Raw genomic sequence first — 56,903 nt, 5'->3', positions numbered from 1 at the left:
TCACCTCGGTGAGGAACCAGAGCAGGAACTCGAGGATCAGCTCGACCAGCAGGTTGAACGCGTCGACTGCGGCGTTGGCGGCGTCGACGAGCACCTCCTTGGTGCCGTCCAACCCCTTCGCCAGTTCCTCGATGGCCTCCTCCACCGACTCCATCGAGGCGTGGAAGCTCTCGGCGGCGTCGCCCGACCAGGCTCCCCGGAGGCGGGCCCGGTGCTGGACCTGCTCACCGGCGATCTCGCGGACCGCCGCGCCGGTGTCGAGGCAGAGCTGAGCGGCGCGCATCAAGTCGTCCGGCTCGCCCGCGACGAGTTCGAGGAGTTGCTCGAAGGGCCAGAGCACCGCGTTGGACAGCGGCTTGAACGGGTCGGGAGTGCCGGACACGATCTGCTCGAAGTAGGTCTTGTTGCGCGTCAACGCCTCGGTGCTCATGCCGGCACCGGCCCGGTCGTGCCGCCGGGGGACGAGGTGCCCGGCGACCGGGGGCCGGGTGCGATGACGTCGGGAGCAGCCGGGCGGCCGGGCACGAACATGTCGGTGTTGGCCACGTCGGTGCCGGTGTAGGCGCCAGCGGTGTCGTCGAGCCCTTCGGCGATGTCCGCCATCACCTCGGCGCCGTCGGCCAGCCCCTGCAGGCATGCCTCGAACTGCTCGGCGTACGCCGCCGCGAGGCTGAACGACGCCGGCATCACCCCGAACGCGTGTCGCGGCACGTGCCCTTCACCGAACGAGCGGTGCAGCTCGCGAAAGCGCGCCGCCCGGTCGGTGGACGCCTTGGCGAACGCCGTCAGCGCCTCCGGCTGGACCTCCAGCTCTCTGCTCGGGCTCGACACGGACCCTCCCCTGTGTCCTGTGCGACGGATCAGCCGCTACGACTTCCCACCATAGGCACTGCTCGCCGCAATCGGTGACCCGGCCGCGATGACGGGGCAACCCGCCTTGACTTTGTTCCGTAAAGTAGTTTGCGTGGACCCAGACGATGACCTTCCGCCCACCGACGCCGCAGCCGCGCTCCGACTCATCCAGGACGAGCGGTCCGCGACAGCGCGTCGAATCGATCCCGATGCCCGGCTGCTCTACTGGCCGTGGGGGATCGCCTGGCTGGTCGGCTTCGGGCTCTTCTTCCTGCGGTTCCCCCCGGGCGAGGAGGAGCTGCTCCGACTGCCGAGTTGGCTGCCGCTGACCGTCCTCTTCGCGCTGCTCCTGGCTGCAGCCACGGTCCAGGCGGTGGCCAGCGTCCGGGCCTACGGCCAGGTGAGCGGCGACTCCGCGCGGCGTGGTCGCTGGTATGGGTGCGCCTGGGCCCTCGGCCCGGTGAGCGTCTACGCGGGGCTCGGCCGGATCTCCGAACACCTGCCCCACGACCTGGCGGCGCTGCTCTGGTCGGCGACGGCCGTCGGGCTGACCGGCGCGTTGCACATGGCCGGCGGGGCGATCTGGCTGGACCGGGACCTGTTCCGGTTGGGTGTCTGGATCAGTGTGATCAACCTTGCCGGCGTGTTCGCCGGGCCGGGCTGGCACGCACTTGCCGTGTCGGTGGCCGGCGGCGGCGGAATGCTGGTGGCCGGCGCGGTCGCCCGGCGGCAACAGCGACAGCGACAGCAGCCGTGACCGAACTGGATCCGGTCATCCACGCCCAGGCCCGGCTGCGGGTGGTGGCCAGCCTCTCCGCTCTCAATGTGGGCGACAAGATCGCGTTCCCCCGTCTGCAGGAGCTGCTCGGGATGACCGCCGGCAACCTCTCGGTGCACCTGCGCAAGCTTGAGGACGCCGGCTATGTGGAGATCACCAAGACCCATCGTGGACGCACCCCGGCAACTCTGGTCGGGCTCAGCCGACGAGGCCGGCTGGCGTTCGAGGAGTACACCGAAACGATCCGCGCCCTGCTCGACCCCAGTCCGTCGAAGGAGCAGCCATGACCCTCGCCCGCGCCGACCAGGCCAGCCGCCGGTACGGCGACGTCCTCGCCCTCGACCGCGTCGACCTCGACGTCCGGGCCGGTGAGCTGGTCGGCCTCCTCGGGCCGAACGGCGCCGGCAAGAGCACCCTGATGAACCTGCTTGTCGGCCTGCGTCGCCCCAGCTCGGGGCGGGTCGAACTGTTCGGTGGCGACCCCCGCGACCCGGCGAGCCGGCGACAGATCGGGGTCACCCCGCAGGAGACCGGCCTGCCGGGCACGCTGCGGGTCGGCGAGGTCGTCGACTTCGTCTCCGCGCACTACCCGGACCCCGTGCCCCGCGGCGAACTGCTCGACCGGTTCGGCCTGGGCGACCTCCTCCGACGGCAGACCGGTGGGCTCTCCGGGGGGCAGCGCCGTCGACTCGCGGTGGCGTTGGCGTTCGTCGGCCGACCCCGGTTGGTGCTTCTCGACGAGCCGACCACCGGCCTGGACGTGGCCGCCCGGCACACCCTGTGGGAGGCGATCCGCGCGTTCCACGAGGACGGCGGCACCGTGCTGCTGAGCAGCCACTACCTGGAGGAGGTGGAGGCGCTGGCCCACCGGGTGGTGGTGATCGGGCAGGGCCGGGTGCTCGCCGACGACACGGTGGACGCGGTGCGGGGCATCGTCGGCGTACGCCGGGTCAGCCTCGTCGCCGACCACCTGCCCGACCTGCCCGGGGTGGTGCGCACCGAGCGGATCGACGGCCGGCTGCACCTGCTCACCACCGACGCCGACGAACTGGTCCGAGCGCTGGTCACGGCCGGAACGGCCTTCACCGACCTGGAGGTAAGACCGACGTCGCTGGAGGAGGCGTTCCTTGCCATCACCAGCGGGGACAGGTCCGCCCCGGGCCAGAGCACCGCCGAGGACCGACCCGCCACCGCCGTTCCCGGCGGCCGACCCACCACCGTCTGAGGAGGCCGCCGTGCAGCTCGCTCTGGTCCACGCCCGATACCAACTCCTGGAGATCATCCGGATTCCGGTGGCGATCGTCGGGAGCGCCTTCTTCCCGGCCGCCGCCATGATCTTCTTCGTGGTGCCGTTCGCCGGTGACGACTCGGTCGGCGCCACCCTCGCCACCGCGTCGATGGTCACCTTCTCGGTGATGAGCGCCAACATCTTCCAGTACGGCGTCGGCGTCGCCGAGGACCGCGACCAGCCGTGGAACCCGTACACCCGGACCCTGCCGGCCGGCCCGGCACCCCGGTTCGCGGGCCGGGTGCTGGCCGGCCTGGCACTGACGTACCTCTCGCTGATCCCGGTCGTCGTGATCGGCGCGACGCTGACCGCGGCCGAGGTCACCCCGACGGCGTTTCTGCTGGCCATGGGCACCGTGGCCGTGATCTCGGTGCCGTTCACGCTGATGGGCCTGGCCATCGGCTACTCGCTGCCGAGCAAGGCGGCGATCGTCGTCGCGCAGATCGTCTTCCTGCCGCTCGCGTTCGGCGGCGGGCTGCTGTCCGCGCCGGGCGACGCGCCCGGGTTCATCGAGACGATCGCCCCGTTCCTGCCCACCCGGGGCGCGGCAGAGCTGATGTGGGCGGCGGTCAGTGACTACCGCGCTCAACCGCTGGCGCTGATCATGCTCGGTGTCTGGGTGGTGCTGCTCGCCACGCTCGCCGGCTGGGCGTACCGACGGGACGAGGGTCGCCGGTTCAGCTGACGATTCGTCCGTTTCCGCCCCGAGCCGCGGCGGGACGGTGCCAGGATTCCGGCAGGGGGCCGCCGTGGTCGCCCCGGCCGAGAGGGGTTCTGACGTGAGCACCGTCCCGCCGGGTACGCCCTGCTGGGCCGACCTGGCCACCCCGGACCTGGACGACGCGCGGCGCTTCTACCCGGAGCTGTTCGGTTGGACCGGCCGGGTGACACCGGAACCCGAGGCGGGTGGCTACACGGTCTTCCTGCTCGACGGCAAGCCGGTCGCCGGAGCCGGGCCGCCGGCGATCCCCGACCAGGTGCCGATCTGGTCGACGTACGTCGCCACCGACGACGCGGAGCTGGTCGCCGGCCGGGTCGAACGGGCCGGCGGGCAGGTCGTCGTGCCGCCGTTCGAGGTGTTCGACCGCGGCTGGATGGCCGTCTTCGCCGATCCGTCCGGTGCCACCTTCAGCGTCTGGCAGCCGCTGACGATGAGCGGTGCCGAGGTGTTCAACGTGCCGGGCGCGATGAGCTGGAACGAACTGGTCACTCCCGACCCGGAGGGCGCGAAGGTCTTCTACGAGTTGGTGTTCGGCTGGCAGCCGGACGACCAGGCGGTGGGTCCCATGACGTACACCGGCTGGCGGCTCGGGACCCAGATCGTCGCCGGGATGATGCCGCCGCTGGCCGACGACTTCCCGGCCGACCTACCCGCGTACTGGACCGTGTACTTCGCGGTGACCGACGCGGACGCCGCCGCGGCCCGCGCCGCCGAGCTGGGCGGGACGATCCTGGTCCCGCCCCGCGACATCCCGGCGGGCCGGTTCGCCGCCCTACGCGACCCCCAGGGTGCCCTCTTCTCCGTCATCGACCTGGGCCCCTGACCCGCGAGCCCCGAGGGGGTTGGGGCGGGTGGGACGGACGGGGACCACCAGGGGGCCGTGGGTGCCGGGGACCACCCGGACGCTGGCCCGGTAGTGGGTGGCGAGCAGGTGCTCGGTCAGCACCTCGGCGGGGGTCCCGGCGGCCACCACCTGACCGCTGGCGAGCATCACCATCCGGTCGGCGTACTCGCCGGCCAGGGAGAGGTCGTGCATCGTGCCGAGGACCGTCAGGCCGTGCTCACGACGTAGCTGGTCGACGACTTCCAGGACCTCCTGCTGGTGACCGATGTCGAGTGCGCTGGTCGGCTCGTCGAGCAGCAGCAGTGTCGCGCCCTGGGCGAGCGCCCGGGCGAGGAACACCCGCTGCCGTTCGCCGCCGGAGAGGGTGGCCAGCTCGCGATGGTGGAAGCCGGTGAGGTCCAGACGCCCGAGCACCTCGTGGACGGCGTCCAGGTCGGTGGTCGACTCCCGGCCGAGGGTCGGGATGTACGGGGTCCGACCGAGCAGCACGTAGTCCAGCACCGACATACCGGCCGGCACCACCGGGGACTGTGCCACGGTGGCCACCACCCGGGCGCGGTCCCGGCGGCGCAGCGCCGTGCTCGGCGTACCGAAGAGGGTGATCGCCCCCGGCGCGGGCAGCAGGCCGCCGACGGCGCGCAACAGGGTCGACTTGCCGGCGCCGTTCGGACCGATCACCGTGACCCACTCGCCGGCGGCGACGGTGAGGTCGACGCCGGTCAGGATCGGTGTGCCGCCGAGGTCGACGTGCAGGCCACGCACCTCGACGGCCGGCACGTCGCCGGCAGAACCGGCAGCGGACGAGCCGGCAACAGACGGGCCGGCAGCGGGCTCGCGGCTCACGTGAGCACCCGCCGGGCGGTGCGCAGCACGATCACGAAGAACGGGCCGCCCAGCAGGGCGGTCACCACCCCGATCGGCACCTCGGCCGGAGCGGCGGCGGTGCGGGCCACCACGTCGGTCAGGGCCAGGAACGCACCGCCGAACAGCAGTGACAACGGCAGGATCACCCGGTAGCTCGACCCGGCGAGCAGCCGGACGGTGTGCGGCACGATGATGCCGACGAAGCCGATCAGGCCGGTAGCGGAGACCGCCGCCGCGGTGCCCAGGGACGCGGCGGCGATCAACAGGTAGCGGGTGCGCTGCGGGTGCAGGCCCAGACTCTTCGCCTCGTCGTCACCCACCGCGAGGACGTCCAGCTCGCGGCGGTGCAGCAGCACCACAACCGTGGTCAGCGCGGCGTACGGCAGCACCAGCAGCACGTCGTGCCAACCGGCGGTGGCGAGCCGACCCAGCAGCCAGGAGTAGACCGGCTGGATGCTGTCGGCGTGCTTCTGCAGCAGGTACGTCTGCCCGGCGGAGAGGAACGCGGAGACGGCCACCCCGGCGAGGATCAGCATCGCCGGTGACTGGCTGCGCCCGCCGCCCGCGCCGAGCGCGTAGGTCATCGCCACGGCGAGCAGCGAACCGGCGAACGCGGCCAACGGAATGGTCATCGGCAGCCCGGAGATCGCGCCCTCCCGGCCGGCGCCGCCGAGGGCGATCACCGCGGTGACCGCGAGGCCGGCGCCGGCGGCCACCCCCAGGAGGTACGGGTCGGCGAGCGGGTTGCGGAAGACGCCCTGGTAGCAGCCGCCGGCGAGGGCGAGCAGACCCCCGACGAGCAGGGCCAGCACCACTCGGGGCAGCCGCAACTCGGTGACGATGGCGATTTCCCGCTCGGAGAGCCCGCTGTCGAGGTGCACACCCGGGATCAGGTTGAGCAGCTCGGCGGCGACGCTGCCGGCGGGCAGGCTGACCGGGCCGAGCGACACCCCGGCGACGAGCGCGACGAGCACCGCGAGCACCCCGGCGAGCAGCCACCGCTTGCGCAGCCCGGCGGGCCGGGCCACCGGAGGTGACCCGACGGACCGGGCCGCCGACAGCGGCCCGGTCACCGACGGATCGGGGTCACGCGGGCACCTTGGCGACCGCGTCGATGATGACCCGGAGAAGGTCGACGACGCGCGGGCCCCAGCGGGAGGCGATGTCGTCGTCCAGCGCGATCACCTGGTTGTTCTTGACCGCGGTGAGCCCGGCCCAGCCGCTACGTGCCTTGACCGCATCGGCGTTCTGCTGGCAGCACTTGGAGTCGGCAAGGAAGACGAAGTCCGGGTCGGCCTTGACGATGAACTCCTGGGACAGCTGCGGGTAGCCGCCGTTCTTGCTGTCCGCGTCGGCCGGGTCGGCGATGTTGGTGAGCCCGACCTGGTTGTAGAGCGAGCCGATGAAGGTCTTGCTGGTGGCGCTGTACAGCTCGGGACCCAGCTCGTGGAAGTAGGTGAGCTTCTCGGTGCGCTGCGGCAGGTCCTTGACCAGCTTGGCGATGTCGTCCTTCATCCGGGTGGCGACGTCGGTGGCCTGGTCGGCGTGCCCGGTGAGCGTGCCCAGCTCGGTGATCTGCCGGTACGAGTCGTCGAGCGTGGTCGCCGCCGGAGTCTGGTAGACCGGGATCTTCAGCTTGGTGAGCTGGTCGACGATCTTGTTGCGGTCGTCGGAGAGCACCACGAGGTCGGGGTTCTTGCCGGCGATCGCCTCGGCGTTCGGCTGGTAGGCGGAGAGGTCGGTCTTGGGCGCGTCGGCCGGGTAGTTCGACTGGTCGTCGACGGCGGTCACCTGCGGGCCGGCACCGATGGCGAAGAGCATCTCGGTGGCGGTGGGCGACAGCACGACGATCTTCTCGGGACGCTTGTCGAGGGTGAGCGCGCCGACCGTGACCGGGTAGGCGGCGGCTGCGGTGCCGGCGCTCGGCTTGTCGTCGGCCTTCTCGGCGCAGGCGCCGAGGGCGAGCGCGGCGACCGCGAGGGTCGCGGCGAAGAGCCGAGGGGTACGTCTGAACATGGGGGCCTCCTGTCGGTCGAGGAGTGTGGTGCTTCGCCGACAGGGACTTTCGTACGCCCGCCCACGAGGCGCCCTTCCTCGAGAGCGCGTATCGCGACCGATCCGTAGGCGACCTGGCTCGTCCCCACCGGGGTGGGGCATCACAGTTGCGGGACAGCGCCGGATTTAGCACCGGCTTCGCTGCGGACTGGTCGCTAAGACGGTAGCGCACCGCCACGACGTGCCGGATCGATCAAGGATCGATCAGCGCCGGTCGATCGCCGAAACCATGGCGCACGAGGGATATGTCCCGGATATGGAGGCTCGGGAGCGGGTGGTGGGGCCCCGCCGGGCGGAGCGGGGCCCCACCCGATCAGGAGGACGTGATGGTGACGTTGTCCACAGCCGCCTCTACCAGACTGGCGCCGGAGGCGTCCGCCGCCTCAACGAGGATGCGCACCGACTGGCCGGCGTACGGGCTGAGGTTGAGGCTGGCCACCGCCCAGCTCCCGTTGCGGTTGGTGGCCGCGCCGGCCTGGGTGAGCAGCGCTGTGGTGCCGCCGTTGTGCACCACGCTCACCCGCAGGTAGTCCGCCGACGAGGCGTTCGAGCCGTGCGCCAGGTACCAGGCCAGCGAGAGCGTCAGCGTGCCCGACGACGGCAGGGTCACCGCCGGGGACCGGGCGCTGGTCACACCGCCGTCGACGTCGTAGTCACCGGCGGCCGATCCGGCGAGCCGGCCGGTGACCAGGTCGTTGGAGCCGGCGTACGGGGTGAGCTGCTTGGCGCCGGAGGACGTGGTCGCCTGGGCGGCACCCCGTTCGAAAGCGCCCGCCGTGGCGGTGTCGGTGCCGGACGGGTTGATGGTCCAGCCGGTGGCCGTCTCGAAGGTGTCCGACCAGACAGTGGTGCCACCACCGCCGCCGCAGTACTGCGCCTGCTTGCCGATCGCCCGGTACGGGCAGTCGGCGTACTCGCTGAGCATCAGCACCGCCTCCCGGTTGCGCGAGGTCTGCGCGGGGATCACCTCGTCGGGCGGGTAGAAGCCACCGCCGCCGGACGAGCCCGGGTACATCTCGAAGGTGTACGCCCAGATGTTGTGGGTGGCCCACATCCAGTCGATGCTGTCCCCGTCGGTGATGTAGAGGTCGCTGGACTGCTGCGGTGTGTAGCTGTTGGTGGCCGCCATCTGCTGCCCGATGGTGGCGAAGGTGTTGTACTGGTCCGCGCTCATCCCGGTCGCGGTGTTCGCCGTGGTGTAGCCGTACGGCCAGAGCACCAGCTGCGAGTACGTGTGGAAGTCGATGTTGGCCTTGATCTGCTGCACACCACCGACGACCCGGCCGTTGACGAAGTTGCGCAGCGCCTGCGTCTCCGGGGCGGAGAACGCCGACGGGCCCCGGTAGGTCTCCGACGAGGTGCTGCCGGACGAGCCGCCGCAGCAACCCCAGTTGTAGGACCAGTTGCGGTTCAGGTCGGTGCCCACGTTGGACGAACCGCTGTTGGGCTGCCGGTTCTTGCGCCAGGACCGGTACGACCCGGTGGCGATGTCGTACTCGCTGCCGTCCGGGTTGACCGTCGGCACGATCCAGATCTCCCGGCTGTTGACGATGTTGGTGATCCGGGAGTCGCCGCCGTAGCTGTCGGTGAAGAGGTTGAGCAGGTAGATCGCCATCTCGACGGTCAGGTGCTCCCGAGCGTGCTGCTGGGAGTTGAACAGGATCTCCGGCTCGTTCTCGTCGGTGCCGACGTTGTCGGAGATCTTCACGGCCATCAGGTCGCGGCCCTCGTACGACGAACCGATGCTGATCTTGCGGGCGATCGCCGGGTGGTCGGCGACGACCTGGTTCACGACGGCGGTCAGTTCCGCGTAGTCGTGGTAGTTCGAGTCGGCCGGCGGGAAGGCCAGCGCGCCGAAGTCGTCGGCGCCTCGTTCGGCGTTGGGTGGCGGGGCGAGCGGTTCCAACCGGAAGCCGAGCTTGCCGATCGCGGCGGCCTCGGCCGCGGTGGCCGAGATGTGCAGCACGCCGTGCTCGGAGTAGTCGATGGCGGCTCCGGTGCGGGCCACCGCGTTGCGGTCGGCGAGGGTCCGGGGCCCGAGCACCCGGTAGCCGGCGGCGGCCGACTCGGCGGTGCGGTCCGGTGCCGGCCGGGCGGCGACCGGGCCGGCGGCGACGGTGACGATGCCCAGCCCGGTGACGACAGCGAGCACCAGGACACGGCGGAGAGAAATGGGCGTGCGGAGGGCCATGGACTACCTCCTCGATGGGCGGGAGATCCCGCTCGGTGAAGGACACTTCACCACCTGTCACATGGTCATATCAATATCGATCGCTGCCTTATGCATCCCGAGCCGATCATCCCGGCGGCAATGATTTTCCAGCGACGAACATCTGGCGAAACTTCTCTCCAAGCGGAAAACTGACCAGCGACGATGCCCCTCTCGACACCGCGGAGCACCCATGGCCAGACCCCGCCTGTACGCGGCCGCCCTCGCCGGCGTCACCGCGCTCACAGTGCTCGCCACCGTCGCGCCCGCGACGGCGGCCCGCCCACCCGCCGTCAGCCACGACGAGCAGATCACCTTCCAGGACTGGTCCGGGCCCGCCGACTGGCACCGAGGCGACCGGTCCGGCACCCGCGTGGTGCCCGGCGCCCGAGCGGGCCTCACCCTGGCCCGCCCTGCCGGCACGACGGACTACGCCGACCCGCACACCGGCGTCACCCGAACCTGGGAGTACGGCACCTGGACCTCACCGGTGACCCGGATCGGGTTCGACGCCACCGAGCTGATCGCCTCCTGGAACGCGGAAACCCCCGCCGGCACCTGGATCCAGGTGGAGATGCAGGGCAGCTACACCAGCGGTGACCAGACCCCGTGGTACGTCATGGGTCGCTGGGCGTCCGGCGACACCGACATCAGGCGGACCAGTGTCAACCGGCAGGGCGACCCCTGGTCGACGATCTGGACCGACACCTTCAGCATCGACGACGCCACCGCCGGGGTGCTGCTGCGGTCGTACCAGTTGCGGCTGACCCTCTACCGGGCACCCGGGCAGACCGCCGCGCCGGTGGTCCGGATGCTCGGCGCGATGAGCTCCACTGTGCCGGACCGGTTCACCGTGACGCCGAGCGCCGGGCACATCGCCTGGGGCGTCGAGCTGCCGGTGCCGCGCTACTCGCAGAACGTGCACGCCGGGCACTACCCCGAGTACGACGGCGGCGGCGAGGCGTGGTGCTCACCGACCTCCACCGAGATGGTGGTCGAGTACTGGGGTCGTAGGCCGTCGGCGGCCGACACCTCCTGGGTGGACCCGACCTACCCCGACCCGACGGTCAACCACGCGGCCCGGATGACCTTCGACTACGCGTACGACGGCGCTGGCAACTGGCCGTTCAACACCGCGTACGCGGCCAGCTTCCCCGGCCTGGAGGGTCGCGTGACCCGACTGCACTCGCTGGACGAGCTGGAGCGGTTCATCGCCGCCGGCATCCCCGTCGTGACCAGCCAGTCCTTCCTCGCCAGCGAGCTGGACGGCGCGAACTACGGAACCTCCGGGCACCTCTTCGTGGTGGTCGGCTTCACCGCCGAGGGCGACGTGATCGTCAACGACCCCGCCTCGTCCAGCAACGACGTGGTGCGCAACGTCTACAAGCGCGCGCAGTTCGAACAGATCTGGCTGCGGACCAAGCGCACCAACGCCAGCGGGGGCACCTCCGGCGGCTCCGGCGGCATCGCGTACCTGATCAAGCCAACGTCCAAGCCCTGGCCCAAGGTCCAAGGCTCCACCAACTGGTAGATCCACCCCCACATCCCCGCGCGGGTGATCAAGAGGTTTGCGTCACGGATTCAGTCTCCGGTGACGCAAACCTCTTGATCAACGTGAAGAGTCGGCGGGCGGGTCGGCGGGGTTCTGGTCTTCGCCGGCCAGGGCCGAGCGGAGGCGTTCCTTCTCCGCGCGGCGGCGCTCGGTCGCGTCGGCCATCTCACCGGCCATCTCGTCCCGCCAGCCGCGCAGCAGGAAGAAGGAGAGCGCGGCGGAGAAGACCAACGCCAGCATCAGCTTCAGGAACACGTTCATGTCGATCAGCCAGAGACCCGCCAGCACGGCGACGAACAGCCCGATCCGGCCCAGCGTGTACTTGAGCGCGGCGCTCACCCGCACCACTCCGTTCTCTCCGTCGCCCGCCGATGCCGGCGGAAGGTTCGATCCGCCCGGTGGGCGGTAGCGGTCAGCCGGTCCGGCGGGCCAGCCAGCGGACGCCCGGGAACCAGACCACCGCGTACGCCACTGTGAACGCCGCCGCCGCCAACACCCCGGAGAGCAGCGGCGGCAACCCCGCGCCCAACCCGGCGATCAGCAGCCCGGCGAACACACCCACGGCCGCGGCGACCACCGCCGCCAACACCCGGGCCGCACCGAACTCCCACGCCCGGAAGTCGTCCCAGAACAGCCACGCCGGCAGGATCACCGCGAGCCAGCCGTTGGTGTGCCCGAAGTCACCGGCGCCGATCGAGGCGAACGCCCAGTCGAACAACACCAACGCCAACGCGCCGATGACGACCCCGGCGAGGCACACCCCGAGCAGATCGCCCAGGGTACGGACCCGCCCCTCGGCGTCCCGGCGGGGAAACCCGCTCTGCTGCTCGGAACCGCTCTTCTCGGTCATCGACTGCGAGGGTACGTGGTGACTCAGGCCCAGACCTGCTGCGGCTCGGCGCGCCGCTGCGCCAGCGACGGGGCCCTGTCGTACTCCCGGACCACGTTGTAACGGGTGTCCCGCTCGACCGGCTGGAAACCGGCGTCCCAGATCAGGTGCAGCAGGTCCTCGCGGTGCATGGTGTTCGGGGTGCCGTACGAGTCGGCGTCGTGCGTGATCTTGTATTCGACGACCGAGCCGTCCAGGTCGTCCACGCCGAAGTTCAGCGAGAGCTGAGCGACCGACAGCCCGTGCATCACCCAGAAGTTCTTCACGTGCGGCACGTTGTCGAAGAGCAACCGGGAGACGGCGAACGTCTTCAGCGACTCGGCCGGCGACGCCATCGTGGTGCGCGCCTGGATCCGGTTACGGATCTTGCCGTCCGCCGAGTCGACGAAGTCGTGCTGGTAGCGCAGCGGGATGAAGACGGCGAAGCCACCGGTCTCATCCTGCAGCTCACGCAGCCGCAGCACGTGGTCGACCCGGTGCCGGGGCTCCTCGATGTGGCCGTACAGCATCGTCGCCGGGGTCTTCATGCCCTTGCTGTGCGCCAGGGCGTGGATGCGCGACCAGTCCTCCCAGTGGCAGGCGTGGTCGACGATGTGCTGCCGGACCTCCCAGTCGAAGATCTCCGCGCCACCACCGGTCAGCGACTCCAGGCCGGCGTCCATCAACTCGTCGAGGATCTCGTCGGCGCTCAGACCGCTGATCTTCTCGAACCACTGCACCTCGGTCGCCGTGAAGCACTTGAGCTTGACGTTCGGCAGCGCCGCCTTCAGCTCGCGCAGCACCTTCGGGTAGTAGCGCCAGGGCAGCGTCGGGTGCAGGCCGTTGACGATGTGCAACTCGGTGAGCTGCTCGTCCTCCATCTCCTTGGCCTTGCGGACCGCCTCGTCGATGCGCATCGTGTACGCGTCCTTCTCGCCCGGCTTGCGCTGGAACGAGCAGTACGCGCAGGACGCCGAGCAGACGTTGGTCAGGTTGAGGTGCCGGTTGACGTTGAACATCACCCGCTCACCGTTCAGCTCGGTGCGCTTGTGGTGCGCCAGCCGCCCCAACCAGGTCAGGTCGTCGCTCTCGTAGAGGGCGACCCCGTCCTCCCGGGTCAGCCGCTCACCGGCGTACACCTTCGCTTCGAGCTCACGCTTGAGTCCGGCGTCCATGGCACGTCCCTTCCACCTGCGGTCCCGGTCGAGCGTACGTCGGGACGCCGACAGCCCCGGCGGCACGGTCGCCGGCAGCGACCCACTTCACCGAACTCTCAGCCTCCCGTAACCCGCCCACGCATCGACAAGGTTGGCGAGGTGCGGTAGTAACAAGGTGGGGCGGAACACACACACTGGTACCGTCCCGGCGGTCGCGCCCACCGTGCGCGGCGAGGAGCAGCGGGACGAGGAGCGGCATGATCTACAGCGGGCGCGGGCGACGGCAGCGACGACGGAGCCCGGTGATCTCGCCGGTGCTGCGTCCGAAGCTCTGGGCCGCCCTGCTCGGCGCGATCGCCGCAGCTGTGATGGCCACCCCCGCGTACGCCGAGCCCGGACTGCCCACGACGGTGCCCGACACCGGTGCCCGGCCGCCGGCGATCGGCACGGTCCAACTGCCCGGCGGCCCACCCGTCGCCGGCGTCCCGGCGCCGCCGGTGGCCACCATCGGCACCAGCCCGCTGGCCGCGCAGATCTATGCCGGCGAAGCCCAGGTCGGCACACTCGGCGAAGCGCTCCTGACGATCAAGCAGAAGCAGTCCGCCGCGAAAGCCCAGGTGGAGTCTGCCGCCAAGGTGCTCGCGAGCGCGCAGGACGCCCTGCTCCGGGCTCAGCAGGAAGCCGACGCGGCCGCCGCCGACGCCGTCAAGGCAGCCGCCGCGCTGCCGCCCGGCGACCTCGCTCAGGACATCCGGGAGCTGAGCCGCCTCCAACAGATCACCAGGGGCGAGAAGGTCGACGGCGGCACCACAGGCGTGGCCGGCGGGCTGTCCCGGGCCCGCGCGGGTGAGCAGGAGGCGTACCAGAAGCACGCCGAAGCCAAGAACCAGCTCGCCGCCGCCGACGCGGAGTTCACCGCTGGCGAGGGAGCGCTGCGCACGGCCGAGGCGAGCCTGCTCAAGCTGCGCCGCGACAACGCGACCCAACTGATCGAGATCGAACGTCAGCAGGAGGCCGCCGAGCAGCAGTACGGCAGCGGCTACGTCGCCAACCAGAGCATCAGCGGCATGGCCGCGCACCCCCGGGCCCTGGCCGCGGTCCGCTACGCGCTCGCCCAGCTCGGCGACCCGTACAAGTGGTCCGAGGAGGGGCCGGACCAGTTCGACTGCTCCGGCCTGATGTGGGCTGCGTACCGGTCGCCCGGCGCCGACTACTTCGACCTGCCCCGGGTCTCCCGCGACCAGTACGCCGCCACCCGGGCCCGGACCGTGCCGCAGGGCGCGCTGCTCCCCGGCGACCTGCTCTTCTTCGCTTCCGGCAGCAGTTGGACGACCATCCACCACGTCGGCATGTACATCGGCAACGGCAAGATGGTGCAGGCACCCACCACCGGCGACGTCGTCAAGATCTCGGCCGTCCGCTGGACCCGGCTGTACGCCGCGACCCGGGTGATCGGCGCGGTGCCGGCACCGATCGTGTCCGTGCCGACCCCGCCGGTCCCGACGCCGACGCCGACGCCGACGAAGTCCGCCACCCCGACGCCGACGCCCACCAAGTCCGCCACCCCGACGCCCACGCCGACCGGCTCGGCCACGCCGACGCCGACCCCGACCGGCAGCGCGACGCCGAAACCGACCGAGACCACCTCGCCGACCACCCCGCCGACGACCCCGCCGACGCTGCCCTCGGCGCCCACCAGCGCGCCGAACACGACGCCTCCGCCGACCACGCCGCCGGCCACGACGAGCGCGACGGGCGGCGACAGCCCGTCGAGCAGCGCCAGCAACGCTGGTTGATCCGCCACGACCCGCTCCGGCTGTCCGCTCGGGGAGATCTGTGGCACGGTGACAACCAGGCACATCCGGCTCGACGTCACGGGTCCGGGTGCGAGCATGGCGCGGAGGGCGGAGATGGCCGAGCAGAGAGATCCGGCGGAGACTGTCGACCCCGTGGTCGACCGAGCCGACCCGGCACGGCTCGGCACCGCCGACCCGGTGTCCGGCCCGGTGTCGACCACCGAGGCCGACCCGGCCGCCCTGGGCGCTGACCCGGGCTCCAGCGGCACGGCCCCGTCCGCGTCCGACGGGACCGCGGCCTCGGACAACGGCGCGGCCTCGGACAACGGCGCGCCCTCTGACGGCGACTCCGCGGCCTCCGACGGCGGCTCCGCTGACGTCGGTGCCGCCGCCGACACCGACCGCACGGACATGCCCACGGCCGGCGCGGACGCTTCCGCCGCCGACACTGGCGCTCCCGCCGCCGACGCGGACCCCCTCGCCGGCAAGGACGCTCCCGCCGTTGCCGTCGGGAAGGCCACGGCGGCCGTTGCCGTCGGGCACACCACGCCGGCCAGCGCCCTCCCGGAGCAGCCAGCTGCGCCGGTACGGGCCCGCGCCAGCGTCTCGACCGCCGGGGCGTCCCGCAGCGACCTGCCGGCCAGCGCCCCGGTCACCGCTACCACCTACCGCGCGACCGGCTCGGCCGACGTTCCGGTGCCCGGGCAGCGCAACGACTCGACCGCTCCGGCGCGGGCCAGCGCCACCGTTCCCACCGGCAGCCGGGTCACGGCCGGTGCGATCGGCACGCCGGGCCCTCGGGGCAGCACGCCAACCGTCTACGGAGCCGGGCCGGTGAGCACCGAGCCGCCCGAGCCGGCGCAACCGCCGCAGCCCGCCCAGCCTCCGGAGCCGTCGACTCCGGAGCCGAGGCCGGAGCCCACGCCGCCCGGCCCTGGGCCGGCCCAGCCCGCACCACCCGAGCCGGAACCCGCGCCGGCCCCGGGTCCGTACCCACCCGGCCCGATGCCGACGCCACAGCCCCGACCCACGCCGCCGCCCGGCCCGGTACCGCCCGTTCCACCACCCGTGCCGCCGGTGCCCGCCCCGCCCGGTCCGATGCCGGCACCGCCGTTTCCACCGCCGCCGGCGGTGATCGACACGCCCGGTGTACGCGCCACCGCACCGGTCTCCGCACCGCCGGCCGGATGGCCGGCCGCCGCCGGGACGACCCGCTCGGCGTCGACCGGCGGGTGGGCCGAGGCACCCGTCTCCGCGCCGCCGGTGGTGCCCGCTCCCGCGCTGCCCAGTTGGCCGCCGTCCAGCGTCGGCTCTCCCCAATCGCCGGCGAGCAGCTCCGGAAACTCCCGGCCGACGGGACCGACCGCCAGGTCGGCGGTCAACTCCGGACCGGCTGCGGCTGGCGCTCATGATGGGCGACGCGGCGGTGGCTCCGACCTGGCCGGCACCGTTTACGGCAGCGGTGAGGGGCCGGGTTTCACCACGATCGCGATGCCCACCAACGCGGTGGAGACGTCCGGCTCGCTGACCGGTCACATCCTGGCCCAGGGCTGGGCGGACACCCCGGCCGAGCGCTCCCGCAACGCCCGGGTGGTGATCGTTCTGGCCGCTGCTCTGGGGCTGCTGGTCGCGATCAGCGTCATGATCGTCCTGCTCGCCGGTGACGCACTGGACGGTCTGGTCGGCGGCGTGCTCAACGGGTGACCCGTCGAGTGGACGCGATGGTGAGTCCGCCCACTACGGTCGGGCAACCGGCTGGCGGGTTCGCCGAACCGCCGTACACTGGCTTAGATCACTGACCCGGCGCGCGTGGTGCGCGCCCCTGGGCGATCTTGCGGGCGATCCGGCGGCACAGCCGCGGCAGGCCATCGCGAAGATGCGCCCCGCTCGAAAGGCTTTTGTTGACCACCTCTGCTGACCCCAGCACCGTCACGTCCGTTTTCGACCCCACCCCGGCGGCCGACACCGCCGAACCCATCGACTTCGCCGCCCTCGGCCTGCCCGAGCCGCTGGTCCGCGCATTGGCACAGCAAGGCATCACCAGCCCGTTCGAGATCCAGCGGGCCACCGTTCCGGACGCGCTCGCCGGCCGGGACGTGCTGGGCCGTGGCCAGACCGGTTCGGGCAAGACGCTCGCCTTCGGTCTGCCGCTGATCGCCCGGCTGGCGACCCGCAACCGGGCCCGGCCGATGCGCCCCCGCGCCCTCGTCCTGGTTCCGACCCGGGAGTTGGCCATGCAGGTCAACGACGCACTGTTGCCGCTGGGCAAGGCCGTCGGCATCTTCCTGAAGACCGCCGTCGGCGGTGTCCCGTACGACCGTCAGATCGACGCGCTGCGGCGCGGCGTGGAGATCATCGTGGCCACCCCTGGCCGGCTCGGCGACCTCATCGAGCGGGGCATCTGCCAGCTCGACGACGTCGAGGTCACGGTGCTCGACGAGGCTGACCAGATGGCCGACATGGGCTTCCTGCCCGAGGTGACCGACCTGCTGGCGAAGACGCCCGCTAACGGTCAGCGGCTACTCTTCTCGGCCACCCTGGACGGTGACGTCGACGCGTTGGTCAAGCGGTTCATGAACGACCCGGTGACCCACTCCACGGCGCCCTCCACCGCCTCGGTGTCCACCATGGACCACCACATGCTGTTGATCCCGCCGCACGAGAAGTTCCCGGTGGCGGCCTCGATCGCCGCTCGGGACGGCCGGACGATGGTCTTCGCCCGTACGCAGCTCGGGGTGGACCGGCTGGTCGAGCAACTCGCCGCGGTCGGCGTACGCGCCGGTGGGCTGCACGGCGGCAAGACCCAGCGGATGCGCACCAAGACCCTCGCGGAGTTCCGTGAGGGCCGGATGAACGTGCTGGTCGCCACGGACGTGGCGGCTCGGGGCATCCACGTCGACGGGGTCACCCTGGTGCTGCACGTCGACCCGCCGAAGGACCCGAAGGACTACCTGCACCGGGCCGGGCGCACCGCTCGGGCCGGCGAGTCTGGCGCGGTCGCCACGCTGGTGCTGCCCAAGCAGCGCCGCACCACGCTGGCGATGATGGAGAAGGCCGGCGTCGCACCGGCCGAGACCCGGGTCCGGGTCGGCGACCAGGCGTTGGCCGAGTTGGTCGGCGCGCGGGAGCCCAGCGGTGTCCCGGTTCGTGTCGAGGCGGAGCCGCGCGGTTACGGCGACCGTTCCGGCGGCCCGCGTCGGTTCGGCGACCGGCCGCAGGGCGAGCGGCGCTACGGCGACCGACCCACCGGCGAGCGGCGCTACGGCGACCGACCGACCGGTGACCGGGGCTACAGCGACCGTCCGCAGGGTGAGCGCCGGTTCGGCGACCGGGCGCAGGGCGAGCGGCGGTTCAGCGACCGACCGCAGGGCGAGCGGCGTTACGGCGACCGACCGCAGGGCGACCGGCAGTACGGCGACCGGCCGCAGGGCGAGCGCCGCTACGGCGACCGACCGCAGGGCGACCGGCAGTACGGCGACCGGCCGCAGGGCGAGCGGCGTTACGGCGATCGGCCTGCCGGCGACCGGAGCTACGGTGACCGGCCGCAGGGCGAGCGGCGTTACGCCGATCGGGACTCCCGGGGCTACGGTGACCGGCCGCAGGGCGAGCGTCGGTTCGAGGACCGGCCGCGGTTCGGTGACCGGGACGGTCGGGGCGACCGGCCGCAGGGCGAGCGGCGCTTCGGTGACCGGGACTCGCGGGGTGGTTTCCGCCCGGAGAGCCGTGGTCGGGATGACCGTCCCCGTGAGGACCGGGCCCGCGACGACCGTCCGCGCGACGACCGGCGGGGTTTCGGCGGGCGACCGCCGGCACGTACCCACTGATCCTCTGATCCTCTGAACGCCGTCGCGGAGCACATGCTTCGCGGCGGCGTTCGCGCATGCCCTGCCGAGGCAGGCCGGGTCGCGTAACGTCCGGCTCATGCCGACCATGCCGCAGTCAATCTTCTGGTCCCGGACGGACACCGCCGGCAGCGAGCAGGTCCTCTTCGACGACAGCCGCGGCTTGGCGGCCCGGGGCACCCTGCTCGCCGTGGACCCGATCCCCTGGACCGCCCGATACCAACTGACCACCGCGCCGGACTGGTCCACGACCCGGGTCGAGGTCGAGGTCGAAGGGCTGGGCTGGCAGCGCCGGGTGACCCTGGAGCGGACGGCGGACCGGTGGCGGGTGACCACCGCGGAACAGGGCGACCTGGACCGGGCCCTGGTCAACGCCGGTCATCCCCGGGCCGGCCTGCCGGGCACCGACGACCCGGACCGGCTGGCCGACGCGCTCGACGTCGACCTGAGCGGCTCGCCGCTGTTCAACACCCTGCCGGTCCACCGGCTCGGGCTGGCCGCCGAGCCGGCCGACATCGCACACCGGATCACCGTCGCGTGGGTGCTGCTGCCCGGTCTGGAGGTGGTGCCGACCGAGCAGATCTACACGGGGCTCGGACCGGGCCGGGTGCGCTTCGCCAGTGGCACCTTCACCGCCGACATCGACCTGGACGACAGCGGCTACGTGGTGCGCTATCCCGGGCTGGCGGAGCGGATCGACCCGCGCTGAACGTGCGGCGCCCGCCCGCCCCGACCAGTGGCGTCCGCGCGGCTCACGCCGGCCAGGTGCCGCTGGTCAGGAAGCGTTCGATCGTGGCCTGGTGCGGCGTCAGGTCGAGGCCCTGGGCGTTCACCCAATCGTCGGAGTAGTAGGTGTCGGCGTACCGGTCACCCGGGTCGCAGATCAGGGTGACCACCGAGCCGGTCCGGCCCTCGGCGAGCATCTGGGCGATCAGGCCGAACGCGCCCCACAGGTTGGTGCCGGTGGAGCCGCCCACCCGGCGGCCGAGCACGGCCGAGCCGGCACGCATGGCGGCCAGTGACGCCGCGTCCGGCACCTGGACCATCCGGTCCACCACCGAGGGCAGGAACGAGGCCTCCACCGTCGGACGGCCAATCCCCTCGATCCGGGAGCCCTTCCCGGTACGCACCGACCAGTCGGCGGCCAACCAGGCCGGGTAGAACGCCGAGTTCTCCGGGTCGACCACGCAGAGTTTGGTGGCGAGACGGCGGTACCGGGCGTACCGGCCGATGGTCGCGCTGGTGCCTCCGGTGCCGGCGCCCACCACGACCCAGGCGGGGATCGGGTGCCGTTCCAGTTCGAGCTGGGCGTAGATCGACTCGGCGATGTTGTTGTTGCCCCGCCAGTCGGTCGCCCGCTCGGCGTAGGTGAACTGGTCCATAAAGTGCCCAGCGGAGTCCTCGGCCAGCCACCGGGCCTCGACCACCACGCTGGCGGGGTCGTCCACCAGGTGGCACCGGCCGCCCTGGAACTCGATCTGTGCGATCTTCTCGGCTGAGGTGGAGGCGGGCATCACCGCGATGAAGGGCAACCCGAGCATCCTGGCGAAGTACGCCTCGGAGACCGCCGTGGAGCCCGACGACGCCTCGACGATCGTGGTGCGCGGCCCGATCCAGCCGTTGCAGAGCCCGTAGAGGAACAGCGAGCGGGCCAGCCGGTGCTTCAGCGAGCCGGTGGGATGTGAGGACTCGTCCTTGAGGTAGAGGTCGATCCCCCAGGCTCGGGGCAGCGGAAACGGCAGCAGGTGGGTGTCGGCCGAGCGGTTCGCGTCCGCCTCGACGGCGGCGATCGCCTCCGTCACCCAGGTTCGGCTGGCCTCGTCGCACCGGTCGAGATGAGTCACGCCGGAAACGTAGCAAGCAGGCCCAGCGGTGGTCAGGGCCGGTCCGGACGGGTGCTCCGACGGTGTTGTCGGCGCTGGCCGGCGCGGCCGGCGGCCTGGACCAGCGGGGTCAGCGCGACCGCCAGCCGGGGCAGGGCGTCCAGCAGGCGCACCTGCGCTCCCCGCCAGCGGGGCAGGCTGACCACCGGACGGGGTCGGTGGGCCAACCGGACCGCCCGGGCGGCCACCTGCTGCGCGGTCAACATCGACCCGGTGAACGAAGCCACCGCGCCCGGGTCGTCCAGCCGGTCGTGCAGCATCGGGGTCCAGATGCCGTCCGGGCAGAGGCAGGAGACGTGCACCCGGCGGTATCCCGCGATCCGCAGGTCGGACAGGGTGCCGAGGCTGAACGCCAGCAGGGCGTGCTTGCTGGCCGCGTACACCGTCTCGCCGGGCGCGGCGATCAGCCCGGCCAGCGAGACGACGTTGAGCACGTGGCCGTGGCCCTGCCCGCGCATCACGGCCAGCGCGGCCAGGGTGCCGTTCATGGCGCCGAAGGTGTTGACGTCGAACATCCGGCGGCGGGTCGGCCCGTCGTGCTCCCACGACGGCCCGGTGGTCAGGACGCCGGCATTGTTGACCCAGAGCGCAAGGCCGCCCCGGTCCGCGGCGCTCGCGGCGACGGCGGCGCAGGCGTCCTCGTCCCGGACGTCCAGGGCCGCCGACCAACCCCCGAGGGGCCCTGCGGCGGCGGCCACCGCCGCCGGGTCGAGGTCGGTGAGGAGCACCGACCAGCCGTCGGCGTGCAGCGCTGTGGCAATGGCGTGGCCGAGGCCGCCGGCAGCGCCGGTCACCACTGCCACGCGACGTCCCGGCGGGGTCATCGGCGCACGCTACCGCCGGCCGACCGGGCGACACCAGGGGTACGCGGCGGTCAGGTCGCGGGCGGGCCGACGGGCTGCGGGCGGTTCTCCCACTTGGTGGAGAGCGCGATGGCGGTACGGGTGGAGGCCACCCCCGGGGTCCGGTTCAATCGCACGATCAACTGCTCCAGTTCGGCGATCGTGCCGACCCGGGCCTTGAGCAGGAACGACTCGACACCGGCCATGAAGTAGCAGGACTCGATCTCGGGCAGCACCCGCAGCGACTCGAGCATGTCGTCGGAGTCGGCGCCGGAGTCCTCGACGATGCCGATCAGCGCGGTGACACCCAGCCCGATCGACTCCGGGGCCACATCCGCGCGGTAGCCCCGAACGACGCCGCTGCTCTCCAACTTGCCGACCCGTTCGTGCACGGCCGGGGCCGAGAGGCCCACCTGTCGGGCCAGCTCGGCGTACGAGAGGCGGGCGTTCCCGCGCAGCAGGTCGACGAGGTTCAGGTCGATGGCGTCCACAGAGAGTGACCCTAACCGCTAAGGCATAACGTGCGGGCTTCGGCATCCGTTGGACTGAGTGGTGAGTCACTGTTGACAAACCGCCGGTCACGGCGGAGGTAGCACAAGTACCATTACTAACTCCTCACTCAGTGCATTTTTCGCGTTTGGGCGGACAGGTCATGTCCCCGGTGCTGTAATTGCCATACGTCCCTCATGACGGCTCTGGGCTACGCACCAGCCGGGGGCAGTGTGTTCAGCCGGGGGCTTCGTCGACGCGAGGAGGGGGCTGTGGACACTGGAGATCGCCTGCTGACACCGGGTGAGGTCGCCGCGCTGTTTCGGGTAGACCCGAAAACTGTGACGAGATGGGCGGCGGCTGGCCGGATAGGAAGCATCCGGACTCCAGGCGGGCATCGCCGGTTTCGGGAATCCGAGGTGCGGGCCCTGCTTGAGGGGGAGGGCATGCTGGACGAGGTGGACGAGGTCGGAAAGCCACGCAATGTGGGGCCGGCCGCATCCACGGGGCCGGGTCCGGCCAACGCCGGCATGTACTGAACTGGTGCGGACATCGCTACGCGGACCGGACTTCGGCCCGGTCCGCGTCCCGCTTCGGCCGACCGCCGGGCGGCGTCGCGGCGCGTGACATGTGTGTTCGGCGCTCAGCTTCGGGCTGCGCCGAGCTGGCCGGACCACCGGCGGAACAGGGTGTGTGAGACGCCGAGCGCGTCGAGCACCTTGCCGGCCACGAAGTCGACCAACTGCTGGGCGCTGGCGGCCGCGCCGGCTCCGTAGAAGCCGGGGCTGGCGGGCAACACGACAGCGCCTGAGTCGTGCAGGGCGATCAGGTGCTCCAGGTGACTGCGGGTCACCGGTGTTTCCCGAGGGACGACCACCACCGGGCGGCGTTCCTTGAGGTTGACCTCGGCGGCGCGCTGCAGGAGGTCCTTGGAGAGCCCGATCGAGATGCCGGCGCAGGCTGCCGTGCTCGCCGGGACCACGGCCATGCCGCGTACCCGGTAGGAGCCGCTGCTCGGCCCGGCGGCCAGGTCACCGGCCGGCCAGTGCCGAAGGTCGGCACCGGTCAGGTCCCGGTCGAGCCAGGCGGCGAGATCCTCGGCCCAGTGCCCGTCGCGGAAGGGTCGGCCGGTCTCGTCGAGCACTGTGAGTCGTGCCGCGCGGGACACGATCAGGTCGACCGGCTCGCCCGCGTCGAGGAGTCCTCCGATGACGGCCGCCGCGTACGGCGTCCCGGATGCTCCGGAGACCCCGACCACCCATGGTTCCCGCATGCCCCCAGCCTGCCTGGTCCGGCTGGGCCGGTGGTGAGCACCCCCGGGATACGCCGCTCCGGCATGCCCGGCGGGGTAGGTGGGCATTCCGTCGACCTGACATGCTGCTGGTGGGGATTCGCATCGGAATCATCTCGCGCAGGAGGCATCGGTGACGACCGGCGAGGCCCTTCGGGCGCTGCGTGCCGAATGCCCGATCCAGTCCCGGCTCTCTCCGCACGCCGACAGCGTGCAGGAGTGGCTGCTCGGCCTGCTGCCCGACCTCGGCCTCGCCCTGGACGACGCGGCGTTGCACCGGCTGGCCCGGGGGGCGTTCGCCAGGTACGCCGGACGGCTCTACCCGGACGCCACCGAGGCCGATCTTCGGGTGCTGACCGTGCTGTTCACGTGGTTCTTCCTGGTCGACGACGCCTGCGACGGGCCTGGCCGGCTGACCTCGGAGCAGATCCGGGCTCTGCGCAACGGCACGTTGGCGCTGCTGCACGACGCTCGGCTGCGCCCGGTCGGGCTCACCGACCCGCTTCGGCGGCTGCTGGTGCTGGCCTGGCGGGAGCCGCGCCGCCGGATGCCGGCCCGGTGGCGGTCGCGTTTCGCCGACGCGGTGGCCCGGCACCTCGACGGCACCTGGCAGGAGGCGGTCAACAAGGAAACCGGCCGCCGACCCGGCGTCGACGAGTACGTGGAGCTGCGGCGGGCCACCTCGGCGGCGGAGGTGTCGTACACGCTCGTGGAGTTCGCGGGCGGTCGGCCGTTGCCCGACCCGGTCCACCACCATCCGCTGCTGCGGCAGATCGCCCAGGCCGGCAACGACCTGCTCTCCTGGTACAACGACCTGGCCTCGTTGGAGAAGGACCGGGCGACCGCAGGCGGACACAACCTGGTCCTGGCCATCGAGGCCGAACTGGCGGTGCCGTCGGCGGAGGCGGTGGCCCTGGCGGTCGAGCGCTGGCGGGAGGCGATGCGGCGCTTCGTCGCGCTGCGGGCCGCGGTGCCGTCGTTCGGCCCGGCGGTGGACCGGGCGGTCACCGACCACCTCGACGTGGTCGCGTACGCCGTCCGGGGCACCATCGACTGGACCTTGGAGAGCGCCCGTTACCCCACCGGGGAGGACGAGCCAGTGGTCAGCCGGTCAGGGCCGTAGGTCGAGCCGGATCACCAGGTCGAGCAGCGCGAAGACGAACAACGCGATGCCGACGAACCCGTTGGCGGTGAAGAACGCCCGGTTGACCTTGCTCAGGTCGGTCGGGCTGACCACCAGGTGCTGATACGCGAACGCGACAGCGGTGAGCGCCAGCCCGATCCACCAGAGCCAGCCGAGGCCGATCAACGCGCCGAACCAGACGAACAGCGCGAAGGTCACCACGTGCGCGATCGTGGAGGCGTGCAGCGCGAAGCGCCGGCCGTACCGGGCGGGCACGCTGTGCACGCCGATCTCCTGGTCGATCTCGGAGTCCTGGCAGGCGTAGATCAGATCGAAGCCGCCGATCCACAGCCCGACCGCCGCGCCGAGCACCCAGGCGGGCCCGGATCCGTCCAGGGTGCCGGTGACCGCCAGCCAGGCGCCGACCGGACCGACCATCTGGGCGATCCCCAGGATGGCGTGCGGCCAGTTGGTGAACCGCTTGCCGTAGGGGTAGACGACCAGGGGCACCACCGCGAGCGGCGCGAGCACCAGGCAGAGCGGGTTGAGCAGGGCTGCGGCGGCGAGGAAGACCACCAGCGCGACGGCCGCGCCGGTCCAGGCCGTCCGCACGCTCACCGCACCGGTGACCAGTTCCCGCCCGGCGGTACGCGGATTCCGCGCGTCGATCCGGCGATCGAGGATCCGGTTGGCGGCCATCGCGAACGTCCGCGCCCCGACCATCGCCACGGTGATCAGCAGCAGGTCGAGCCAGCGCACCCGCCCGCCGTTGACCTGCATGGCGCTCAGCGCCGACAGGTACGCGAAGGGCAGCGCGAACACCGAGTGCTCGATCGCGACGAGCTTGAGGAAGGACTTGACCCGGCCCGGCTTCTCGGCGGGAGCTTCGAGGACGGCCATCAGATCCCGTACTCCTTCCAGCGCTTGTCGACCAGGGCCGAGACTTCCGGGCTCATGCTCATCTCCTCCGGCCAACCGCGGGTGTAGCCCTCGGTGGGGAGTTTGCGGGTCGCGTCGACACCCGCCTTGCCACCCCAGAACTGCTGGTACGACGAGTGGTCGAGGTGGTCCACCGGCCCCTCGGTGAGCAGCAGGTCGCGCGCGTAGTCGACGTTGCCGAAGGCGCGGAAGGCGACCTCGTTGTAGTCGTGCACGTCGCAGTCCTCGTCGACGATCACGATGAGCTTGGTCAGCGACATCAGGTGCGCGCCCCAGATCGCGTTCATCACCTTCTGCGCGTGCTTCGGGTACCGCTTGCGGATCGACACGATCGCGCAGTTGTGGAAGACCCCGGCGGCCGGCAGGTCGTAGTCGACGATGTCCGGGATCATCAGCTTGAGCAGCGGCTGGAAGATCCGTTCGGTGGCCTTGCCGAGGCCGTGGTCCTCCTGCGGCGGCTTGGAGGTGACGATCGAGTGGTAGACCGGCTTGCGCTGCATCGTCATCGCCTCGACGTGCAGCACCGGGAACGGCTCGACCGGGGTGTAGAAGCCGGTGTGGTCGCCGAACGGCCCCTCGGGCAGCCGCTCACCCGGCTCCAGGTAGCCCTCCAGCACGATCTGCGCGTGCGCCGGCACCTGCAACGGCACGGTGAGGCAGTCGACCATCTCCACCCGCTCGCCGCGCAGGAACCCCGCGAACAGGTACTCGTCGATGTCGCCGGGCAGCGGCGCGCTGGCCGCGTACGAGACGACCGGGTCGCAGCCGATCGCGATGGCGACCGGCAGGCGCTGCCCGAGCCGCTCGGCGACCGCGTGGTGAGCGGTGGAGTCCTTGTGGATCTGCCAGTGCATGCCCAGGGTGTTGCGGCCGTGCTGCTGGAGCCGGTACAGGCCGAGGTTGCGCTTGCCGGTCTCCGGGTGCTTGGTGTGGGTCAGCCCGTAGTTGTGGAAGATCCCGCCGTCGCCGGGCCACACCTGCAACCCCGGCAGCCGGTTGAGGTCGACGTCCTCGCCCCGGTAGACGACCTCCTGGCAGGGCGCGGTCTTCACCTTGCGCGGTGGCACCGACTTGAGCTGCATGACCTTGCCGAGGCCCTCGCGGATGCCCGACCAGCCGACCGGCAGCTCCGGCTTGATCAGCGAGCCGATCCGGGCACCGATCTCGTCCAGCGAGTCGACGCCGAGGGCCATCGCCATGCGCTTCTCGGTGCCGAACAGGTTGATCGCCACCGGCATCTCGCCCCGGGTAGGACGCTCGAAGAGCAGCGCCGGCCCGCCGGCCCGCACCGTGCGGGTGACCACCTCGCTGATCTCGAGGGTGGGGTCGACCGGGACGTCGACCCGGCGCAACTCCCCCGCGCGCTCCAGCGCCGCGAGAAAGTCCTTGAGATCGGTGTACGGGAAGCCACGAGCCGCCATACCCGCCAGTCTCCCGCACCGGGTGCGGTGTGGCCCAAGCCGGGTGCTGTGACACCGGCGACGACCCCATGCGCGCCCGCCCACCCGGCCTTGATTCACCAACGTTCGGGCGCAGCGCCCGCAGGCATGGCCGTCGGTCGAGCGGGTAGCCGGGCAGCACGCGGACGGAGGCGGCGAATGGGTGGGGATCGGGTTCCGGCAGGGTTCACCGAGCAACGAGCACGGGTCGGCCAGATCACCATGAACTACGTCCGTGGCGGCAGCGGCCCACCGCTGGTGCTGCTGCACGGGTACCCGCAGTGCTGGTACATGTGGCGGCACCTGCTGCCCGAGTTGGGGCGCTCCTTCGACGTGGTCGCGCCCGACCTGCGCGGTTTCGGGGGCAGCGACGCCCCGGCCGACGGGTACGACAAGAAGACGGTCGCCGCCGACCTGCACGGACTACTCGATCAGCTCGGCCTGGCGAGCGACCTCCGGCTGGTTGGGCACGACCTGGGGACCATGGTGGCGTACGCGTACGCCGCCGCCCATCCGCAGCGGGTGAGTCGGCTGGTGCTCAGCGAGGCGCCGATCCCCGACGAGAGCATCTACACGTTCCCCGCGCTCACCTCGGCCGGGCCCGGGGTGTGGAACTTCGGCTACTTCTCCCTCGGCAACGGGCTTCCGGAGGCGCTGGTCAACGGGCGGGAGTCGCTCTGGGTGGATAAGTTCACCGACGCGCTGATGGTGCGCAAGGGCAGCATCGCCGCGCCCGACATCGAGGAGTTCGCCAGCCACCTGCGCGACCCGGCGCATCTGCGGGCGAGCTTCGCCTACTTCCGGGCGTTCGAGCAGGACATCGCCGACAACGCGGCGTACCGGGGCACGAAGCTGACCATGCCGGTGCTGGCCGTCGGATCGGCGGCCAGCCTCGGCGGGCAGGTCGCCGAGCAGGTTCGTCAGTACGCCGACGCGGTCCGCGGTGAGGTGATCGAGGACTGCGGCCACTGGCTGTACGAGGAGCGCCCGGACGAGATGCTCGCCCTGCTGCGCGACTTTCTCGGGGCGGCCTGAGTGCCGCCTCCCCGCTCTCGGCTTGATCCACTCGGGTTCCGGGAAGTTGCGGTGTCCTGCGGCTGGGTCACCCCTGTTTCCCGGAACGCAAGTGGATCAGGGCTCGCGCCGAGACGGCAACCAACGGTGGACCGGGTGCGGCGGGTCAGGCGGCGGGCGTCCAGGCGTGGGCGGCCAGCGGTGGGTCGAGCGGCGCTCGGGTGAGGCGGTTGGCGAAGGTGGACATGGTGTACGCGCCAACGCCGAGCACCACGTCCAGCGCGTGCCGGGGCAGGTAGCCGGCGGCGAGGAAGTCGTCGAGTTCGCCGTCGGGCACCGCGCCCCGGTGGTCGAGCACGGCCAGCGTGAACCGGCGCAGTGCCTCCTGCCGCGGCTCGGGCAACGGCGAGCCGGCGCGCAGTGCCGCGATCAGCTCGGCACTCGCGCCGAGCTGGGTGAGCTTGCCGGTGTGCAGGGCAACGCAGAAGTGACACGCGTGGGTGGCGGAGACGGTCAGGATGACCACCTCCCGGTCCAGGGGCGAGAGGTCGGTCTGCTCGAAACCCGCGTTGGCGGCGAGGAACCCGGCGAGCAACTGCGGCGACTCGGCCATCAGCGCCACCGGGGTGGGCAGCCAGCCGAACCGGTTCTGCACACCCTCCATGGTCCGACGGGCGGCAACGGGTGCGGTTTCGGCGGTGTGCTCGGTGAAGACGGACACGGTTCACCTGCTTTCGAAAGGTCGGCACGAGGCCGCGAGGTCGGGAAGGCGGGAGGCCGTCGGGGCCGGTGCCGCGTCCCGTACGATAGTCAACGTGGTTGACGAAATAGTAAACGTGGTTGTCGAACATGGCAAGCGCTGATCCGGCACGCCCCGGCTTCCAGTTGCCGCTCCTGCTGCTGGCCGGGTTTCGGACGCTGATCGACGACCTGCACGCCGAACTGGCTCGACAGGGGCATCCGGAGCTACGGCCGCTGCACGGCTTCGTGCTCCAGGCCGTCGGGATGGACGGCACCACAGCCACCGAGTTGGGGCAACGCCTCGGCATCTCGAAGCAGGCCGCCGGCAAGACTGTGGACCGGCTGGTCGAGGTCGGCTACCTGGAACGGGTCGACGACCCGCGCGACGCCCGCCGCCGGCTGGTCCGGGTCACGCCGCGCGGTGCCGACGGGCTCCGCCGATCGGCGGAGATCTTCGATACGTTGCGTCGCCAGTGGGCCGAACGCCTCGGCGCGGAACGGGTCGACGCCATCGAGGACGACCTGCGCGCAATGGCCTCGACCAACTGGTTCCGCCTGGACATGCCGGGCTGGTTCGGCGGCTGACCAACCAGCGCGATCGACCCCGGCGTGATCGACACCCCGGCGTGATCGACACCAGATCGCCGAAGTGGCGCCATGCTCTACTCCGGAAGCCGCCGCATCGCCGATCTGGAGTGGATCAAGCCTGCCCGGCACCGGCCCGGCGACGGTCGGACATCTCACCCGTCATGGCGTGGCGGTGGGGCTGGGGCGCAGGCTGGTGGGATGTCGGACGCGTATGTCGTCGGCGACCCGGACGGGTTGTCGCCCCTGCTGATCGCGGTACGCGACGCTGTCGCCAGGGAGCTGCACGCACAGGTGGCGCTACGCGGTGAGCGCATCGAGCTGGCGGATGTGCCGGAGGTGTCCTACCAGGTCACCGTCCAGGTTGAACGGACGCTGTCACGCCTGACGGCCAGGGGGCAGGGGCCGTCCGACCGATCGAAGACTGTCACAGGTGATCTCTAGGATCTGGGGTGCCGGTCGGGGCCGGGGCATTGACCCCGGCTTCTTCCAATCGGCTCATCCCTCACCAAGGAGATCGATGAGATCTGTGCACGTTACGCGCGGCAGGCTCCTGCGCGGCCTCACCGCGCTGGTCGTGGGCACCGCGACGGTCGGCGTGGCGGCCGTTCCGGCAATGGCGCAGGACGACCCGGGCTGGGTCAGCGCCTGGCTGGACGAGGTCACGGTCAGCGGTCCGACCGCTCCCGGCCGCACGGTCCAACTGACCCTGACCAGCACCGGTGCCACCCAGCCCCGGGTGACAGTCGACCTGACCGGCCTGGCTGGCGTGGCCACCGCCGCCTTCCCCGATTTCTGTGTCACCGAGGGCACCTCGGTGACCTGCCCGATGCCGCCGACGGCCGTCGACGAGTTCGGCACGCTCACCGGCACCGTGCCTGTGGTGTTCCGGGCCGCGCCCGGCGCGACCGACGGCGCGACCGGCTCCCTCGCCTACACGGCGCTCGGCGAGCAGACCGAGCCGTCCACCCAGCAGGCGACGATCACCGTGCGGTCCGGGCCCGACCTGCTCGACCTCGTCGACGAATCCGTTTCCGGCGTGGCGGTCGGCGACAGCCTGCCGGTGCCGGTGGCCGTGGTCAACGCGGGCGACCAGCCGGTCGTGGACCTCCGGCTCACCCTCCGCTTCCCGGTGGGTCTGATTCCGGCCAGCTACCGCAACTGCCGGTACGGCACCGACCGGGTGCTCGCCACCGTGGTGGTCTGCACCGTACGGGGCACGTTCGCCCCCGGCCAGCGGCACGAGCTGCGGCAGAAGCTGACCACCACGGTCGGCCCGGCCACCCTCGGCAGCAAGCGGATCAGCCAGTTCGTGGAACCGCTGGCCAGCGCCGGGCCGCTTCCGAGCGGCGTGAAGCTCAAGCACCGCGAGGCCGAGCAGGGGCTGCGGCTGCGACCGGTGGGCAAGGCGCTCGACGTGATCCCGGCCGGGGTGACCGGCACCGGAGGCCAGACCCACCTGCGCTCGGTGCAGGGCGCCTTCGACGTCGTCGCCCAGGGCGCAACCGTCACCGGTGCCGTCGGTGAGACCGTGCGGGTCACCGTCGGCCTCCGCAACGAGGGCCCCGGTGTTCCGGACGCCACCAACTCCGGTGACGGCGTCGGCGGCTTCCTCTTCGTGCCGCCGGCCGGCACCACGGTGGTCGGCAACCCGTCGAGCTGCTGGCTCAACGGGGACGAGGAGTCTGCCGGTGACGCCCCGGCGACCTGGTACTGCAACGGGCCGGGCTCCGTGTTCCCGGCTGGCCTGACCCACACCGCTGCGTTCGACCTGCGGATCGACAGCCTCTCCGGGACGCCCGGCGAGGTCCAGCCGTTCGGACGCTACCCGCGCGTGGACGACAACCCGGGCAACGACGTCGCTCCGGTGACAGTGGGCTGACCCAGCACGCCACAACGACGCGGGCCGGTCACTGACGGAATCCGTGACCGGCCCGCACGCCGTTTACCGGATCAGTCCAGCCCACCGTACGAGTGCAGGCCGGTGAAGAAGATGTTCACGCCGAACAGGTTCATCAGCATGGTGAGGAAGCCGAGCACCGCGAGCCAGGTCGCCACGTTGCGCCGCACGCTCGGCGTGGCCCGGGCGTGCAGGTAACCGGCGTACACCACCCAGGAGATGAACGCCCAGGTCTCCTTCGGGTCCCAGCCCCACGGCCGGCCCCACGCCGCCTCGGCCCAAATGGCGCCGGCGATCACCGCGAAGGTGAAGATCGGGAACGCGAACGCGTGCAGCGCGAAGGTCAGCCGTTCCAGGCTGGCCGCGCCGGGCAGCCGCTTGGCCAGGGTGTACGGGAAGCTCCGCTTGCCGTTCTCGTACCCGTTGCGCATCAGGAAGCCGACCGCCGGCACCGCACCGAGCAGGAAGATGCCGGACGCGAAGACGATGGTCGAGACGTGGATGACGAACCAGTACGAGTTCAGTGCCGGCACCAGCGGCACGATCGGTACGTACAGGACCAGCTCGGCGGTGGCCACCAGCAGCACCATCACCAGCGTGAGGAACAGCCCGAGCTTGCGCAGCGACGGTCGCTTCCAGAGCACCACCAGCCAGGCGGCGACCCCGATGAACGTCACAGTGAGCACGAACTCGTACATGTTGCCCCAGGGCATCCGGTCGGCCGCGAGGCCACGGGTGACCAGGGCCGCCAGGTGCAGCAGGGCGGCGACCGCGGTGGCGCCCACCCCGAACAGGCCCGCGAGGCGGGCACGCCGCGTGGACCGATCCACGGGCGGCGCGGGGACCGGCGCGGGCGGCTCCTTGATCACGCCACCGCCGGCACCGACCAACTCGCGGACCGGGGCCGCCGAGGCGACCCGGGTACGGGCGTTGCCCAGCGCGTACTCGACGGCATGGCCGATCATCGCGATCAGGTACGCCAGGATCGCGAATGTGACCAGATTGTCGGAGAGTGCGGACATCACTCGGCTCCTTCTCGCACACCGGCCCGTTCGGCCACTGGGTCAGCATCACCCTTGACCGCAGCGATGAGCTGGGTGAACTCGTCGGCGAACCCCGGATAGTCGGTACGCGGCAACCCGCCGACCTCCATCAAGCTACTACCGCTCGTCGGAGATCCTTCGCCGGGGTCGGCCGGCACCACCCGGAAGAACACCCGGCGACGCCGCCCGAACAGCGAACCCATCAGCCCGACCAGCAGGACACCACAGCTGATCAGCAGCGGCGTCGCACCGGGGTCGTGTCGGACGGAGAGGGTGACGTACCGCTCGGTGCCCAGGAACTCGACGGTGGTGCCGTCCGCCAACGTCCAGGTCTCGCCCTTCTTGAGCAGCTTGGTGCCGACCTCCTTGACCTTGCCGGCACGCACCTGACGCTGGTCGAGCTGGTAGACCGAGCCGGGGATGCCGGCGTCCATGCCGAGGTTGCCCTGGTAGGCGACCAGGTTCAGCACCGGGTTGCGCTCGGTCGGGTACTGCGAGCGGACGAACGGCCCCTGCTCGGGCGCGGTGGGCAGGTAGATGCCGGTGAACGCCATCTGCCCGTCCGGGCTGCGCTGGCCGGTGGCCGGGTCGACGTTCGCGTCCGGGAACGCGGCCAGGCCTTCACTGGTGAGGCCCATGTCGCCGGTGGTCAGGAACGGCTCGTCGCTGACCTGGCTGTTGCCGAACCGGTCGGTGTAGCGGATCACCGGGGCGTACCCGTGGCCGAGCAGGTAGACGTTCGCGTCGGCCAGGCGCAGCGGCGAGTTCACCGAGAAGTCGGCGCTGCGGGTCGGCTCGTCCGGGCCGTCGACGGTGACCGTGGCGTTGAAGAACTCCGGCTGACCGGACGGCAGGAACCGCGCCTCGAAGTCGTCCAGCCGCAGGCAGAAGCGGGGCAGGTCGGCGCTGTCCACCCGGGGGCCGAGCTTCGCCTCCGCGTACTGCTGGCGGGTGTTGCAGAAGGCGTTGTCCGCGCCCGCCACCAGCAGTCGGTTGCCGCTCCAGCCGTACCACGAACCGAGCGCGACGCCGATCAGCACCGCGATGAGCGAGGTGTGGAACAGCAGGTTCCCGGTCTCCTTGAGGTAGCCCTTCTCGGCGGAGACCTCGTCGCCGCGCACCTCCACCCGCCAGCGGCGCTTGCGCAGCACGTCGGCGATCGCCGCCACGCCACCAGCTGGGGCGGGCACCACAGCGTGCTGCGGGAGCCGGGCCATCCGCTTCGGCGCGGCCGGCGGCCGGGACCGCAACGCCCGGACGTGGTCGCGCAGTCGGGGCGTGATGCAGCCGATCAGTGAGGTGAACAGCAGCAGGTAGATCGCGGAGAACCAGACCGACCCGAAGACCTCGAACGCGCCGATCCGATCCAGTCGGGGGGCCCAGTCCGGGTGGTCGACGAAGTACTCGTTGACCTTCTCCGGGCTGATCCCGCGCTGCGGCAGCACCGAACCGGGGATGGCGGCGACAGCGAGCAGGAAGAGCAGGATCAGGGCGGTACGCATGCTGGTCAGCTGCCGCCAGGAGTTGCGCAGCAGGGCCAGCAACCGGTTCGGCCGGCGGCGTGGCGCCGGCGCCACGGTCTCCGGCCGGTCGTCGACGACCGTCATCAGATGCTCACCTCGCCCACCCCGACAGTGGTCTGCAACCAGATCACGAAGCTCTGCCATCCGCCGGTGACCAGCGCCAGGCCGATCAGGATGAGCAGGGCGCCGCCGACCCGGGTGACCCAGCGGCTGTTGCGCCGGACGGCGCGGAAGACCCCGAGCAGGCGTTCGAAGCCCAGCCCGAAGACCACGAACGGTATCCCCAACCCGAGGCAGTACGCCACGGCGAGCACCACGGCGCGGTCACTCTGGCCGCTCGTGGCAGCCATCCCCATCACCGCACCGAGCGTCGGGCCCGTGCAGGGCACCCAACTGAGCGCGAAGACCGCCCCGAAGACCGGTGCGCCGAGCAGCCCGGCCGACGGCAGCCGGGAGATCCGGAACTCCCGTTGCAGTGCGGGGATCATCCCGAGGTAGCCGAACCCGAGCACGATGATCAGCACGCCGACGACGATTTCGAGCTGCCGCTCGTACTCGAAGAAGACCCGGCCGATACCGGCGAACAGGATGGCGGTCGCGACGAAGACGACGGTGAAGCCGGCGATGAAGAGCAACGTGCCGGCGAGCACCCGGCCCTTGACGGCCACCGTGGCCCGCTCGCGGACCGCCACCCCGCCGTCGCCGTCGGGAGCCGGGTCCGCCGGAGCCCGGCGGCCTTCGAGGTCCGCCCCGGCGAGACCGGTGACGTACGACAGGTAGCCGGGGACGAGCGGGAGCACGCACGGGGAGAGGAAGCTGACCAGGCCGGCGAGCGCCGCCGCGCCGATGGCGAGCAGCAGCGGCCCGCTCAGGGCCAGCTCCTTGAAGGTCTCGCCCATCAGTTCGACGCCGGCTTCTCGGCCGCGATCCGCTCGACGATCGGTTGCAGGCCCTCCTGCTTGACGGCGGCCCGGATCACCGAGGCGATCCGCCCCTCCCGGTCGAGCACCACCGTCGCGGGGACGGTGTTCGGCGGGATGTCCAGGTCGAGCGCCAGCCGGCTGGCCGGGTCGAAGAGGCTCGGATAGGTGACCCGCCCCTGCTCGAACGCCTTGGCCTTGTCCCGCGAATCCTGCACGTTGATGCCGAGGAAGCTCACCCCGGAACCCTTGGTGGCCTGGTAGACGGCTTCCAGGTCGTCCGCCTCGGCGCGGCACGGCGCGCACCAGGAACCCCAGAAGTTGACCACGACGACCTGGCCCCGGGCCTGGGTGACGTCATAGGTGCCGCCGAGGAGCAGCTCCCCGGCGAGTTTCGGAGGAGCCGAGCGCTGGTCCGGTGCGCACTCGAAGATCCCGTCGGTGGTGGTCGTGCAGGTCTTCTCCTGCCCCTTCGACGACGTGCAGCCGACCAACGCCACCGCTGCGACGGTGGCGAGCAGGCCGGCGGTCCACCTCCGGGCGTTCATCAGGCCCCCTTGGCCGTCCGGGCTGTCGCGGAGAGGGCGATCAGGTGCGCGGCCGGCTCGCTGTAGCCGATGCCCACCACCTTCGCGCCGTCGAAGTGGAACGAGGTGAGACTCGCCAGCCCGCACTGCCGCTTGCGCGGGTCGTGCCAGAGCCGCTTGCGCTCGACGTGGCGGCGCAGCGTCCAGATCGGGAGCTGGTGCGACACCAGCACCGCCTCGCGCCCCTCGGCGGCGACCCGGGCGGCCTGCACGGCGGCGAACATCCGCTCGGCGATCACCCGGTACGCCTCCCCCCAGGACGGGGTCACCGGGTCGCGCAGCACCCACCAGTTGCGCGGGTCACGGAACGAACCGTCGCCCGGGGACACCTTCTTGCCCTCGAACCAGTTCGCGCTCTCGATCAGCCGCTCGTCCACCCCGACCGGCAGCCCGAACTGGGCGGCGATCGGCTCGGCGGTCTGCTGGGCGCGTTCCAGCGGGCTGGCCACCACGTGCACGATCTCCCGCTCGGCCAGGCCCTGCGCGGCAGCCTTGGCCATCTGCACACCCAGCTCGGAGAGGCGGAAACCGGGCAACCGACCGTAGAGAATCTGATCCGGGTTGTGCACCTCGCCGTGCCGCAGCACGTGGACCACCGTCTTACTCAAGGCTGCGCCCCCTTTGTTCCCGACTGCGGGGCTCGCAAGACCGACTCACTCCTCGCGCTCACGCTAACCCCCGTGACCGGCCGCCGCCGCAGCGTTCGCCGCCGTCGGCAGCGCGTCGGCGATGTGTTCCAGAGCGGCGTCGTCCAGCGCCGCCGACACGAACCACGACTCGAACGCGCTCGGCGGCAGGTAGACGCCGGCGGCGAGCATCGCGTGGAAGAACGCCTTGAACGCCGGCACCTGCTGGGTGCGCGCGCTGTCGTAGTCGACCACGTCGGCGTCGGTGAAGAAGATCGAGAACATGCTGCCCGCGTACGACAAACGGTGCGGGACCCCGGCGGCGGCCAGCGCGTCGGAGGCCAGCTTGCCCACTGTGGCGGCCGTCTGGTCGAGGCGCTGGTACAGCGCGTCGTCGGCGAGCCGCAGGGTCGCCAGCCCGGCGGCGCAGGCCAGCGGGTTACCGGAGAGCGTGCCGGCCTGGTAGACCGGGCCGGCCGGGGCGAGTCGCGCCATGATGTCCGCCCGCCCGCCGAAGGCCGCGGCGGGCAGGCCACCACCCATGACCTTGCCGTACGTCCACAGGTCGGCGTCGGAGGCGTCGAGGCCGTGCCACCCGGCGCGGGACACCCGGAACCCGGTCATCACCTCGTCCACCACGAGCAGGGCGCCGTGGGCGTGCGCGATCCGGGCGAGCTGCTGGTTGAAGCCGTCGCGAGGGGCGACCACACCCATGTTGCCGGCGGCCGCCTCGGTGATCACCGCCGCGATGTGCGGGCCCTCGGCGGCGAACGCCTCCTCGACGGCCCGGATGTCGTTGTACGGCAGCACGATCGTCTCGCTGGCCGCCGCGCCGGTCACGCCGGGCGAGTCGGGCAGGCCCAGGGTGGCCACGCCGGAGCCGGCGGCGGCGAGCAGCGCGTCGACATGTCCGTGGTAGCAGCCGGCGAACTTGACGATCTTCGAGCGGCCGGTGTAGCCGCGGGCCAACCGGATCGCCGACATGGTGGCCTCGGTGCCCGAGTTGACCAGGCGGACCTGCTCCATCGGGGTCCGGTCGACCAGCTCGGCGGCCAACTCCACCTCGCCCGGGGTGGGCGTGCCGAAGCTGGTGCCCCGGGCGGCGGCGGCCTGCACGGCGTCCACCACCTCCGGGTGGGCGTGCCCGAGGATCAGCGGCCCCCAGGAGCAGACCAGGTCGACGTAGCGGCGGTCGTCGGCGTCGTACAGCCACGCGCCCTCACCACGGACCATGAAACGTGGGGCGCCGCCGACCGCCTGGAAGGCGCGCACGGGAGAGTTGACCCCGCCCGGCACGATGGCGCGGGCGCGGTCGAACAGGGCCTCGGAGGCCGGCGCTTCGGCCGGGTAGCGGCCGGATCCGGCGGGAAAGATGTCGGTCACGATGCCGCCATTGTGTCAGCGGCGAACGGCCCACCAGCAGCCACCCCGCAGTCGGGTTACCAGGCTCACGCCCAGCCGGTGCCCGCCAGCAGCGCCGGCAGGAAGGCTCACGGCGTGGGCGGCGACGGCTCGAACCTGGGCGGCTGCTTCGCACGGCCTGCGTGGCGACGGCTCACGGCCTCGACAGGCCGGACCGGCCGGATCGCGCTAGGCTGACCGAGTGGATCGTGCCGAACTGTCCATCACGCTACACCGGACGGGTGACGAAGCTGTGCTTCGCCTGGCCGGTGAGATCGACATGCTCACGGCCGCGCAGCTCTCGACCGTGGTCAACGAGGTGCTGGCCGACCCGCCGCCGAAGATCGTCCTCGACCTCGGCGGCGTCACCTTCTGCGACTCGCAGGGCCTGGGCACCCTCGTCGTACTCAGCCGCAAGGCCAGCCACGCGCAGAGCCTGCTGATGCTGACCCACGTGGGCGACTTCCTCATCCGGGTCCTGGACATCACCGGCCTCCGCAGCGCCCTGATGATCCGCAACGACCAGACCACCGGCTGACCCGCCCCGCCGCCGTCAGGCGGTGTTGCCCCAACGGGCCTGCTCCAGCATGCGTACCGCCCGCTCCCGGGCCTCCCCGTCGTCGGAACGCAGCATGGTCGTCGCCTCGTCGACCGCGTCGGTGAGCCTCCGCCACTGCGTGTCACGCTCCCGGACCAGGTCCGACTGGGCGGCCAACTGCCGGGTCTTCACCCACAGCTCGACGAAGACCGACACCTTGGCCCGCAGCACCCACGGGTCGAACGGCTTGGTCAGGTAGTCCACAGCGCCCACCTGGTAGCCCCGGAGGGCGAGCTGGGCATCCCGGTCGGCAGCGGTCAGGAAGATGATCGGCACGTGCCGGGTCCGCTCGCGGCGCTTGATGTGACTCGCCGTCTCGAAGCCGTCCATGTCCGGCATCTGCGCGTCCAGCAGGATCACCGCGAAGTCGTCCACCAGGAGCTGCTTGAGCGCCGCCTCGCCACTCTCCACCGCGACGGACTGGACCGGCAGGCCCTGGAGGATGGCCTCCAGGGCCGTCAGGTTCTGCCGCCGGTCGTCCACGAGCAGCGCCTTGGCCATCTGGGTCACGAAGTCTCCTCGGTGCGGCTGCCGTTGATCCAGGACGACATCAACTCGATCAGATCGTCCAGGTCGACTGGCTTGGTGATGTAGTCGCTGCCCCCGGCAGCGAGCGCCGACTCACGATCACCAGGCATGGCCTTCGCGGTCAGGAAGACCACCGGCAGGTCTGCGAAGCGATGGTTGCGGCGAATCTGGCGCGTGGTCTCGTAACCGTCCTGGTCGGGCATCATGGCGTCCATCAGCACGATGTCCACCTCCGGATGCTCGGCCAGCAGGCGGACACCGTCCGCCCCGTTGTCCGAGTACAGCACGGTCATCCCGTGCAGCTCCAACGCGCTGGTCAAGGCGAAGACGTTCCGGACGTCGTCGTCCACGATCAGGACTGTGGCGCCGTCCAGTTGACGGGTGGCCGGCGCCTCCGGCCGCTCCGGAAGCAGCTCCAGCGGCGGCATGAGCAGCGACGACGGCAGGCCGGCCCGCTGCGGAGACGGCGGCTGGGGCGCGACGACCGCGTCCGGAGCCAGCACCTGCGGCACGAACAGCGTGAACGTCGAACCCTGGCCGGGCGCTGACGACACGGTGATGGTGCCGCCGATCAACCGGGCCAGATCGCGGCTGATCGACAGACCCAGGCCGGTGCCGCCGTAGCGGCGGCTGGTCGTGCCGTCCGCCTGCTGGAACGCCTCGAAGATGATCGACAACTTGTCGTCGGAGATGCCGATCCCGGTGTCGATCACGGTGAACGCGATCACCTGCTGGGCGTTGGTCAGCGCCGGCACATCGAACACCGCGTTCTCCGCCGCCGGGGCGATCCGCAGCGTCACCGCACCGTTGTCGGTGAACTTCACCGCGTTGGAGAGCAGGTTGCGCAGGATCTGCTGCAACCGCTGCGCGTCGGTCACCAGCGCCGGCGGCAGATCCTTGCTCACCCGTACCTGGAAGTCCAGGTTCTTCTCCTCGGCCTGCGGCGCGAACGCCTGCTCGACGAACCCGCGCAGCTCGGTGAAGCGGATCTCGGTCGGCTCGACGTCCATCCGACCCGCCTCGATCTTGGACAGGTCGAGGATGTCGTCGATCAGACGCAGCAGGTCGGAGCCGGACCCGTGGATGGTCCGGGCGAACTCGATCTGCTTCGGGCTGAGGTTCTGCTCCGAGTTCTCCGCCAGCAGGCGGGCCAGCAGCAGCAACGAGTTCAGCGGCGTACGCAGCTCGTGGCTCATGTTGGCCAGGAACTCGGACTTGTAGGCCGACGCCCGGGTCAACTGCTGCGCCTTCTCCTCCAGGCCCAGCCGAGCGAGCTCGATCTCCCGGTTCTTCGTCTCGATGTTGCCCTTCTGCTCGGAGAGCAGGGTGGCCTTCTCCTCCAACTCGGCGTTGGTGCGCTGCAACTCCGCCGACTGCTCCTGCATCTCGTGCGCCAGGCGCTGCGACTGGGCCAGCAACTCCTCCGTACGCCGGTTGGCCTGGATGGTGTTGACCGCGATGCCGATGGTGAGCACCAACCGCTCCAGGAACGCGAGGTGCAGCTCGGAGAACGCCGACACGCTGGCGAACTCGATCACCCCGAGCAGCTCGCCCTCGAACAGGACGGGGAGCACCACCAGGTCGGACGGAGGTGTCTCGGCCAGACCGGACCGCAGGGTGAGCCGGCTGTTCGGGGAGGCGCTGACCCGGATCGTGCGGCGGGACAACGCGGTCTGCCCGACCAGCCCCTCACCCGGTCCGAAGGTGACGTCGGTGCCCCGCGCCACGTACCCGTAGGAGGAGGTCAGCCGCAGTCGCATGCTGCCGTCGGTGTCGTCGGCGAGGAAGAAGGCGCCGAGCTGGGCGTCGACCAGCGGCGTCACCTCCGTCATGATCATGCGGCAGACCTCGCCGAGGTCGCGCTGGCCCTGCAACAGGCCACCGATCCGGGCCAGGTTGGAGTCCAGCCAGCCCTGCTCGGCGTTCTTCTTCGTCGTCTCCCGGAGGGTGACGATCATCTGGTTGATGTTGTCCTTCAGCTCGGCGACCTCGCCCTGCGCCTTGACCGCGATCCGCTGGGTCAGGTCGCCCCTGGTCACCGAGGTGGACACCTGGGCGATGGCCCGCAGCTGCGTGGTCAACGTCGAGGCGAGCTGGTTGACGTTCTCGGTGAGGTCCCGCCACGTGCCGGACACGCCCTTCACCTGCGCCTGACCACCGAGCTTGCCCTCGATGCCGACCTCACGCGCGACCCGGGTCACCTCGTCGGCGAACGACGACAGCTGGTCCACCATCGTGTTGACTGTCGACTTCAGCTCCAGGATCTCGCCCTGGGCGTCCACCGTGATCTTCTGCGACAGGTCACCCTTCGCCACGGCGGTGGTCACCGACGCGATGTTGCGGACCTGGCTGGTCAGGTTCGACGCCATCGAGTTCACGTTGTCGGTCAGATCCCGCCACGTGCCCGACACGCCCTTCACCTGCGCCTGACCACCGAGCTTGCCCTCGGTGCCCACCTCACGGGCCACCCGGGTCACCTCGTCGGCGAACGACGACAACTGGTCCACCATCGTGTTGACTGTCGACTTCAACTCCAGGATCTCGCCCCGCGCGTCCACCGTGATCTTCTGCGACAGGTCACCCTTCGCCACCGCCGTGGAAACCTGCGCGATGTTGCGGACCTGGGCGGTCAGGTTCGACGCCATCGAGTTCACGTTGTCGGTCAGGTCCCGCCAGGTGCCGGCGACGCCGCGTACCTGAGCCTGGCCGCCGAGCTTGCCCTCAGTGCCCACCTCACGCGCGACCCGGGTCACCTCGTCGGCGAACGACGACAACTGGTCCACCATCGTGTTGACAGTGGACTTCAACTCCAGGATCTCGCCCCGCGCGTCCACCGTGATCTTCTGCGACAGGTCACCCTTCGCCACCGCCGTGGTCACCGAGGCGATGTTGCGGACCTGACTGGTCAGGTTCGACGCCATCGAGTTCACGTTGTCGGTCAGGTCCCGCCACGTGCCGGAAACGCCCTTCACCTGCGCCTGACCGCCCAGGTTGCCCTCGGTGCCCACCTCGCGGGCCACCCGGGTCACCTCGTCGGCGAACGACGACAACTGGTCCACCATCGTGTTGACGGTGTTCTTCAGCTCCAGGATCTCGCCCTGGGCGTCCACGGTGATCTTCTGCGACAGGTCACCCTTCGCGACGGCGGTGGAGACCTGGGAGATGTTGCGAACCTGGCTGGTCAGGTTGCCGGCGAGCTGGTTGACGTTCTCGGTGAGGTCACGCCACGTGCCGGACACGCCCCGCACCTGGGCCTGACCGCCCAGCTTGCCCTCGATGCCCACCTCACGGGCCACCCGGGTCACCTCGTCGGCGAACGACGACAACTGGTCCACCATCGTGTTGACGGTGTCCTTCAGCTCCAGGATCTCGCCCTGCGCGGCCACCGTGATCTTCTGCGACAGGTCACCGCGCGCCACCGCCGTCGAGACCTGCGCGATGTTGCGGACCTGGGCGGTCAGGTTCGACGCCATCGAGTTGACGCTGTCGGTCAGGTCCTTCCACGTGCCGGCCACGTTCGGCACCTCGGCCTGACCACCGAGCTTGCCCTCGGTGCCCACCTCGCGGGCCACCCGGGTCACCTGCTCGGCGAAGAGCCGCAGCGTGTCGGTGAGGTAGTTGATGGTGTGCGCCAACTCGGCGACCTCACCCTTGGCCGACACGGTGATCTTCTGGGAGAGGTCACCCTTCGCCACCGCAGTCGACACCTGGGAGATCGACCGGACCTGGTAGGTCAGGTTCGACGCCATGGTGTTCACCGAGTCGGTGAGGTCCTTCCAGGTGCCGGCGACACCCCGGACGTCCGCCTGACCGCCCAGCTTGCCCTCGGTGCCCACCTCACGGGCCACCCGGGTCACCTCGTTGGAGAACGAGGACAGCTGGTCGACCATCGTGTTCACGGTGCGCCCGATGCGCAGGTACTCACCGCGCAGCGGCCGGCCGTCGATCTCCAACGCCATGTGCTGCGACAGGTCACCGTCCGCGACCGCCACGATGACCCGGGCGATCTCGGTGGTCGGTCGACCCAGGTCGTCGATCAGCGAGTTGATCGCCCGCTGCCCCTCCGCCCAGGAGCCGTCCAGCCCTTCGTCGTCCAGCCGCTCGGTGAGCCGGCCGTCCCGACCGACGATCCGGCTGATCCGCCGCAGGTCCAGGTACTGCCGCTCCTGGAGCGAGACCACCTCGTTGAAGGCGTCCGCCACCTCACCGGCCGCGCCGGCGCGGCGGGGAAGCCGGACCTTCAGGTCGCCGCGGCCGATCCGCCGCAGTGCCTCGGTCAACTCACCGAGGAGCGCCTCGTGGTCGGGCGCGGACGGATCCGCCACCGACTGCTTCGCCGTGGTCATCATTCCTCGCTCAACTCGGGGGCACCGGTCCGTGCGACACACCGGCACCCCATATTGTGCCCGCGCGAGCCGTAGTGCCAGGGTGCGCGACCCGCCAGGTGGCAGGGATCCCCACCCGGACCGCCTCGATGACGCTGGATCGGGCACAGGCCGCCGCAGACCTCGCAGGCGTGACCAACAGGCCCGGACTGCCTGTTCCGTGCGGGCGGCCGCCCCGAGGCGGAGTCCGGACACGGCTCGGTTGCTCTCTCCGCCCGGGCGGAAGGCTCGCGAGGGTGATCGGCTTGGCACCCGGCAGGGGGACGGTAGAGGATACGGGGGTGTCAGCCGAGACGGGGACGGCGACGACCGGGGCCCGGGACGGGGCGGTCCGGCGTGTCCGGCTGCCCGCAGATCGCCGTACGCCAGCCGCCGCCCGCGCCGTGGTCCGCTCGGTGTTGACCGAGTCACACCTGGACGAGCTGGTCAACGAAGCGCTACTGCTCACCACCGAGCTGACCACCAACGCCGTGGAGCACGCCCGCACCGAGTTGGACATCGAGGTCGTCGCCGACGAGATCGGGCTGACAGTCACCGTCTCCGACTTCGCGCCCGGCTCCGGCGACGAGCTGACCGTCGGCGCCCGCAACGACTCCACGGAGATCAACGAGGTCTCCGAGCGGGGCCGGGGCCTCCTGCTGGTCGACCACTTCGCCAGCCGCTGGGGCACGACGTACCTGCCCACCGGGAAGGGCGTCTGGTTCCGGCTGGACCGCCCCGGCGCCGAGACGTCGGCCGAGGACCTCGCCGGTGGCGCGTCGGCACCGACCAGCGCCGGCCCAGGTACGGCCCTGGACAAGTCCGCGCCGAGCGCCAGCGCGATGAGCGAACTCATGCAGACCGCGCCCGACCTGTACGCGGACGACCCCCTGCCCGACTTCGCCACCAGCCTCCTCAGCCGGGTCGCCGAGATGGTGGGCGCGGCCGGCGGCACGATCCGCCTGGACCGGGGCGACGGGCAGGGTCGGCAGGTGTTGGCCCGCTTCGGTCGACCGCCCCGCCCCGGCAGTGAGCTGCTCCGGGTGCCGCTGACCGTGCACCGCCCGTACGCCGGTGAGCTGGAGTTGGACGCCGCCCCGTCGGCGTACGCCCGGCCGTTGGCGGTGCTGACCGCCGAGCGTCTGTCGCTGCACCTGGAGAACGACCGGCTGCGCCGGGCCGACGTCCGCCGGCAGGTGTGGCTGACGTTCCTCGCCGAGGCGAGTGAGCTGCTCGCCCAGTCGTTGGACGTCGACCTGACCATGGCGCTGGTGCCGCAGTTGGTGGTGCCGCGCCTCGGCCAGTGGTGCGCGGTGCACACCACCGACGAGTGGGGCCGGCTGCGGCTGGCGGCGGCCAGCCACGCCGACGAGTCGACGCTCCCGCAACTGCACAAGGTGCTGGCGGAGACCGGGCCGGATTCGATCCAGGCCCGCCTGCGCGAGGCGTCACGCAGCGCGGCGCAGATCCCCCTGGGCGGGCCGATGGAAGGTTTCGCGGTCCCGCTGATCGCCCGTGGCCAGCGGCTCGGCACCCTGGCGGTGGGGCGGCACCAGCGGCACCGGCACGACCCGGACGAGGTGGCCGTGTTGGAGGACGTGGCCCGGCGGGCAGCGTTGGCCATCGAGAACGCGCGGATCCACGCCGAGCGCCGCCGCGTGGCGCAGACGCTTCAGCAGTCCCTGCTACCGCCGGTCCTTCCCGTCGTGGACGGGATCGGTTTCGCCGCCGAGTACGTGCCGACCGGCGACGACGCCGAGGTGGGGGGCGACTTCTACGACGTGGTGCCGTTGCCCGACGGGCGTTGGCTGGTGGTGATCGGTGACGTCTCGGGCAAGGGTGTCCAGGCCGCCGCCGTGACCGGGTTGGTCCGGGATGTGATCCGGGTGCTGGTCGGTGACGGTAAACCGTTGCCGGAGGTGTTGGCGCGGCTCAACGAGACGCTCGTCGAGCGGGGCGGCGGGCGATACTGCACGTTGGCGCTGGCGGCGGTCGGGCCCGGGGAGGGCGACACACTCGACGTGTCACTGCACCTGGCCGGGCATGACCGGCCGGTGCTGCTGTCGGCAGCGGGCGGTGCGGGGTTCGTCGGCACCGGCGGCACCGCGCTCGGCCTGCTCGACACGATCACCTCGCCGACGGCGCAGATCGCGCTCGCGCCCGGCGACTCGCTGATCTTCTACACCGATGGCGTCACCGAGCGGCGACGGGGCCGGGAGCTGTTCGGCACCGACCGTCTGCGGGACGCCGCAGCGCCCCTGGCCGGCTATTCGGCCGACGTGGTGGCCGCCCGGCTGCGCTCCGCCGCTATCAACTTCTCGGCCGAGCCGCCCCGGGACGACATCGCCGTCCTGGTGCTCCGCAACGACGCCACCTGACCCGTCGCAGACGGCTTGAACCCGCCGCACGTGGCACGCCGCGCGCGGCCCACGAACGTCGGGTCCGCTCGGTAGATTGACGCTCATGTCGATCGCCGCGCAGGCCACACCGTACTCTCGGCGGGTGGTCCGGGCCCTGGTCACCGCGCAGCTGGCGACCATCGGCGCGTTCCTCGCCGTGCTGCTGCTCTACCTGGGTCGAATGGCGACCGCCGGTGTCGGCCCGGCCGAGATGCTGACCGGGGCCTACGACCCGAAGGACGTGATCCCGTTCGGGATGGACGGGGTGAACCCGTTTTTCTGGCTCTACGCAGTGGTCGGGATGCTCTACCTGGCGGGTGCGGTGCTCGGCCTGCCGTTGGCGATCGCCGCGGTGGCGGTGGTCGCCCGCGAGCGGGAAGCCCTGCCCCGGGTGACGCGGGCGCTGCTGCTGACCGGGGCGGTCGGCGGCCTGCTGGTGCTGGTGGCCCGCTTCACCCCACCGCTGCTGGACATGCACAGCTGGTGGCTGGACTGACCGGTCACAGACCGCCCGGAAGACGCCCGGGCGCGAGCCGGTGCTCCGGATCGAGGTGCTCCTTGGCCGCCCGCAGTTGCGTCAGGCCGGCCAGCTCGCCCCAGAGGTCGACGGCACGCCGCACCGCCGGCGGGGCGGAGACCACCACGCACCGGCCCTGCCGGGCCAGCAGCACACCTCGGACGGCGGCCAGGATGGACGCCACCCGGTCGGGGGCCAGCGCTCCGGGCAGTGCCGCGTGCACCACGCCCAGGCCGGCGGACCCGCGCACCGGCACCGGCGCGCCGGCCGCGTCGCGCAACGCGTAGACGGCGGCGTGCAGGTCGCCGATCGGCACCTCAAGTCGTAGTGCGGTGTCGCCGGGGGCGAACGGGTATCGACGCCACCACGTCGGCGCGGAGTGGGCGATCGTCGCCTCCCCGTGCAGCAGACCGACCAGGCGCTCGGCGCGTTCGGTGACGTCGGCGGGCCCGCCCTCCAACAGCACCACCAGGCTGCCCGCCCGCGACGGCGCACCGGCCCGGCCGGACATCGACGGGTGGCGCTCGCGAGCGGTGGCGGCCGGGTGACCCGGTGGGTACGGATGACGCGGCCGGGGCATGCCTCCGGGCAGGTCCAGCTCGATGGCCGCCGGCTCCAGTCGGGCGGCGAGGATCGTCCGGACCAGGTCGTGCACCTCCAACGGTGTCCACACCGGACGGGACACCCACAGCCGGCTCGCCGGGACCGGCTGCACCCGCAGAGTCGCCGAGACCAGCACGCCGAGCGCGCCCTGGGAGCCGCAGAGCAGCCGGGCCAGGTCGAGCCCGGGTGCGCCACCGCCGGCGCTCACCAGCTCACCGTCGGCGGCGAGGTAACGAACACCGAGCAGTTGGTCGCACGGGCTGCCGTGACGGTGACTGAGCGGGCCCGCCTCGCCTGCGGCGAGCACCCCGCCGAGGGTCGCACCGGGCGACGGGGCGTCCATCGCCAGCCGCTGCCCGGTGCGCTCCAACGTGGCCTGCACGGCCCGCAGCGGGGTGCCGGCGCCCACCTCGGCGACCAGCGCGCCGACCGGCTCGTGACCGATGCCGGCCAGCCGGCCGGTGTCGAGCATGATGTCCACCTGCACCGGCGTGGCACCCCAGTCGATCTTCGTGCCGGCGCCCCTGGGCACGACCGCCAGGTCGTGCGCGGCAGCCAGCCGCAGAACCTCGGCCGCGGCGTGCGGTCCGCCCGGCACCGCCACCCAACGCGCCGGCCGCCCGGCGACCTCGTCGGCCGGCCCACCCAGCCGGGAGAACGGTGGGCCACAGATGGCCGCCAATCGTCGGGTGATCTCGAGGGCTCCGGACCGGCCGAGGGAACTCGCTGCTGCCGCCATGGCGGCTATCGTACATGTGTTCGAAAGACGTGGTGAGGACTATCAGGATGCCGCTGGTCCGGCGTACGACGGGTGGCTGCCGGTAACGTGGCCGCCGTGACCACCGAGACTGCCCCGCCCGCGGCGAAGCGGGTGCCCAGCGAGCGCACCCACCACGGCGACACCGTCATCGACGAGTACGCCTGGCTCGCCGCCAAGGACGATCCGGAGACAATCGCTTACCTGACGGCCGAGAACGCGTACACCGACGCGCGCACGGCACACCTGGCCGACCTACGCGCCGCACTGTTCGAGGAGACCCGCCAACGCACCCGGGAGACCGACCTGTCCGTGCCGACCCGCAAGGGCGGGCACTGGTACTACACCCGGACGGTCGAGGGGCAGCAGTACGGGGTGCACTGCCGCCGCGCGGTACGCGACGGTGAGATCGACCCGCCGGTCAGCGCCGACGGCGCCCCGCTCGACGGTGAGGAGGTGCTGCTCGACGGCAACCTGCTGGCCGAGGGGCACGACTTCTTCTCGCTGGGCGCGTTCGACGTCAGCCCGGACGGTCGTTGGCTGGCCTACTCCACCGACTTCTCCGGCGACGAGCGGTTCACCCTGCGGGTGAAGGACCTGACCACCGGCGAGTTGCTGCCCGACGAGGTGCCCGACACCTTCTACGGCACCGCCTGGTCGTCCGACGCCTCGGTGCTGTTCTACGTGACGGTGGACGACGCCTGGCGGCCGAACCGGGTGTGGCGGCACACCGTCGGCTCGGCCGCCGCCGACGACGTGGTGGTCCACCAGGAGGACGACGAGCGGTTCTGGGTCGGCGTGGAGCTGACCCGCTCGGAGAAGTTCATCCTGATCGACATCCACAGCAAGGTGACCAGCGAGGTGCTGGTGATCCCCGCCGGCAACCCGGCCGGCGCGCCGGCCGCGATCGCCCCCCGACGCCAGGGTGTCGAGTACGCGGTGGAGCACCACGGGCACCGTTTCCTGATCCTGCACAACGACGGCGCGGAGGACTTCGCGCTGGCGTTCACCTCGGCGGACGCGCCGGGCGACTGGGTGCCGGTGATCGAGCACACCCCCGGCACCCGGCTGGAAGCCGTTGACGCCTTCGCCAACCACCTGGTGGTGTCGCTGCGCACCGACGGACTCACCGGGCTGCGGGTGCTGCCGGTCGGCAGCGACGACTCGTACGACATCGACTTCCCGGAGCCGCTCTACAGCGTCGGGCTGGACGCCAACCCGGAGTACCGCACCGGGCAGGTCCGCCTGCGCTACTCCTCCCTGGTCACCCCCGACTCGGTGTACGACTACGACCTGGTCACCCGGCAGATGGTGCTGCGTAAGCAGAAGCCGGTGCTGCCCGGGCCGGACGGCCGGCCGTACGACCCCGCCGAGTACGAGCAGCACCGCGACTGGGCGCTCGCCGACGACGGCACCCGCGTGCCGATCTCCCTGGTCTGCCGCGTCGGTACGCCCCGGGACGGCTCGGCACCCTGCGAGCTGTACGGCTACGGCTCTTACGAGGCCAGCATGGACCCGTGGTTCTCGGTGGCCCGACTGTCCCTGCTGGACCGGGGTGTGGTCTTCGCCGTGGCACACACCCGGGGCGGCGGTGAGCTGGGCAGGCGCTGGTACGACCAGGGCAAACTGCTGGCCAAGAAGAACACCTTCACCGACTTCGTCGCCTGCGCCCGGCACCTGGTCAAGGCCGGCTGGACGGCCAGCGACCGGCTGGTGGCCCGGGGTGCCTCGGCCGGTGGCCTGCTGATGGGCGCGGTCGCCAACATCGCGCCGGACGCGTTCACCGGGGTGGTGGCGCAGGTGCCGTTCGTGGACGCGCTCACGTCGATCCTTGACCCGTCGCTGCCGCTGACCGTCACCGAGTGGGAGGAGTGGGGCAACCCGCTGGAGGACCCCGAGGTGTACGCGTACATGAAGTCCTACACGCCGTACGAGAACGTCACCGCCGTCGACTATCCGGCGATCCTCGCGGTCACCAGCCTCAACGACACGCGGGTGCTCTACTCGGAGCCGGCGAAGTGGATCGCCCGGCTGCGGGCGGTCTCCCCGGGCGGTGACTACCTGCTCAAGACCGAGATGGGTGCCGGGCACGGCGGTCCGAGCGGTCGCTACGACGCCTGGCGCGAGGAGGCGTTCATCAACGCCTGGATCCTGGACCGGATCGGCCGCGCCTGACCCGCGCTCGATCGTGGTGGTGGTCTCCTCCTCGGAGACCACCACCTTCCGGTGGTGATCGACCCGGAGTCGCCGATGTGCGGGTGTCGGGGCGCCCAGATGGCGCCACCTCGCCGAGGTGGGAGCAGCCGGCGTTACCGGGGCCGGCACGAGGGTCGGGGCCTACACTTCCCGGGTGACCGGGGCTACGGATGGTGACGGCGGAGCCGGCGAGGGCGTCCGCCGGCCGAGCGTGGCGGCGGTGGCGCGGGACCGCCGGGTCTGGCTGATCCTCGCGATCGTCGCCGGCCTCATCGTCTGCTGTTGCTCGGCCGTGGTCGGGGCGCTCATCGCGCTCTCCTCCGGCCTGCTCACCGCCTGACCTGCTCACACGGAGCGCTCAGGTCGTGCGCAGCTCGTCCAGCGCGGTGCTGACGCGGAGGAAGAGCAGGCCGACGCCGACCGTCACCAGCACCGCGACCAACCCACCGGCACCGAGCCAGGCCAGGTGCTCGAGCGGTACGGGAACAGCTCGGTGGACTTCGGGAAAGTGCACGATCCGGGTGTACTGCCCCCTGGTGGCAGGGTCGGCACAGAGCTCCGCGGTGGCCTCACACGTCATTGTCGATCCACCTCCCGCTGACACCTCCGTGACGAGCCCTCGGCCGAGCAGGGTGCCCACGGTGAGCGCGAGCAGGATCGCCGGCACCGCCGGGGCCAACGCCTGCCAGGCCACCGAACGGCTAAGCGTGGCTCGGGGCACCCCGGTGGCGACCAACGCGGCGTACGCCCGTCGACGGGCGACGATCCCCTCGACCAGCGCCACGATCAGCCCGCCGGCTGCGATCAGGATGGCCACCGCCACCGCCACGTCGACCAGATCCATTGTGGACAGGTAGAACGAGTCGGGGACCTCGGCCGCGCCGGTGAGCTGGCTCTGCTCCCGGTCGAGCTGGTCCTTCGTGGCGAAGTAGGCACGCTGGACGGCCGCACCCCCGCCGAAGATCAGGGCAGCGAGCAGCGCCGCGAACGTGCGGCTGCCCGCCCACGGGTCGGCCATCAGCCGGCCCGCCGCGAGCAGGGCCGGGGGCCGACGGGCGTATCGTCGCATCAGCTTCCCGCAGTGGTACGAGATCCAGCCGGTGCCGATCACCACACCGATCATCGCCGCGAGGGCACTCACCGCGAACATCAACGGGACCAGTCGGCCAAGCACCACGGTGTTGTCGCCGAACCGTTCGTACATCGGGCGGATCGCCGCGAACGACACCACGCCGAGCCCGATCAGATATCCCGCCCACGGCCTCGGGCCGCGCTCGCGGGCGGCCTTGCGGCTCACGCCGAGCGGGCTGGTGGTGACCGTACGCAGCATCAGTGCGGTGAGCAGCGCGGCGACGACCGGCAGACCGAGCACCACGGCAGTCACCGCCCCGGACGACAGCATCACATCGGTCGGCAGGGCCAGTTGGCCCCACGCGTCCGGCCGGTGCAGCAGCTCGCGACCGACCAGGTAGACGCCCAGCCCGGCGAGCGTGCCGAGCAGGGCGGCCAGGCCAGTCTCCAGCACGGCCAGCCGGGTGACCTGGCCGGGGGTGGCACCGGCGAGCCGGATCGCGGCCAACCGGCGGTCCCGCGCCGGCGCTCCGAGCCGGGCACACTGACCGGCCAGCGCCAGCACCGGAACCATCAGCATGAGCAGCGCGAACGTCGTTCCGCCGCGCAGGCCCGGTTCGCTCAACAGCGCGTTGTGGTATTGCTCGGACAACCTGTTCGGGTTCTCAGGCGTCGCCGCCGGCGTGCGGATGGCCAGCACGGTCAGCGCCGAGAGCCCGGCCAGGGTCGCCAGCAGGGCGCTGAGTGCGGTGAGCACCACCCGGGCGACGTCGGTGCGGCTCCCGGCGAGCGCGAGGCGCACCAGCGTCGCCGCTCTCACCGGGTGCCGCCGACCACTGGCACGTCGAGCCCCAGGCCCGTGTGGTCCACCAGGCCGTCACGCAGCACGATCTCCCGATCGGCGTACGCGGCGATCCGCGGCTCGTGCGTCACCAGCACGACTGTGGTGCGCTGCTCCCGGGCGAGCCGGACCAGTTGGGTGAGGACCTGCTCGCCGGTGAGCGTGTCCAGCGCGCCGGTCGGCTCGTCGGCGAAGAGCACCCGTGGCTCGGTCACCAGCGCCCGCGCCGTGGCGCAGCGTTGCTGTTGACCGCCGGACATCTCACCCGGGCGCACGTCGGCCACCTCGGCCACCCCGAACCGGTCCAGCCAGGTGAGCGCCGCCGTCCGTGCCTCTCGCCGCCCCGTGCCGGCGAGGAGCAGGGGAAGGGCGACGTTCTCCGCCGCGGTCAACTCGGCCACCAGTTGGCCGAACTGGAACAGCACCCCGAACTCGGTGCGCCGCAGCCGGGACCGGGCCGCCTCCGACCAGGTGTCGATGCGCTGACCACGCCAGGTGACCTCGCCAACGTCCGGGCGGAGGATCCCGGCCAGGCAGTGCAGCAGGGTCGACTTGCCGCAGCCGCTCGGGCCGGTGACGGCGACGATCTCACCCTCGGCCACGTCGAGCGTCACGCCGCGCAGCGCGGGTGTCGGGCCGTACGCCCGAACCACGCCGCGAGCCTGGAGTTGCGTCACGGGTGCACCTCCCGGTGCCAGTCGGCGACCCGGCCCAGGGTGGTGTGCAACCACCTCAGGTCCGCGTCGAGATGGGAGATCGCGAAGTCCGCCGCGACCACGTCGCTGAGGGTGGCGGCCGGGTCGGCCTTGACGGTGGTCAGCTCACGCAGCCGTGCGGTGTGCGCGGCGCGCTGGGCGATCAGGTAGGACCGGGCCCGGTCGACGTCGGCGACCAGGAGCGCCACCACGACCTTGGCGAAGAGCGTGCTGGCCACGTACGGCATGGGCGGTTCCACAGTGGTCAGCCACTGGTCCAGCGTGGTCCGTCCGTGGTCGGTCAGCGCGTAGGCAGTGCGATCCGGCCCGCCCGCGCGATCCTGCCCGGCGGCGGCCACCAGGCCGTCGCGTTCGAGGCGGCCGAGAGTGGCGTAGACCTGCCCGAAGGCCAACGGCCGCGCCCTCGGCAGCCGCTCGTCGTGCGCACGCTTCAGCTCGTAACCGTGCCGGCTGCCAGCAGCCAACAACCCGAGCAGAACATGCGGCGTGGACACACCGCCCACTATTCACCCAGCGAATAGCCAAGTCAACAACCCCACCCCACCCGCGCTGCACCGGGCCCCGGCCCTCCGCCCCCGGTGATCAAGAGCTTTGCGTCAAGAACGCGCCGCAATCTGACGCAAACCTCTTGATCACCGGAACGAGGGGTCAGGGGGTTGGGGTGGGCCAGGTGGGGATGCGGCCGGTCTGGGTCAGGAGGTGGGCCAGGTCGGGGCTGTCGGTCGGGGTGGGGTGGGTGACCGGGTCGGCGAAGACACCCATCTTGCGGGCGGTCGGGCCCAGTCGCTCGACCAGTCCGTGCAGCTCGGCCACCGCCTCCGGGGCCGGCTGGTACGGCTGGTCGGTGGCGACGGCGAGGTCCCAGCCGTGCACGGTCAGGTCCAGCAGAGCCATTCCGCCCACGACGGTCTGCGGCAGGCCCATACCCGGCGACACGCCCTCCAGTGTGGACGGATTCGACCACGCCGCGACCAACCGGTCGGTCTCCACCTCGAACCGGTCCCGCCAGCCGTCACCGAGGTGGTCGGGCTTCTCGGCCCATTCCACCGGCCGCTTCGCGGCCAGCCCCTGGAAGTTGACCACCACTTCGAAGAGGTGGTTGAGCAGGTCACGCACCACGTAGTCGCGGCAGGGCGTGGGCAGGTCGAGCTGGTCGTCGGTGATGCCACGCACCACGTCGACGGTTCGCGGCGCGGCAGCCGCCAGCAGATCGCTAGTCTGAGTGGTCATAGGGCCAGCGTATGAGGGTGGTCTTGAACAAATGCGACAGCGACCGCGTGGCGACAGCCGGGGGATTCTCGACCCCGGGCGCATGCTGCGCGAGGTGCGCTTCCGACGGCACCTGCCGGCGGAGCCGCTACGCCGCTGGGTCGAGCACTACTGGCTGATCGACTGGGCGTTGCACACACCGTTCGAGCAACGGGTCGTGCCGCACCCGGCGGTGAACGTGGTGTTCCGGCGGGACGGCGACGGCAGCGGCAGCGGGGCCGCGTCCGGCGAGGTGGCGGGTGTGGGTCGTGACCTGTTCCGGATCACCCTGACCGGCACCGGCCGCGTGTGCGGGGTGCAGTTCCGCCCCGGCGGCTTCCACCCGTTCTGGCAGCGTCCGGTGAGTGAGCTGACCGGCCGGCGGGTGCCGCTGCCCACGGGCCGCCTGGCATCCCCCGGGATCGGGATGTGCGCGGGCACCGACGAGGAGCGTTGCGAGGCCCTGGACGCCCTGCTCAGCGCCTGGGAGCCCACACCGGATCCGGTGGCCGAGGAGGCCACCCGGCTGGCCGAGGCGATCCGCACCGACCGGACGGTGCTGCGGGTCGGCGACTTCGCCGCGCGGCACGACGTTCCGGTCCGCCGGTTGCAACGGCTCTTCCTGGAGTACGTGGGCGTCGGGCCGAAGTGGGTGATCCGCCGCTACCGACTCCAGGAGGCCGTCGAACAGGCTGCCGGTGGCCCTCTGAGCTGGGCGGACCTTGCCGCCGACCTCGGTTACAGCGACCAGGCCCACCTGGTGCGCGACTTCACCGCGGTGGCCGGGGTGTCTCCCGCCGCGTACGCCCGGTCGGTGCGCTGACCACCCGCGCTCAGCGGCGGCGCAGGACGACCACTGCGACGTCGTCCTGGATCTCCGGTGGGGCCAGCTCCACCAGCAACCGGGCGCAGAAGCGGTCCAGGTCCTCGTCGACAGTGGTGGAGACCGCGGCGAGGGCGGCCAGCCCTTCGTCGATTGTCGCGTCCCGTCGCTCGATCAGCCCGTCGGTGTAGAACACCAGCGTGGCCCCGGCCGGCAGCACGAACTCCAGGTCGGGCGGGCGAGGTGCCCGGACGCCGAGCAGCGGTGCGGAGTGCTGCACGAACTCGATCTTGCCGTCCAGGCTGAGCACCGGCGGAAGATGCCCGGCGCTGGCCAGCCGGACCCGACCGGTCGGTGGGTGCAGCAGCAGTACGCAGAGCGTGGCCAACTCGTTCGGCAGCAGTGTCCGCATCAGCTCGTTGACCCGGTGCAGGATCTCGCCGGGCTGGTGCCCCTCGACCGCGTACGCCCGCACCGCGTGCCGCAGCTCGGCCATCACTGTCGCCGCGTGCAGCGAGTGGCCGGCCACGTCCCCGATCGCCAGCAGCAGGTGCCCGTCGAGCATCACCAGTTCGTAGAAGTCGCCGCCCACCTCGGTCTGGGCGCTGGCCGGCTCGTAGCGCACGGCGAGGTCCAACCCGGCCACGTCGGGCAGGCCGCGCGGGAGCAGGCTGCGCTGGAGGGTCACCGCTATCCGGTGCTCCTCGTCGAACGAGCGCTGCCCCTCCACGGCCGCCGCCACCGCCTGAGCGAGCTGCTTGAGCACCGGGGTTCGCGCGGTCTGGGTGGCGGTCGGGACCACCACGTACAGCGGGGCCCGGTCCTCGCGCAGCTTCGCGGCGGCGACAGTCACCGTGTCGCCCGCCGGCCAGTCAACCAGCGCCCAGTCCGCCGGGGCCTCCACCCGGACGGTGGCACCGGTCGGCACTCCGGTGTCGTCCACCACCCACGGCACCACTGTGGCGGCCTCGCCGGGGGCGGCGCAGATCCCCGCGAGACAGTCCCCGTCGAACGTCTCGGCGATCACTGCCGCCGGGCTCTTGAAGATCTGTGCGGCGCCTTCGGCGGCGGCCTCCAGCAGGCGTGCGAAGGTCGGCGCGGCGTGCACCGCCACTGTCGTGTCGGCCAGGCCGAGCAGTCGCTCGGCGAGCAGTTCGGCGCGTTGCCGGGCCTGGTAGTAACGCAGGACCGCCCGGGTGGTGGCGATCAACTCTTCCGGCTCGATCGGCTCGGTCAGGTACGCGTCCGCGCCCCGGGTCAGTCCCTGGGCCCGGTCGGCGACGTCCACGGCGTGCGCCGACACGTGGATCACCGGCATCGCCGGGTGACGGACCTTGATCTGTTCGCAGACCTCGTAGCCGCTGAGGTCGGGCAGCCGGACGTCGAGGACGACGAGGTCCATCCGGTCCACCTCGACCCGGGCCAACGCCTCGGCGCCGTTCTCGGCCTCGAGCACTGTGAACCCGGCCCGGGTCAGCCAGCTGACCAGCAGGTAGCGCTTGGTACGACTGTCATCGACCACCAGGACGGTCGCCGGCATGCCGTCCACGCCGTCACGCTCCGCCAACGGGTAGGGAGACGTGGAATGTGCTGCCCCGGCCCGGCTCGCTGGTCAGCTGCAGTGTCCCGCCGAGCAGCGTCACCAACCGCCGGGCGTACGGCAGGCCGAGGCCGGTGCCGCCGACCCGGGTGGCGCCCGGCACCTGGTAGAACTCCTCGAAGATCCGGTCGTGCAGCTCGGGGGCGATGCCCGGCCCGGTGTCGCTGACTTCGAACGTCCACCTGTCGCCCTGCCGGTGGGCGCGCAGTCGCACCTCGCCGCGCTCGGTGAACTTCAACCCGTTGTGCAGCAGATTGCGCAGCACCTGGCCGAGCAGCACCTCGTCGGTGCGCAGCAGAGCCGGTGCGCTGGGCTCCTCCACGACCAGCTCCACCTCCGGACGGGTGGCCAGCGCGCGCAGTGTGCCGCGCAGTTGACCGAAGACCGGGCGCAGGTCGACGTCCGAGAGGTCCAGCTCGATCCGGCCGGACTCCGCCTTCGCCAGGTCCAGCAGCTCGTTGACCAGATTGAGCAGGTCGGCCGCCGACGAGCGGATCAGGTCGACCTGGCGGCCCTGCTCGTCGGTGAGCGGGTCGGAGGCGGAGTCGGTGAGCAGCCGCCCCAACCCGATGATCGCGGTGACCGGGGCGCGCAGCTCGTGGCTCACGTTGGCGAGGAACCGGCTCTTCGACTCACTCGCCGCCCGCAGTTGGGCCGACTTCTCGTCCAGTTCGGCGTAGAGGGCGACGACCCCTCGGTTGGTCTCCTCCAACTCCTCGGTGAGCTGGTTGTAGAGCGCCAGCACACCACGGTTGGTCTCGGCCAGTTCCTCGTTGAGCACGGCCAGCTCGTCACGTTGGCTGCGTACCTCGTCGAGCGCCGCGATGAGCTGCCCGTTCTGCGCTGTCAACTCGTCCAACGCGCTGGCCGGGGCGATACGGCCGAGTTCGCTGCGGAACTCGGCCAACCGCTCCGGGGTCGGGATCGGCGCGTTGGCCGGGACTCGTCGGGACATCCTCACGACCGTAACCCCCTCGACGGTCGCCACGCCCAACGTGTCAACCAGTCGGGACACCGCGCCGGACTGCGGTTGGTAGTGGCCGGCGGGCAACGGGGTCACCGGGGCGAGGTCGGCGCGCAGGTGGTGTCGGCCGTCGGCACCCGCGTCGATGTGGAAGGTGACGTCCGCGCCGCCGGACATCCCCAGCAGGTCCCGGGCCACCTCGCTGAGTGCGGTGGCGATCCGAACCTGGTCCTGGTGTTCGAGGCCCACCACGGCGGCCACCTCGCGGCCCCGCTGACGGATCACGAAGATGTCCTGCTCGACCCGCAGCGCCATCTGGAGCAGCGGCTGTGCGGCCGGCTCGCCGGTCATGTCCAGGACCTTGCCACGAGCACGCAGGCATCGTCGCGTCGCACACCCGCGTCGCGCAGGAGGGTTGCCGCCACGACGAGCGGAGAGCGCTCCGCCAGACCCGGGTAGTCCTCCAACCGCCACCGGTCGGCCACCCCGTCGCTGTGCATCACCAG

Annotated in this window: 53 protein-coding genes, 1 pseudogene and 1 riboswitch (1 of these 55 running past the window's edge); of the genes and pseudogenes, 22 read left to right on the top strand and 32 right to left on the bottom strand. The window is 71.5% G+C overall.

The window, feature by feature from the left end:
- Both FHU34_RS29385 and FHU34_RS29380 read right to left on the bottom strand, forming a co-directional pair.
- Nucleotides 1–430: the 5' end (the start) of a WXG100 family type VII secretion target gene (locus FHU34_RS29385; RefSeq protein WP_145785901.1), read on the bottom strand. It extends 497 nt beyond the left edge of the window; only the first 430 of its 927 coding nucleotides appear in the window; the start codon lies at nt 428–430; the stop codon falls past the left edge of the window.
- Nucleotides 427–831 (bottom strand): WXG100 family type VII secretion target, encoded by a 405-nt coding sequence (locus tag FHU34_RS29380; RefSeq protein WP_145785900.1) that lies wholly within the window; start codon nt 829–831, stop codon nt 427–429. The genes FHU34_RS29385 and FHU34_RS29380 overlap by 4 nt, the downstream gene beginning before the upstream one ends.
- Before the next feature lie 133 nt (nt 832–964).
- Here FHU34_RS29380 and FHU34_RS29375 point away from each other — a divergent pair, with 133 nt between their 5' ends.
- From FHU34_RS29375 to FHU34_RS29355, 5 genes are all read left to right on the top strand, one after another.
- Nucleotides 965–1,609 carry a transporter gene (locus FHU34_RS29375; protein ID WP_145785899.1) on the top strand — a complete coding sequence of 215 codons (645 nt, stop codon included), beginning with the start codon at nt 965–967 and terminating at the stop codon, nt 1,607–1,609.
- Nucleotides 1,606–1,917 (top strand): transcriptional regulator, encoded by a 312-nt coding sequence (locus FHU34_RS29370; protein ID WP_145785898.1) that lies wholly within the window; start codon nt 1,606–1,608, stop codon nt 1,915–1,917. The genes FHU34_RS29375 and FHU34_RS29370 overlap by 4 nt, the downstream gene beginning before the upstream one ends.
- Nucleotides 1,914–2,855: an ABC transporter ATP-binding protein gene (locus FHU34_RS29365; protein ID WP_145785897.1), complete on the top strand. Its 942-nt coding sequence runs from the start codon at nt 1,914–1,916 to the stop codon at nt 2,853–2,855. The genes FHU34_RS29370 and FHU34_RS29365 overlap by 4 nt, the downstream gene beginning before the upstream one ends.
- Before the next feature lie 10 nt (nt 2,856–2,865).
- Complete coding sequence (locus tag FHU34_RS29360; protein WP_145785896.1) at nt 2,866–3,603, top strand: ABC transporter permease; 738 nt, start codon at nt 2,866–2,868, stop codon at nt 3,601–3,603.
- A 94-nt stretch (nt 3,604–3,697) separates the two neighbouring features.
- Complete coding sequence (locus tag FHU34_RS29355) at nt 3,698–4,462, top strand: VOC family protein (protein ID WP_145785895.1); 765 nt, start codon at nt 3,698–3,700, stop codon at nt 4,460–4,462.
- On the opposite strand, the gene FHU34_RS29350 is transcribed toward FHU34_RS29355, so the two are convergent.
- The 4 genes from FHU34_RS29350 to FHU34_RS29335 form a co-directional block, all read right to left on the bottom strand.
- A complete protein-coding gene (locus FHU34_RS29350; RefSeq protein WP_244312076.1) occupies nt 4,412–5,260 on the bottom strand; it encodes an ABC transporter ATP-binding protein in 849 nt (282 codons plus the stop codon). The two genes, FHU34_RS29355 and FHU34_RS29350, sit on opposite strands and share 51 nt — an antisense overlap.
- A 62-nt stretch (nt 5,261–5,322) precedes the next feature.
- Entirely contained in the window at nt 5,323–6,420 is a 1,098-nt protein-coding gene (locus tag FHU34_RS29345; protein ID WP_244312047.1) for a FecCD family ABC transporter permease, read from the bottom strand.
- Between the two features lie 13 nt (nt 6,421–6,433).
- A complete protein-coding gene (locus FHU34_RS29340; protein ID WP_145785894.1) occupies nt 6,434–7,363 on the bottom strand; it encodes an ABC transporter substrate-binding protein in 930 nt (309 codons plus the stop codon).
- A 112-nt stretch (nt 7,364–7,475) separates the two neighbouring features.
- Nucleotides 7,476–7,539, bottom strand: a riboswitch (cobalamin riboswitch).
- 176 nt (nt 7,540–7,715) lie between these two features.
- A complete protein-coding gene (locus FHU34_RS29335; RefSeq protein ID WP_145785893.1) occupies nt 7,716–9,593 on the bottom strand; it encodes a M14 family metallopeptidase in 1,878 nt (625 codons plus the stop codon).
- Between the two features lie 211 nt (nt 9,594–9,804).
- Here FHU34_RS29335 and FHU34_RS29330 point away from each other — a divergent pair, with 211 nt between their 5' ends.
- Nucleotides 9,805–11,142 (top strand): C39 family peptidase, encoded by a 1,338-nt coding sequence (locus tag FHU34_RS29330; RefSeq protein ID WP_145785892.1) that lies wholly within the window; start codon nt 9,805–9,807, stop codon nt 11,140–11,142.
- 78 nt (nt 11,143–11,220) lie between these two features.
- Here the strand turns inward: FHU34_RS29330 and FHU34_RS29325 are convergent, their stop codons facing one another.
- The 3 genes from FHU34_RS29325 to mqnE all read right to left on the bottom strand — a co-directional run bounded on the left by FHU34_RS29325 (nt 11,221) and on the right by mqnE (nt 13,206).
- Nucleotides 11,221–11,502: a DUF4229 domain-containing protein gene (locus tag FHU34_RS29325; RefSeq protein WP_145785891.1), complete on the bottom strand. Its 282-nt coding sequence runs from the start codon at nt 11,500–11,502 to the stop codon at nt 11,221–11,223.
- Nucleotides 11,503–11,575: 73 nt separating this feature from the next.
- On the bottom strand, nt 11,576–12,013 hold the full coding sequence (locus FHU34_RS29320) for a hypothetical protein (RefSeq protein ID WP_145785890.1): 438 nt from the start codon (nt 12,011–12,013) through the stop codon (nt 11,576–11,578).
- A 23-nt stretch (nt 12,014–12,036) separates the two neighbouring features.
- Nucleotides 12,037–13,206: an aminofutalosine synthase MqnE gene (gene mqnE / locus FHU34_RS29315; RefSeq protein ID WP_145785889.1), complete on the bottom strand. Its 1,170-nt coding sequence runs from the start codon at nt 13,204–13,206 to the stop codon at nt 12,037–12,039.
- 239 nt (nt 13,207–13,445) lie between these two features.
- Here mqnE and FHU34_RS29310 point away from each other — a divergent pair, with 239 nt between their 5' ends.
- From FHU34_RS29310 to FHU34_RS29295, 4 genes are all read left to right on the top strand, one after another.
- Complete coding sequence (locus FHU34_RS29310; RefSeq protein WP_145785888.1) at nt 13,446–14,984, top strand: C40 family peptidase; 1,539 nt, start codon at nt 13,446–13,448, stop codon at nt 14,982–14,984.
- A gap of 114 nt (nt 14,985–15,098) precedes the next feature.
- The gene (locus tag FHU34_RS33940) at nt 15,099–16,688 is read left to right on the top strand and encodes a hypothetical protein (protein ID WP_244312046.1); all 1,590 of its coding nucleotides are present in this window, start codon (nt 15,099–15,101) and stop codon (nt 16,686–16,688) included.
- 197 nt (nt 16,689–16,885) lie between these two features.
- Complete coding sequence (locus tag FHU34_RS29300; RefSeq protein ID WP_145785887.1) at nt 16,886–18,808, top strand: DEAD/DEAH box helicase; 1,923 nt, start codon at nt 16,886–16,888, stop codon at nt 18,806–18,808.
- A gap of 106 nt (nt 18,809–18,914) precedes the next feature.
- Nucleotides 18,915–19,535 carry a putative glycolipid-binding domain-containing protein gene (locus FHU34_RS29295; RefSeq protein ID WP_145786457.1) on the top strand — a complete coding sequence of 207 codons (621 nt, stop codon included), beginning with the start codon at nt 18,915–18,917 and terminating at the stop codon, nt 19,533–19,535.
- 43 nt (nt 19,536–19,578) lie between these two features.
- Here FHU34_RS29295 and cds1 read toward each other — a convergent pair whose 3' ends face one another.
- The 3 genes from cds1 to FHU34_RS29280 are packed head-to-tail and all read right to left on the bottom strand — an operon-like array spanning nt 19,579 to nt 22,042.
- Nucleotides 19,579–20,670: an L-cysteine desulfhydrase Cds1 gene (gene cds1 / locus FHU34_RS29290; RefSeq protein WP_145785886.1), complete on the bottom strand. Its 1,092-nt coding sequence runs from the start codon at nt 20,668–20,670 to the stop codon at nt 19,579–19,581.
- A gap of 32 nt (nt 20,671–20,702) precedes the next feature.
- Nucleotides 20,703–21,533, bottom strand: a complete 831-nt coding sequence (locus FHU34_RS29285) for an SDR family NAD(P)-dependent oxidoreductase (protein ID WP_145785885.1) — start codon at nt 21,531–21,533, stop codon at nt 20,703–20,705.
- A gap of 50 nt (nt 21,534–21,583) precedes the next feature.
- Nucleotides 21,584–22,042: an Lrp/AsnC family transcriptional regulator gene (locus FHU34_RS29280; protein ID WP_145785884.1), complete on the bottom strand. Its 459-nt coding sequence runs from the start codon at nt 22,040–22,042 to the stop codon at nt 21,584–21,586.
- A gap of 270 nt (nt 22,043–22,312) precedes the next feature.
- Between FHU34_RS29280 and FHU34_RS29275 the strand changes: the two genes are divergently transcribed.
- The gene (locus tag FHU34_RS29275; RefSeq protein ID WP_007454516.1) at nt 22,313–22,579 is read left to right on the top strand and encodes a BldC family transcriptional regulator; all 267 of its coding nucleotides are present in this window, start codon (nt 22,313–22,315) and stop codon (nt 22,577–22,579) included.
- Between the two features lie 104 nt (nt 22,580–22,683).
- Here FHU34_RS29275 and FHU34_RS29270 read toward each other — a convergent pair whose 3' ends face one another.
- The gene (locus FHU34_RS29270; RefSeq protein ID WP_145785883.1) at nt 22,684–23,313 is read right to left on the bottom strand and encodes a UbiX family flavin prenyltransferase; all 630 of its coding nucleotides are present in this window, start codon (nt 23,311–23,313) and stop codon (nt 22,684–22,686) included.
- 151 nt (nt 23,314–23,464) lie between these two features.
- Here FHU34_RS29270 and FHU34_RS29265 point away from each other — a divergent pair, with 151 nt between their 5' ends.
- Entirely contained in the window at nt 23,465–24,454 is a 990-nt protein-coding gene (locus FHU34_RS29265) for a terpene synthase family protein (protein WP_145785882.1), read from the top strand.
- Here the strand turns inward: FHU34_RS29265 and mqnP are convergent.
- Both mqnP and FHU34_RS29255 read right to left on the bottom strand, forming a co-directional pair.
- Nucleotides 24,443–25,354, bottom strand: coding sequence for a menaquinone biosynthesis prenyltransferase MqnP (mqnP, locus tag FHU34_RS29260; protein ID WP_145785881.1), 912 nt, complete (start codon nt 25,352–25,354; stop codon nt 24,443–24,445). The genes FHU34_RS29265 and mqnP overlap by 12 nt on opposite strands.
- Nucleotides 25,354–26,814, bottom strand: a complete 1,461-nt coding sequence (locus FHU34_RS29255) for a menaquinone biosynthesis decarboxylase (RefSeq protein ID WP_145785880.1) — start codon at nt 26,812–26,814, stop codon at nt 25,354–25,356. The genes mqnP and FHU34_RS29255 overlap by 1 nt, the downstream gene beginning before the upstream one ends.
- A 177-nt stretch (nt 26,815–26,991) precedes the next feature.
- Between FHU34_RS29255 and FHU34_RS29250 the strand changes: the two genes are divergently transcribed.
- A complete protein-coding gene (locus FHU34_RS29250; RefSeq protein ID WP_145785879.1) occupies nt 26,992–27,867 on the top strand; it encodes an alpha/beta fold hydrolase in 876 nt (291 codons plus the stop codon).
- A 145-nt stretch (nt 27,868–28,012) separates the two neighbouring features.
- Here FHU34_RS29250 and FHU34_RS29245 read toward each other — a convergent pair whose 3' ends face one another.
- Nucleotides 28,013–28,567, bottom strand: a complete 555-nt coding sequence (locus FHU34_RS29245) for a carboxymuconolactone decarboxylase family protein (RefSeq protein WP_145785878.1) — start codon at nt 28,565–28,567, stop codon at nt 28,013–28,015.
- 128 nt (nt 28,568–28,695) lie between these two features.
- On the opposite strand from FHU34_RS29245, the gene FHU34_RS29240 reads away from it, so the two are divergent.
- From FHU34_RS29240 to FHU34_RS29230, 3 genes are all read left to right on the top strand, one after another.
- Complete coding sequence (locus FHU34_RS29240) at nt 28,696–29,172, top strand: MarR family winged helix-turn-helix transcriptional regulator (protein ID WP_145785877.1); 477 nt, start codon at nt 28,696–28,698, stop codon at nt 29,170–29,172.
- 201 nt (nt 29,173–29,373) lie between these two features.
- Nucleotides 29,374–29,616, top strand: coding sequence for a hypothetical protein (locus FHU34_RS29235; RefSeq protein ID WP_244312045.1), 243 nt, complete (start codon nt 29,374–29,376; stop codon nt 29,614–29,616).
- Nucleotides 29,617–29,692: 76 nt separating this feature from the next.
- The gene (locus tag FHU34_RS29230) at nt 29,693–31,054 is read left to right on the top strand and encodes a COG1361 family protein (RefSeq protein ID WP_145785876.1); all 1,362 of its coding nucleotides are present in this window, start codon (nt 29,693–29,695) and stop codon (nt 31,052–31,054) included.
- 71 nt (nt 31,055–31,125) lie between these two features.
- Here the strand turns inward: FHU34_RS29230 and ccsB are convergent, their stop codons facing one another.
- The 6 genes from ccsB to hemL all read right to left on the bottom strand — a co-directional run bounded on the left by ccsB (nt 31,126) and on the right by hemL (nt 37,154).
- Complete coding sequence (gene ccsB / locus FHU34_RS29225; protein WP_145785875.1) at nt 31,126–32,094, bottom strand: c-type cytochrome biogenesis protein CcsB; 969 nt, start codon at nt 32,092–32,094, stop codon at nt 31,126–31,128.
- Nucleotides 32,094–33,722, bottom strand: a complete 1,629-nt coding sequence (gene resB / locus FHU34_RS29220; protein ID WP_145785874.1) for a cytochrome c biogenesis protein ResB — start codon at nt 33,720–33,722, stop codon at nt 32,094–32,096. The genes ccsB and resB overlap by 1 nt, the downstream gene beginning before the upstream one ends.
- Complete coding sequence (locus tag FHU34_RS29215; RefSeq protein WP_145785873.1) at nt 33,722–34,537, bottom strand: cytochrome c biogenesis CcdA family protein; 816 nt, start codon at nt 34,535–34,537, stop codon at nt 33,722–33,724. Before FHU34_RS29215 ends, resB begins: the two co-directional genes overlap by 1 nt.
- Nucleotides 34,537–35,106, bottom strand: a complete 570-nt coding sequence (locus tag FHU34_RS29210) for a TlpA family protein disulfide reductase (RefSeq protein WP_145785872.1) — start codon at nt 35,104–35,106, stop codon at nt 34,537–34,539. Before FHU34_RS29210 ends, FHU34_RS29215 begins: the two co-directional genes overlap by 1 nt.
- Nucleotides 35,106–35,753, bottom strand: coding sequence for a histidine phosphatase family protein (locus FHU34_RS29205; protein WP_088986809.1), 648 nt, complete (start codon nt 35,751–35,753; stop codon nt 35,106–35,108). The genes FHU34_RS29210 and FHU34_RS29205 overlap by 1 nt, the downstream gene beginning before the upstream one ends.
- Before the next feature lie 63 nt (nt 35,754–35,816).
- Nucleotides 35,817–37,154, bottom strand: coding sequence for a glutamate-1-semialdehyde 2,1-aminomutase (gene hemL / locus FHU34_RS29200; RefSeq protein ID WP_145785871.1), 1,338 nt, complete (start codon nt 37,152–37,154; stop codon nt 35,817–35,819).
- Between the two features lie 220 nt (nt 37,155–37,374).
- Between hemL and FHU34_RS29195 the strand changes: the two genes are divergently transcribed.
- Nucleotides 37,375–37,710, top strand: coding sequence for an STAS domain-containing protein (locus tag FHU34_RS29195; protein WP_145785870.1), 336 nt, complete (start codon nt 37,375–37,377; stop codon nt 37,708–37,710).
- Nucleotides 37,711–37,725: 15 nt separating this feature from the next.
- On the opposite strand, the gene FHU34_RS29190 is transcribed toward FHU34_RS29195, so the two are convergent.
- Both FHU34_RS29190 and FHU34_RS29185 read right to left on the bottom strand, forming a co-directional pair.
- On the bottom strand, nt 37,726–38,280 hold the full coding sequence (locus FHU34_RS29190) for a response regulator (protein WP_145785869.1): 555 nt from the start codon (nt 38,278–38,280) through the stop codon (nt 37,726–37,728).
- Nucleotides 38,277–42,644: a HAMP domain-containing protein gene (locus FHU34_RS29185; RefSeq protein ID WP_145785868.1), complete on the bottom strand. Its 4,368-nt coding sequence runs from the start codon at nt 42,642–42,644 to the stop codon at nt 38,277–38,279. The genes FHU34_RS29190 and FHU34_RS29185 overlap by 4 nt, the downstream gene beginning before the upstream one ends.
- Nucleotides 42,645–42,964: 320 nt before the next feature.
- On the opposite strand from FHU34_RS29185, the gene FHU34_RS29180 reads away from it, so the two are divergent.
- Both FHU34_RS29180 and FHU34_RS29175 read left to right on the top strand, forming a co-directional pair.
- Nucleotides 42,965–45,040: a SpoIIE family protein phosphatase gene (locus FHU34_RS29180; protein ID WP_145785867.1), complete on the top strand. Its 2,076-nt coding sequence runs from the start codon at nt 42,965–42,967 to the stop codon at nt 45,038–45,040.
- Between the two features lie 85 nt (nt 45,041–45,125).
- Entirely contained in the window at nt 45,126–45,557 is a 432-nt protein-coding gene (locus FHU34_RS29175) for a hypothetical protein (protein WP_145785866.1), read from the top strand.
- Nucleotides 45,558–45,561: 4 nt separating this feature from the next.
- Here FHU34_RS29175 and FHU34_RS29170 read toward each other — a convergent pair whose 3' ends face one another.
- A complete protein-coding gene (locus FHU34_RS29170) occupies nt 45,562–46,920 on the bottom strand; it encodes an FAD-binding oxidoreductase (protein ID WP_145785865.1) in 1,359 nt (452 codons plus the stop codon).
- A gap of 96 nt (nt 46,921–47,016) precedes the next feature.
- On the opposite strand from FHU34_RS29170, the gene FHU34_RS29165 reads away from it, so the two are divergent.
- Together FHU34_RS29165 and FHU34_RS29160 are read left to right on the top strand one after the other, a co-directional pair.
- The gene (locus FHU34_RS29165) at nt 47,017–49,113 is read left to right on the top strand and encodes a S9 family peptidase (RefSeq protein ID WP_145785864.1); all 2,097 of its coding nucleotides are present in this window, start codon (nt 47,017–47,019) and stop codon (nt 49,111–49,113) included.
- Nucleotides 49,114–49,288: 175 nt separating this feature from the next.
- Complete coding sequence (locus FHU34_RS29160) at nt 49,289–49,474, top strand: hypothetical protein (RefSeq protein WP_145785863.1); 186 nt, start codon at nt 49,289–49,291, stop codon at nt 49,472–49,474.
- 18 nt (nt 49,475–49,492) lie between these two features.
- On the opposite strand, the gene FHU34_RS29155 is transcribed toward FHU34_RS29160, so the two are convergent.
- From FHU34_RS29155 to FHU34_RS29140, 4 genes are all read right to left on the bottom strand, one after another.
- A complete protein-coding gene (locus FHU34_RS29155; protein WP_145785862.1) occupies nt 49,493–51,025 on the bottom strand; it encodes an FtsX-like permease family protein in 1,533 nt (510 codons plus the stop codon).
- Nucleotides 51,022–51,723, bottom strand: a complete 702-nt coding sequence (locus FHU34_RS29150; protein WP_145785861.1) for an ABC transporter ATP-binding protein — start codon at nt 51,721–51,723, stop codon at nt 51,022–51,024. Before FHU34_RS29150 ends, FHU34_RS29155 begins: the two co-directional genes overlap by 4 nt.
- A complete protein-coding gene (locus tag FHU34_RS29145) occupies nt 51,720–52,256 on the bottom strand; it encodes a PadR family transcriptional regulator (protein ID WP_145785860.1) in 537 nt (178 codons plus the stop codon). Before FHU34_RS29145 ends, FHU34_RS29150 begins: the two co-directional genes overlap by 4 nt.
- A gap of 154 nt (nt 52,257–52,410) precedes the next feature.
- The gene (locus FHU34_RS29140; RefSeq protein WP_145785859.1) at nt 52,411–52,992 is read right to left on the bottom strand and encodes a TIGR03086 family metal-binding protein; all 582 of its coding nucleotides are present in this window, start codon (nt 52,990–52,992) and stop codon (nt 52,411–52,413) included.
- 31 nt (nt 52,993–53,023) lie between these two features.
- Between FHU34_RS29140 and FHU34_RS29135 the strand changes: the two genes are divergently transcribed.
- On the top strand, nt 53,024–53,833 hold the full coding sequence (locus FHU34_RS29135; protein ID WP_145785858.1) for a helix-turn-helix domain-containing protein: 810 nt from the start codon (nt 53,024–53,026) through the stop codon (nt 53,831–53,833).
- Between the two features lie 10 nt (nt 53,834–53,843).
- Here the strand turns inward: FHU34_RS29135 and FHU34_RS29130 are convergent, their stop codons facing one another.
- From FHU34_RS29130 to FHU34_RS33935, 3 genes and pseudogenes are all read right to left on the bottom strand, one after another.
- Nucleotides 53,844–55,373, bottom strand: coding sequence for a SpoIIE family protein phosphatase (locus FHU34_RS29130; protein ID WP_208745235.1), 1,530 nt, complete (start codon nt 55,371–55,373; stop codon nt 53,844–53,846).
- A 13-nt stretch (nt 55,374–55,386) separates the two neighbouring features.
- Complete coding sequence (locus FHU34_RS29125) at nt 55,387–56,748, bottom strand: sensor histidine kinase (RefSeq protein WP_145778098.1); 1,362 nt, start codon at nt 56,746–56,748, stop codon at nt 55,387–55,389.
- A pseudogene (locus tag FHU34_RS33935) lies at nt 56,745–56,903 on the bottom strand (transcriptional regulator); the annotation flags it as partial. The pseudogene FHU34_RS33935 and the gene FHU34_RS29125, both read right to left, overlap by 4 nt.

The organism is Micromonospora taraxaci, assembly GCF_007830095.1.
Taxonomy (GTDB): Bacteria; Actinomycetota; Actinomycetes; order Mycobacteriales; family Micromonosporaceae; genus Micromonospora; species Micromonospora taraxaci.
This window is presented reverse-complemented; position numbering and strand designations above follow the sequence as displayed.

Coding starts and splice junctions, on each gene's coding strand:
- FHU34_RS29135 (WP_145785858.1), top strand. CDS start 53,024: ATGCGACAGCGACCGCGTGGCGACAGCCGGGGGATTCTCGACCCCGGG.
- FHU34_RS29235 (WP_244312045.1), top strand. CDS start 29,374: ATGTCGGACGCGTATGTCGTCGGCGACCCGGACGGGTTGTCGCCCCTG.
- FHU34_RS29320 (WP_145785890.1), bottom strand. CDS start 12,013: ATGACCGAGAAGAGCGGTTCCGAGCAGCAGAGCGGGTTTCCCCGCCGG.
- mqnP (WP_145785881.1), bottom strand. CDS start 25,354: ATGGCCGTCCTCGAAGCTCCCGCCGAGAAGCCGGGCCGGGTCAAGTCC.
- FHU34_RS29170 (WP_145785865.1), bottom strand. CDS start 46,920: ATGGCGGCAGCAGCGAGTTCCCTCGGCCGGTCCGGAGCCCTCGAGATC.
- FHU34_RS29240 (WP_145785877.1), top strand. CDS start 28,696: ATGGCAAGCGCTGATCCGGCACGCCCCGGCTTCCAGTTGCCGCTCCTG.
- FHU34_RS29255 (WP_145785880.1), bottom strand. CDS start 26,814: ATGGCGGCTCGTGGCTTCCCGTACACCGATCTCAAGGACTTTCTCGCG.
- FHU34_RS29295 (WP_145786457.1), top strand. CDS start 18,915: ATGCCGCAGTCAATCTTCTGGTCCCGGACGGACACCGCCGGCAGCGAG.
- FHU34_RS29285 (WP_145785885.1), bottom strand. CDS start 21,533: ATGACCCCGCCGGGACGTCGCGTGGCAGTGGTGACCGGCGCTGCCGGC.
- FHU34_RS29335 (WP_145785893.1), bottom strand. CDS start 9,593: ATGGCCCTCCGCACGCCCATTTCTCTCCGCCGTGTCCTGGTGCTCGCT.
- FHU34_RS29340 (WP_145785894.1), bottom strand. CDS start 7,363: ATGTTCAGACGTACCCCTCGGCTCTTCGCCGCGACCCTCGCGGTCGCC.
- FHU34_RS29215 (WP_145785873.1), bottom strand. CDS start 34,537: ATGGGCGAGACCTTCAAGGAGCTGGCCCTGAGCGGGCCGCTGCTGCTC.
- FHU34_RS29130 (WP_208745235.1), bottom strand. CDS start 55,373: ATGCCGGCGACCGTCCTGGTGGTCGATGACAGTCGTACCAAGCGCTAC.
- FHU34_RS29365 (WP_145785897.1), top strand. CDS start 1,914: ATGACCCTCGCCCGCGCCGACCAGGCCAGCCGCCGGTACGGCGACGTC.
- FHU34_RS29250 (WP_145785879.1), top strand. CDS start 26,992: ATGGGTGGGGATCGGGTTCCGGCAGGGTTCACCGAGCAACGAGCACGG.
- FHU34_RS29125 (WP_145778098.1), bottom strand. CDS start 56,748: ATGACCGGCGAGCCGGCCGCACAGCCGCTGCTCCAGATGGCGCTGCGG.
- FHU34_RS29270 (WP_145785883.1), bottom strand. CDS start 23,313: ATGCGGGAACCATGGGTGGTCGGGGTCTCCGGAGCATCCGGGACGCCG.
- FHU34_RS29230 (WP_145785876.1), top strand. CDS start 29,693: ATGAGATCTGTGCACGTTACGCGCGGCAGGCTCCTGCGCGGCCTCACC.
- FHU34_RS29175 (WP_145785866.1), top strand. CDS start 45,126: ATGTCGATCGCCGCGCAGGCCACACCGTACTCTCGGCGGGTGGTCCGG.
- FHU34_RS29210 (WP_145785872.1), bottom strand. CDS start 35,106: ATGAACGCCCGGAGGTGGACCGCCGGCCTGCTCGCCACCGTCGCAGCG.
- FHU34_RS29185 (WP_145785868.1), bottom strand. CDS start 42,644: ATGACCACGGCGAAGCAGTCGGTGGCGGATCCGTCCGCGCCCGACCAC.
- FHU34_RS29310 (WP_145785888.1), top strand. CDS start 13,446: ATGATCTACAGCGGGCGCGGGCGACGGCAGCGACGACGGAGCCCGGTG.
- FHU34_RS29330 (WP_145785892.1), top strand. CDS start 9,805: ATGGCCAGACCCCGCCTGTACGCGGCCGCCCTCGCCGGCGTCACCGCG.
- FHU34_RS29140 (WP_145785859.1), bottom strand. CDS start 52,992: ATGACCACTCAGACTAGCGATCTGCTGGCGGCTGCCGCGCCGCGAACC.
- ccsB (WP_145785875.1), bottom strand. CDS start 32,094: ATGTCCGCACTCTCCGACAATCTGGTCACATTCGCGATCCTGGCGTAC.
- FHU34_RS33940 (WP_244312046.1), top strand. CDS start 15,099: ATGGCCGAGCAGAGAGATCCGGCGGAGACTGTCGACCCCGTGGTCGAC.
- mqnE (WP_145785889.1), bottom strand. CDS start 13,206: ATGGACGCCGGACTCAAGCGTGAGCTCGAAGCGAAGGTGTACGCCGGT.
- resB (WP_145785874.1), bottom strand. CDS start 33,722: ATGACGGTCGTCGACGACCGGCCGGAGACCGTGGCGCCGGCGCCACGC.